Annotated in this window: 30 protein-coding genes and 1 riboswitch; of the genes, 12 read left to right on the forward strand and 18 right to left on the reverse strand. The window is 74.5% G+C overall.

Annotation, left to right across the window (positions count from 1 at the left end; genetic code table 11):
* Positions 1-2,495 (forward strand): colicin E3/pyocin S6 family cytotoxin (locus ACFQ6N_RS29990; protein ID WP_380655680.1); only part of this gene is annotated, 2,495 nt, incomplete at its 5' end.
* Positions 2,492-2,722: a hypothetical protein gene (locus ACFQ6N_RS29995; RefSeq protein ID WP_380655683.1), complete on the forward strand. Its 231-nt coding sequence runs from the start codon at positions 2,492-2,494 to the stop codon at positions 2,720-2,722. The genes ACFQ6N_RS29990 and ACFQ6N_RS29995, both read left to right, overlap by 4 nt.
* 135 nt (positions 2,723-2,857) lie before the next feature.
* Here ACFQ6N_RS29995 and ACFQ6N_RS30000 read toward each other — a convergent pair whose 3' ends face one another.
* The 3 genes from ACFQ6N_RS30000 to ACFQ6N_RS30010 are packed head-to-tail and all read right to left on the reverse strand — an operon-like array spanning position 2,858 to position 6,715.
* Complete coding sequence (locus ACFQ6N_RS30000) at positions 2,858-4,198, reverse strand: PQQ-binding-like beta-propeller repeat protein (RefSeq protein ID WP_380655685.1); 1,341 nt, start codon at positions 4,196-4,198, stop codon at positions 2,858-2,860.
* A 49-nt stretch (positions 4,199-4,247) separates the two neighbouring features.
* Positions 4,248-6,383, reverse strand: coding sequence for a PQQ-binding-like beta-propeller repeat protein (locus tag ACFQ6N_RS30005; protein WP_380655688.1), 2,136 nt, complete (start codon positions 6,381-6,383; stop codon positions 4,248-4,250).
* Positions 6,380-6,715: a hypothetical protein gene (locus ACFQ6N_RS30010; RefSeq protein WP_380655691.1), complete on the reverse strand. Its 336-nt coding sequence runs from the start codon at positions 6,713-6,715 to the stop codon at positions 6,380-6,382. Before ACFQ6N_RS30010 ends, ACFQ6N_RS30005 begins: the two co-directional genes overlap by 4 nt.
* A gap of 316 nt (positions 6,716-7,031) precedes the next feature.
* Between ACFQ6N_RS30010 and ACFQ6N_RS30015 the strand changes: the two genes are divergently transcribed.
* Positions 7,032-8,150, forward strand: a complete 1,119-nt coding sequence (locus tag ACFQ6N_RS30015; RefSeq protein ID WP_380655692.1) for a DUF5954 family protein — start codon at positions 7,032-7,034, stop codon at positions 8,148-8,150.
* Positions 8,151-8,191: 41 nt separating this feature from the next.
* Entirely contained in the window at positions 8,192-10,390 is a 2,199-nt protein-coding gene (locus ACFQ6N_RS30020; RefSeq protein ID WP_380655695.1) for a WD40 repeat domain-containing protein, read from the forward strand.
* A gap of 74 nt (positions 10,391-10,464) precedes the next feature.
* Here ACFQ6N_RS30020 and ACFQ6N_RS30025 read toward each other — a convergent pair whose 3' ends face one another.
* The 3 genes from ACFQ6N_RS30025 to ACFQ6N_RS30035 form a co-directional block, all read right to left on the reverse strand.
* A complete protein-coding gene (locus ACFQ6N_RS30025) occupies positions 10,465-11,310 on the reverse strand; it encodes a DUF4184 family protein (protein ID WP_380655697.1) in 846 nt (281 codons plus the stop codon).
* 155 nt (positions 11,311-11,465) lie between these two features.
* The gene (locus ACFQ6N_RS30030; RefSeq protein ID WP_380655700.1) at positions 11,466-12,383 is read right to left on the reverse strand and encodes a hypothetical protein; all 918 of its coding nucleotides are present in this window, start codon (positions 12,381-12,383) and stop codon (positions 11,466-11,468) included.
* Positions 12,380-12,706 carry a PadR family transcriptional regulator gene (locus ACFQ6N_RS30035; protein ID WP_380655748.1) on the reverse strand — a complete coding sequence of 109 codons (327 nt, stop codon included), beginning with the start codon at positions 12,704-12,706 and terminating at the stop codon, positions 12,380-12,382. The genes ACFQ6N_RS30030 and ACFQ6N_RS30035 overlap by 4 nt, the downstream gene beginning before the upstream one ends.
* 94 nt (positions 12,707-12,800) lie before the next feature.
* On the opposite strand from ACFQ6N_RS30035, the gene ACFQ6N_RS30040 reads away from it, so the two are divergent.
* A complete protein-coding gene (locus ACFQ6N_RS30040) occupies positions 12,801-14,183 on the forward strand; it encodes an MFS transporter (protein WP_380655702.1) in 1,383 nt (460 codons plus the stop codon).
* A gap of 221 nt (positions 14,184-14,404) precedes the next feature.
* Here ACFQ6N_RS30040 and ACFQ6N_RS30045 read toward each other — a convergent pair whose 3' ends face one another.
* Positions 14,405-14,974, reverse strand: coding sequence for a hypothetical protein (locus ACFQ6N_RS30045; protein ID WP_380655705.1), 570 nt, complete (start codon positions 14,972-14,974; stop codon positions 14,405-14,407).
* Between the two features lie 157 nt (positions 14,975-15,131).
* Positions 15,132-16,418: an MFS transporter gene (locus tag ACFQ6N_RS30050; protein WP_380655708.1), complete on the reverse strand. Its 1,287-nt coding sequence runs from the start codon at positions 16,416-16,418 to the stop codon at positions 15,132-15,134.
* A gap of 230 nt (positions 16,419-16,648) precedes the next feature.
* Here ACFQ6N_RS30050 and ACFQ6N_RS30055 point away from each other — a divergent pair, with 230 nt between their 5' ends.
* Positions 16,649-17,674, forward strand: coding sequence for an FAD-dependent oxidoreductase (locus ACFQ6N_RS30055; RefSeq protein ID WP_380655711.1), 1,026 nt, complete (start codon positions 16,649-16,651; stop codon positions 17,672-17,674).
* 124 nt (positions 17,675-17,798) lie between these two features.
* Here ACFQ6N_RS30055 and ACFQ6N_RS30060 read toward each other — a convergent pair whose 3' ends face one another.
* Both ACFQ6N_RS30060 and ACFQ6N_RS30065 read right to left on the reverse strand, forming a co-directional pair.
* Entirely contained in the window at positions 17,799-18,599 is an 801-nt protein-coding gene (locus tag ACFQ6N_RS30060) for a hypothetical protein (RefSeq protein WP_380655714.1), read from the reverse strand.
* A gap of 55 nt (positions 18,600-18,654) precedes the next feature.
* Complete coding sequence (locus ACFQ6N_RS30065) at positions 18,655-19,269, reverse strand: hypothetical protein (RefSeq protein WP_380655716.1); 615 nt, start codon at positions 19,267-19,269, stop codon at positions 18,655-18,657.
* A 140-nt stretch (positions 19,270-19,409) separates the two neighbouring features.
* Here ACFQ6N_RS30065 and ACFQ6N_RS30070 point away from each other — a divergent pair, with 140 nt between their 5' ends.
* The 3 genes from ACFQ6N_RS30070 (at position 19,410) to ACFQ6N_RS30080 (ending at position 22,984) form a co-directional block, all read left to right on the forward strand.
* Positions 19,410-20,087, forward strand: coding sequence for a response regulator transcription factor (locus ACFQ6N_RS30070; RefSeq protein WP_380655718.1), 678 nt, complete (start codon positions 19,410-19,412; stop codon positions 20,085-20,087).
* Positions 20,080-21,627, forward strand: coding sequence for a sensor histidine kinase (locus ACFQ6N_RS30075; protein WP_380655720.1), 1,548 nt, complete (start codon positions 20,080-20,082; stop codon positions 21,625-21,627). Before ACFQ6N_RS30070 ends, ACFQ6N_RS30075 begins: the two co-directional genes overlap by 8 nt.
* A gap of 103 nt (positions 21,628-21,730) precedes the next feature.
* Entirely contained in the window at positions 21,731-22,984 is a 1,254-nt protein-coding gene (locus ACFQ6N_RS30080; protein ID WP_380655722.1) for a threonine/serine exporter family protein, read from the forward strand.
* A gap of 87 nt (positions 22,985-23,071) precedes the next feature.
* On the opposite strand, the gene ACFQ6N_RS30085 is transcribed toward ACFQ6N_RS30080, so the two are convergent.
* Positions 23,072-23,785, reverse strand: a complete 714-nt coding sequence (locus ACFQ6N_RS30085; protein WP_380655724.1) for an IclR family transcriptional regulator — start codon at positions 23,783-23,785, stop codon at positions 23,072-23,074.
* A gap of 199 nt (positions 23,786-23,984) precedes the next feature.
* Positions 23,985-24,127: riboswitch (SAM riboswitch) on the reverse strand.
* A 176-nt stretch (positions 24,128-24,303) separates the two neighbouring features.
* Here ACFQ6N_RS30085 and ACFQ6N_RS30090 point away from each other — a divergent pair.
* Positions 24,304-25,884 carry a glycosyltransferase family 39 protein gene (locus tag ACFQ6N_RS30090; protein WP_380655726.1) on the forward strand — a complete coding sequence of 527 codons (1,581 nt, stop codon included), beginning with the start codon at positions 24,304-24,306 and terminating at the stop codon, positions 25,882-25,884.
* A 106-nt stretch (positions 25,885-25,990) separates the two neighbouring features.
* Here the strand turns inward: ACFQ6N_RS30090 and ACFQ6N_RS30095 are convergent, their stop codons facing one another.
* The 7 genes from ACFQ6N_RS30095 to ACFQ6N_RS30125 form a co-directional block, all read right to left on the reverse strand.
* The gene (locus tag ACFQ6N_RS30095) at positions 25,991-27,304 is read right to left on the reverse strand and encodes an MFS transporter (RefSeq protein WP_380655728.1); all 1,314 of its coding nucleotides are present in this window, start codon (positions 27,302-27,304) and stop codon (positions 25,991-25,993) included.
* Entirely contained in the window at positions 27,301-36,696 is a 9,396-nt protein-coding gene (locus ACFQ6N_RS30100) for an amino acid adenylation domain-containing protein (protein ID WP_380655730.1), read from the reverse strand. The genes ACFQ6N_RS30095 and ACFQ6N_RS30100 overlap by 4 nt, the downstream gene beginning before the upstream one ends.
* Positions 36,697-36,737: 41 nt before the next feature.
* Entirely contained in the window at positions 36,738-42,401 is a 5,664-nt protein-coding gene (locus ACFQ6N_RS30105) for an amino acid adenylation domain-containing protein (RefSeq protein ID WP_380655732.1), read from the reverse strand.
* A gap of 273 nt (positions 42,402-42,674) precedes the next feature.
* Positions 42,675-45,284 carry an ABC transporter permease gene (locus ACFQ6N_RS30110; protein WP_380655733.1) on the reverse strand — a complete coding sequence of 870 codons (2,610 nt, stop codon included), beginning with the start codon at positions 45,282-45,284 and terminating at the stop codon, positions 42,675-42,677.
* The gene (locus tag ACFQ6N_RS30115) at positions 45,278-46,036 is read right to left on the reverse strand and encodes an ABC transporter ATP-binding protein (protein ID WP_380655735.1); all 759 of its coding nucleotides are present in this window, start codon (positions 46,034-46,036) and stop codon (positions 45,278-45,280) included. Before ACFQ6N_RS30115 ends, ACFQ6N_RS30110 begins: the two co-directional genes overlap by 7 nt.
* A 1,076-nt stretch (positions 46,037-47,112) precedes the next feature.
* Entirely contained in the window at positions 47,113-48,267 is a 1,155-nt protein-coding gene (locus tag ACFQ6N_RS30120) for a tryptophan 2,3-dioxygenase family protein (protein WP_380655736.1), read from the reverse strand.
* Between the two features lie 58 nt (positions 48,268-48,325).
* Entirely contained in the window at positions 48,326-49,288 is a 963-nt protein-coding gene (locus tag ACFQ6N_RS30125) for a methyltransferase (protein WP_380655739.1), read from the reverse strand.
* Between the two features lie 1,181 nt (positions 49,289-50,469).
* Here ACFQ6N_RS30125 and ACFQ6N_RS30130 point away from each other — a divergent pair.
* Positions 50,470-51,312: an ArsR/SmtB family transcription factor gene (locus tag ACFQ6N_RS30130; RefSeq protein ID WP_380655742.1), complete on the forward strand. Its 843-nt coding sequence runs from the start codon at positions 50,470-50,472 to the stop codon at positions 51,310-51,312.
* Positions 51,313-51,442: 130 nt separating this feature from the next.
* Positions 51,443-51,655 carry an MbtH family protein gene (locus ACFQ6N_RS30135; RefSeq protein WP_380655745.1) on the forward strand — a complete coding sequence of 71 codons (213 nt, stop codon included), beginning with the start codon at positions 51,443-51,445 and terminating at the stop codon, positions 51,653-51,655.
* Positions 51,656-51,974: the final 319 nt, after the last annotated feature.

Here is a 51,974-nt window from a genome sequence, read left to right on the forward strand (position 1 = left end):
CCTCCGGCGCGGCCCAGGCCGCCGCCCGCGCCCGGAACGCGGCGGCGGCAGCCGCCACGGACGCCTCGATGGCCCCGGCCGCGCGCCGGGCCGCCGAGGACGCCAGCACGGCGGCACGGATGGCCTGCGACGTCGGCGACGCGGCCGACCAGGCGGCCAACGCGGCAGCCGCCGCCGGAGCCGCGGCGACGGCGGCCTACGCCGCGAGCGGCAACGTGGAAGCCGCCGCGAGCTCCGCCGAACAGGCCAGCGCCCTCGCCGACCAGGCCGGCGCCTCCTCCGCCGAGGCCCGGCAGGCCGCCGACACCGCCCGGCGCAACGCCCGGGAAGCCAAGCGGGCCAGCAACGCCGCGTCCGCGCTCGCGGCCGAGGCCGCCGCGGCCGCCCACGAGGCCCGCAACGCCGCCTACTCCGCCGCCACCCACGCCGACAACGCCGCCACGGCCGCCAAGGACGCCGCCGACCACGCCGGCGACGCCGCCACCGCGGCACAGAAGTCCACCGCCCACGCGGCGGCGGCACAACAGGCGGCCGACGCCGCCTCCTCCGCCGTCGCCCAGGCCAGGGTCGTCGAGGCGCTGGCCCGCAAGAGCGAGCAGGAAGAGGTCAACGCCCGCTCCGCCGCCGCCGTCGAACGGGCCCGCGATCTGCGGGCCACGGACGACCTCGGCAAGGCCTCGGCCGCCCGCGCGACCGAGGACGCCAAGAAGCTCGACGCGGAAGCGGTGCGCGTGGCCGCCGAAGCCGCCCAACCGGGAACCGACCGGGCGGTGGTGCTCGCCGACGGCCGCAAGATGGCCGTGGCCGCCATGAAGACCCGAGGCTCCTGGAGCCGCGCCGCCGCACAGGCCGCGCTACGCGGGAGCGACCAGGACATGGTCGACTACGCCCTCACCGGGTGGCGGACCGCCAACGGCCAGGACGACCGCGTCCACGTCCAGCACCTGGCCGACGAAACCGGACTGGCCGTCCTGCACGACGCGGCCCTCGCCGCCCTGGCAGGTGACGACGCGCAGGTCCATGCCTTCCTGGAGAAGGGGCGGCACCAGGTCGCCGCCGCCGACTACCGCGTCCGGGTCTCGAAGATCGGCGAGAGCGGCGGGCGGGGCGTGAAGGACGCGGCCGACGCCGCCCTCGCCACCGGCTCGGTCGACTCCCTCGTCACCTTCCTCACCACCACGCAGTACAGCGCCCGCGAGGCCGACGACCGGGTCCGCATCGCCCAACTCGCCGACGCCGGAGGCCCCGAGGTCAAACTCGCCGCGAACGCCACGCTCGAAGGACCGGCGACCGCCCTGCGGTCCTTCGTCCAGGTCGGCCAGTACCGGGCACAGCGCAGGGACGCCCTCACCGACGCCCACGTCGCACAGGTCCAGAACCTGATCGCCGGCGCGCAGCAAGTCGCCTCCCTCGCACAGCAGGACGCCGCGCTCGCGGGCCGGGTCGCGGCCGTCGCCCGGCAGGCCGCGTCCGAGGCGGACGGCTACGCCAAGCAGGCCCAGGCCTCCGCCGACGCGGCGGCCGGCTACGCCAAGCAGGCCGCCGACTCCGCAACCAGCGCGGACGCCTCCGCCGCCCGGGCCGCCCAGTCCGCGCGGACGGCCCGACAGGCCTCCGCCAGTGCCGACCAGGCCGCCGCCCGCGCCATCAGTTCCGCATCGAGCGCGCAGGCCTCGGCAGCCTGGGCCCGCGGGTCCGCCAACTCGGCATGGGAGGCAGCGGACCAGGCCCGTGCCTCCGCCATCGCCGCGGGCAAGGACGCGGTAGCGGCGGGCCAGGCGGCCCAGGACGCGTACTCGGCGGTCATCGTCAAGGTGCAGAACGAGGAAGCGGAGTACCAGCGGACCGAGGAACTCTGGCGGGCCGCACCGGACCCGGGCGACCCGGCCGACGACGGAGGCTGGCTGCCCGACTGGTTGAACGACGCCCTCGACACGGCCACCGACTACACCGTCTCCATCTTCACCAACCCCGACCTCTGGATCGGAGCGGGAGAGATCGCCCTCGGCACCATCGCGATCGACGGCGGCATCACCGTGGCCGGCGGCGGCGCGGCCCTGTGCCTCACCGGGATCGGCTGCCTGGCGGGAGCCCCCGCCATCGCCGGTGGCGGTGCGCTCGTCACGGCCGGTGCCTACGGGGTGGTCGACGGCGCCCAACGCTTCAACGACGGTGTCGGAACCGTTCTTCGCAACGCCCGGAACCGGCAGAGCGTCTCGCCCTCCAACCAGGCCGTCCAGCCCGGACCGTACCAGGCCCCCAAGAAACTTCCCGCGTTCCCGGAAGCCACCAAGGCGCACTCCAAGACCCCGGTCCAGGGCGGGGGAGGACTGCGCAAGCGGTGGAAGGACCCGAAGGGAACCATCTACGAGTGGGACTCCCAGCACGGCACCGTGGAGAAGTACAACAAGCGGGGCAAGCACCTGGGAGAATTCGACAAGGACACGGGAGCGCAGCTGAAGCCGGCTGACAAGTCGCGAGAGGTGGAGCCGTGATCTTCCTCATCTCGGCGTACAGGAAAGGGGCCGACTTCCCTGAGTCGGAGATCGATGTCACCGATCTGGGCGGGGAGTTCCTGGCCGGTCTGTTCGGAATCCCCTTGAGGGAGTTCTCCGACGTCCACCCCATCGGGGAGGGACACGCCGAAGCGATCAGCCGGCGGTCCGGCGTCACGTTCGACCTGGCCTCCCGCGACTACTTCCTCGAAGTCGAGGCCGATTAGCCCCGCGACCACCCGAGACAGGCGGCCCGTCGATCGACTCGACGGGCCGCCGACGTCGTCGGGGCGGAAGGAGTGGCCGGCGCGACCGGCCGCGAGCGCGGTTCCGCCCTGTGGGCCGGCCACCCGCGGCTTGGTCTAGTTCACGCCGGAACCGATCGCCGTGAGTGTGGTTCCGGTCGTGAGGTAGGCACGTTTCCCGTCGACGACGAAGCGTCCCCAGTTTCCGTAGGACGGCGCCGGTGTGGGCGCGTACTTCCAGCGGGTGGTCCCGTCTGCCAGGTTGACCGCCCACAGCGTCCCGTCCTCGCCCTGGATGTAGAAGACGCCGTTGGCGCAGCACGGGATGGCGAGGGGGGTGAACCCGCGCTTCGGACCGGCGACCAGCCATCGCTGTGCGCCGGTCCTCGCGTCGAAGGCGTACAGGGTCCGGCGGTCGTCGACCAGGACCGTGTTTCCGTCCGAGCCCGCCGTGGGCCGTTCGAAGGGGGGTCCGTAGACGCCCCCGGCCGTGGGGTAGGTCCACGCCTCGGCGCCGGTCTCCGGATCGAGCGCGTACAGCTGGTCGGTGGCCCCGTAGACGAAGTGCCCGCCGGCCAGGCAGAACGCCTGGGTGTCGCGTCGCGCGAAGTCCGGCGCGCAGTTGGGAATGGTGTGCTCCCAGCCCTTGGCGCCGGTGGCGGCGTCGTACGTCTGGAGCCGGCCGGTGCTGCCGTCGACCTGCGTTCCCGTCAGGACGGGGCCTCTGCCGGAGGGCACCAGTACGGCTCCGATGTCCTTGCCGGTCGCCCTCCAGGCCTCCTGGCGCCTGATGGTGTCGAAGGCCCAGATGAACCCGGAGTCCGAGAAGCCTTCGGCGTCGGTGGACGCCGAGCCGGTGACGTAGACGATGCCGTTCGAGGCACCGGCGACGCGTTGCGCCTGCCAGGCCGGTTCGGGGAGTTCCGCGCTCCAGGCCACGGTGCCGGTGGTGCTGTCGACAGCGGCCAGGACGTCCTTGCCCGAGGCGGTCCGACCGGCCGCGTACACCACCGTGCCGGCTGCCAGGAGCTGGCCGCCGACCCCGGACAGACCGGTCATCCTGACGGGAGCGGGCCACAGGGGCCGACCCGTCGCCGTGTCGTAGGCGGTGATGCCGTAGTAGGAGATGCTGATGACGGCCCCGTCGGCCACGGTCAGGCCGTCGCTGCTGTCCAGGATGCTCGGCGGGGGCTTCTTGACGTCGAACGTCGCCGTCCAGGCCGCCGTCGCGTCGGCTCCGGCGAGCACGAGTTGCCGCACCGATGTGCCGGAGGGCGTCTGCTGCTCCGGCGGCGGGGACCCGGCGCCGGGCGGTGGTTTCGGGCCGGAGCCGGCCTTGCCGCCGGACAGCACCACGGCCGCACCGCCGCCGAGCAGGACGGCGCCGCCCGCGGCGGCGAGCAGCAGCTTGCGACGGTTCAGCCCGTGCGGGCCGGCGGGATGGGCTGGATCGGACATCGGACCTCCGTAGGCGTTCCGGGGTGATCGCACCGCTGTCGCGGGTCGTTCATCTGCCGGTCTCGTTGATCGCGATCAGTTTCTGACCGTGCCGGACGTAGATGCGGCCGCCGGTGCCGGTCACCGCGATGCTCTCGCTCGGCGCCCCTACCGGGAACAGCGCCTTCCAGCGGGCCGCGCCGTTCGCCGAGTTGACCGCCCACAGGTAGGAGCCCTTGTCCCGCACGTAGACGGTGTCGCCGATGTGCTGCGGCGCGGTCGCGGGGTCCAGCGACGTGGTGGAGGCGGTCTTCCATCTGACCGACCCCGTCCTGGAATCCAGTGCGTAGAGGGTCGTCGCGTCGGTGATGTAGACGGTTCCGCCGTCCGGACTCGCGGAGGGGTAGCCCCAACTGGCGCTGGCACCCGGTGGCAGGACCCACACCTGCTTGCCGGTCTCCGCGTCGAGCGCGTAGAGCAGATTCGCGGCCAGGACGAACAGCCCGCCGGCCGCGCACGCGGTTCTGGCCGAACCCGAAAGCCCCAGCATGAGCGCGCCGATCGGAACCGGCATCGTCCAGCCCCGCTCGCCCTTGGCAGCGTCGACGGCCTGCACCCGGCCCCCGTCGAAGTCGTCGTCCGCGGCTCCGACGAGGAGCCTGCCGCCGGTCGTCGGCACCACCACGACCCCGACCTTGTCGTCGTAGAGTTCCCAGGCTCCGCGCCGGTTCGCGATGTCCACGGCCCAGACGAAGCTGTCGACGATGTGCTTCGCCGTGACCCCGGGGCCCTTGCTCCCGAGCCCCGTCACATAGGCCATGCCGCCCAGCGGTCCCAGGACGCCGTCCGGGGTCCAGTCGTTCGGATGCGGCAGGGGAATCGTCCATGCCACCTGTCCGGCCGACGTGTCGATCGCGGCGAGCACCCAGTTCCAGTTGACCTGACCGGTCACGTACAGCATTCCGTGCCCGTCCCCGGCGACGGAGTCCGGCACGGACGAGTTGGTCAACGGCAGCGGCCCCCACTTGGCCTTGCCGAGGTGGTCGAAGGCCATCACACCGGCGTGGCTGATGCTCACGAGCAGGCCGTCCACCAGGGCGACACTGTTGCCCGTGGCGTCCAGGGACGTGGTCCAGGCGCGAGCGGCGTCCGGCGCGTCCAGCAGCCCGGCCTTCCCGCCCTCGGACGTGGACGGGTCGGAATTCGTCCCGAGACCGAGCTCCGGCAGCGCGATCGCCGCACCGGCTGCTCCCAGGGTGAGCGCTCCGCCGACCATCAGGGCGCGCCGGCCCACGACCGTCCGGCTGCCGCGCCTGATGCCGACCGCGGCCGACCGTCGCCGGGCGACGAGCCAGGACGCGAGCCGGTGGCCGGTGCCGACGGGCAGCGCTCCGTGCTCGACGGGCACAGCCGTGCGCTCCGCCGCCGGGAGGGCTCCCGTGTCCACCGCGTTCCGCGCGAAGGCGAGTTCGTCGGCGGTGTCCACGACGAGCGCACTCGGCTCGGGCCTCAGATGACGGTCAGGGAGGTCCAGACTCAGGAACCGGGCCGCGACCTCCCTGTGGATGGCCTTGAGAGTCAGTTCCGGGCCCGCGCCCACGATGCCGGCACGCACCACCTCGGTGAAGATCTTGGTGAAGTAGGTCAGGCCGCCACGCCCCTCCTCGAAAATCGCCTTCTGGGAGGCACGCGAGGCGGTGAGCGTGTACGCCCCGGCGACCTTCGTGACCAGCCGGACCTGGTCGGCCAGACCCGCGCCCTGGGTGTTTCCGGTCGCCAGGCCGGAGAAGCAGCAGTCGAGGATGAGCACCTTGACCCTGGCGCGGCACCTGCGCTCAAGCTCCTCACGCAGGTCGTTGAGCCGGAGGGACGTGGCGTACCGCATCTTCGGGTCGGCATGGGTGTCGACCAGCGCCATTCCCAGGTGTTCCCCGTCCAGCAGCTGGCCGTGACCGACGTAGTGGAACACCAGCACGTCGGTGGTGCTGTGGATGAGCGCCGCGATCCGCTCGTAGGGGCCGTCGCGGGTGCTCAGGTCCTCCAGTACGACCACCCGGGATGCCGGCCACCCGCACAGCGGTCCGGTCAGGAGCTCCCACATGGCCCGCAGGCTGTTACGGGCCGCCCGCATCTCGGCCAGGCCGTGCGTGTAGTGGGAGGTGCCGACCAGGATCGCCGTCGAGCGAGCGAAGTCGATCCCGGTCATGACAGCTCCCGGAACTCCTCGCCCGCCGCGTTCAGCAGTCGCGCCAGGGCATCGGGATCCGGCCCGCGCAGCTCCACCTCGGTCTCGCCGACCCTCACCCGCACCTGGGTCACCCTCGACTCCACCCAGGTCGACAGGGCGTTCAGCGCGACCGTGATCGCGCCGCCGGCCCCGCACACCACGCTGAGGAACGCCCAGACGTCACCCTGCTCCCCCGGCCCCGAGGGAGCGGGTACCGGTTCCGTGCTGACCCCCTGGACGTCGTCGAGCCAGGCACGCAGGGAGTCCATGCCCCTGCCGTCCCCGAGATAGATCCGCAGCTCCACGCTCATACCCGATCACTCCCTCATGGTGATCAACTTCCGTGATTCGAACAACACTTGGGACCAAGCAGTAGTCGAGCCTAGCGCCCGGCGGCACCACCGTGAGCGAGGATGACGACATCGGTCAGCCCTTCGAGGGATTCAAGGGATCCGAGGGAATCGAGCGATGCGACGGGGTGGACCCCGCGGCCCCGGCGCGGCCTGAACCTCGGGCGCGAACGTCCGTTCGGTGAACGGCCGCTCGGCGGACGTCAGCTCGATGTCGATGCGGTGTGACGGGCCGGGTCGGTGGCGCTTGGTCGTGGGATGGTTGCAGAATGTGCGCATGGTGAACTTCGCTGACGATGTTCCTGGTTACCTCTCCATCAGGATGGCCGCCCCCGACGGCCCGGTGGCGGAGATCGCTGAGGTCGAGGCGTGGGCGGCGCGCGAGAGGTATCCGCGGATCCTGTCGGCCGGGAGCCCGGTCTTCGGTGTCGCCCGCGAACGGTCGGAGGGCGGCTGGGAGTTGTGCTCCATGATGGTCGAGACGCAACCGCAGTCGGCCCGTGAGGACCTCGGCATGTTCTGCCGTCGGCAGGCCGCCGAGGCGGAGCGGGCCGGTGACGCCGAGGCGCAGCGGCGGTACCTGGCGGCGGCCGAGCGGCTGGAGTGGGAGAAGATCGACGAGGTCGAACTGGAGGTCCGCTACCGGGTGGTGCGGGCCGAGCGGTACATCCACAGCGGTCCGGACGGCCCGGAGCCGCCGCGGCCGAGCGACCCGGACGACCACCGCGAGGTCGGCGCCGCCGATTCCCTGGACCCGGACACCGGGTTCGTCATGGACCCGGCGCTGCCGACCGGGGTGTCCGCCGGTGTCCTCAAGGCCGACCTCGTCGGGCTGGTGCCCGCCGAGGGTGCCTTCCCGTCCGAGGTCCGCGAGGACATGCTGCGGTCGGGCCGGACCCACCCGGGGGTTGTGCTGCTGCCCGCCGCCTTCACCGTCGCGGAACGGGTGAACGGCAAGTGGCGTCCGAACGGCATGATGGACGCCCCCACCCCCTTCCGGGCCCGGGACATCCTGTCGATGCGCCTGCGCGTGGCGGAGCCGGTCGAGCGTCGGCTGACGGACCGCCGGCGGGCCCGCTACGCCGAGGCGGCGGACCGGCTCGACGTCGAGCAGGGCTGTGAACTCACCGTCGAGGACCGCCTGCTGCGGATCATCCGGGTCGAGCGGGCGGTCCGCTTCGGCCCGGACGGGCCCGAGGGGCCGCGCCCCTCCGACCATGACCCGGAGGACCCGATCATGGTGCTGGACCAGAAGCTGCGGGCGCAGGGCGTCTGCCTGGACGAGGACGCCCCGATCGTCCTCGACGAGTCCGCGCAGGAGTTCCAGCGCCTCTTCGAGGCCGAGATGGCCCGCCGCGGCAAGCCCCTCCCGCCGCCTGCGGAGGACGAGGCGTAAAGCCCTGGGACATCGCCCGCGAACCCCCTACCGTACCGATCATGGCTGATGCTGCGGGTGACGGGCGTTCGGACGCTGACCTGACCGGGGCGCGGGGGTGGTGGGAGAACGCGGCGCTGCTGGTGGGCGCCGGCCCTCGGCTGGTGTGGCCGCTGCTGGACACGGGCCCGGATCCGCGGGCCCGGCTGGTGGCCGCCGTGTACCGGGCCTCGGCGCACCTGCACCGGGCGGCCGGGGCCGGGGTGCGACGGCATCTGCTGGCCCTGGACGCGGCCCGTTACGGGGACCGGGAGTTGGCGGCGCGGATCGACGCGGTCCCGGTGGACGGCGGCACCGAGGTGCCCTTCCGCGTGGAGTGGGCCACCGGCGGGGACCTCGACCCCCGGCTGCTGTGCACCCTGAAGGGCCATACCGGTGACGTGCGGGCGGTGGCGACGGCGGTGGTGCGCGGCCGCGCGGTCGCGGTCACCGGCGGTCGCGACAGGACGGTGCGGATCTGGGAGCTGGCCACCGGCGAGCCGGTCGGCGGGCCCTTGACCGGTCACGGGGACGTCGTGTCGGCGGCGGCGACGGCCCTGGTGCGCGGTCGGCCGGTGGCGGTCACCGGCAGTGCCGATCACACGGTCAGGGTGTGGGACCTGGCCGCCGGCCGGCAGATCGGCCCGGCCCTCACCGGCCACACCGCCGCGGTGATGACGGTGGCGACGACCACGGTGGAGGGCCGCCCGGTCGCGGTCACCGGCGGGGTGGACCGAACGGTGCGGGTGTGGGACCTGACCGCCGGCCGGCAGGTCGGCGGGCCCCTGGCCGGCCAGGCCGGGCGGGTGTTCACGGTGGCGGTCGGCGTGCGGGGAGGCCGCCCGGTCGCCGCCGCCTGCGACGGCGGAGCCGTACGGATGTGGGATCTGACCACCCGTGAGCCGGTCGATCAGCACCTGGACGGCACCACCGACTACGTGTGCGAGGTGGCGACGGCACCGGACGGCCGCCCGCTCGCGGTCACCTGGAACGACGACAGCACGGTGCGGGTGTGGGACCCGGCCACCGGCCGGCAGGTCGGCGGGCCCTTCCTCCACCACGTCGACGCCGTGGACGCGGCGGCGGTCACGACGGTGCACGGCCGCCCGGTGGCGGTCACCACCGGCGGGGTCCACGACCGCTCCTCCGTCGGCTGGGTGTGGGACCTCGCCACCGGCGAGCCCGTCGGCGAGCCGCTTGGGGACACCGCCTTCACCGGACGCGCGGTGGCGGCCGGGGCGGTCGACGGCCGGCCCGTCGCCCTGACCACCGCCGTGAACGCACAGGTGCGGGTGTGGGACCTCACCGCCGACCGGCGGATCGGCCGGCCCCGCGAGGAACAGGCCATGGAGAAGGACGTGGTGGCGACCGCGGTGCTGGACGGCCGCTCCGTCGTGATCAGCGCCGGCTACCGCGAGACGGTGGAGATCTGGGACCTGGCTACCGGCGAGCGGACCGGCCCACCCCTGGACGTCCGGTCCGACCGGGTGCGGGCGGCGGCGACGGCCGTGGTGGACGACCGGCCGGTAGCCGTCACCGCGGACGGCCCCGGACACGTGCGGGTGTGGGACCTGGCCACCCGCGAGCAGATCGGCGAGGTGCCGAAGGACCGCGCCGGCGGGGTCCGCACGCTGGCGACGGGCACGCTCGACGGCCGCCCGATCGCCGTCATCAGCGGCGACGACAGGACGGTGCGGGTGTGCGACCTGGCCACCGGCCGACAGATCAGCCGGTTCGAGGACTACTGCACCGGTGGGATCGCACTGGTGGACGGCCACCACCTGGCCGTCACCGGCAGCCGGGACGAGCTGCGCGTCTGGGACCTGCCGACCGGCCGGCCGGTCGGCGGACCGCTGACCGGCCACACCCACACGGTGCAGGCGGTGGCGACGGCGGTGGTGGACGGCCGCCCCGTCGCCGTCACGGCCGGCTACGACAAGACCGTGCGCGTCTGGGATCTGACCGCCCGCGAGCCGATCGGCGAACCCCTGACCCTTCACGGCGACTGGGTGGAGACCGTCGCGACGGGTCGGCTGGACGGCCGCCCGGTCGCCGTCAGCGGCGGCTACGACGGGACGGTGCGGGTGTGGGACCTGGCCACCCGCGAGCAGATCGGTACCGAGCTGGTGTTCCCCGAAGGGGTGCACCGGGTGCTGATCGCGCCGGACGGCCGACTGGTCGTGAGGTTCGGCTACGAGGTCGCGGTCCTGGCACCCCGTTGACGCCCCGACACCTGTCACCCGGCACCCGTCGGGCAGACGGTCCGGTGGGAGGGAGGTCAGGAGGCCGGGAGGGGTCAGGAGGCGGCGCGGCGGATCCACCAGGCGAGGACGTAGAGGGCCAGGGCGGCGATCAGGCCGGCGCCCGCGCCCTTGGCCGCGTCGGACAGGACGCCTTCGAGCAGGACGCCCGGCGGCGGTCCGGCCGTGTCCGCCTCCGGGCCGACGTGCCACCGCCAGACCTGGGCGACGGCTCCGACCACCGTGCACAGGGCGGTGAACAGGACGGCGGCGAGGGGGAATCGGCGTCGCGGTGCATCCTCGGACCGGGTCCGGGCGGGGCCGAGGGCCGTCAGGAGGCGGTCCCGTCGGCGCCACAGGTGCGCCGCGATGGCGGCCAGGCCGCCGATCGTGCTCGCGTGCTGCAGGGCCCGCGCCCAGGTGAGGCTGCCCGCCAGGGTGGCGGTGAGCCAGGGCGTACGGGTGACCACGAAGCCGTCCACGTGGGTGAAGGCGTCCCAGACCAGGTGCGTGGCGATGCCGGTCAGTGCGGACAGGACGATCCACCCGGCCCGCCGGACCGCCACGCCGGACGCCACCGGCGGGACCGGCGGCATCGGCGCCGGCACCGGCACCGGCACCGGCACCGGCAGCAGGGAGGCCAGCGGGCGGCGGGCGGACCACAGCAGCGCCCAGAGCAGGAGGGCGTACGGCAGGGTGACGGCCGGCACTCCCGAAATGCCGTGCGTGGTCGTGGCGTTGAGGAAGGGCTCGTACCAGGACTGCGCGCTGACGGGCAGGCCAGCGGTGGCGAGGAAGTAGGGCAGGTCCGGTGCGACGGCTCCGGCGACCAGTGCGGTCCGACTGAAGGGCCGCCGCATCAGGGGCAGGACGGCCGCGGGGTGGGACAGGGTGAACGGCATGGGCATCCTCTCGGGCGGCTCTCGGCCTCCCGGACGGCTCCCGGGCGCACCAATAGTCCGTCGAACGGAATGCTACGTCAAACGGACTATCAAGGACGCGCCGGACCGCACCGGCCCCGGCCGTTTCCGACCCGTTGCCCGGCGGCGGAAGCCGCTCAGCCCGAAGCGCGCGAGGTCGGCCGCACCCGCCCGGCGAGCAGCACCGCCGCCGCCCCCGCCGACAGCACGGCCGCCAGCCACCCGACGGCGACCGCGTCCCCCCACGCCGTCGTGCAGGCCTGGGCGAGCAGCGGCGGGGACGCCAGGGCGATCGCCGCCAGTTCGCGCCCGCCCCGCGATCCACCGCCCCGCGATCCACCGCGCCGGGCCGGCACCGCACCGGCCGCGGCGAGGACGAGCAGCGGCCAGCACCCGTAGTCGGTGCTGACCCACGGCACCAGGTGGGCGTCGACGACCGCCCGGGGCACGAGCACGGACGCGACCACGGCACCGGCCGCACCCGCCCGCCCCGACGCCCCGCGCTCCACCCGCCGGTCCGGCGGGCAGGCGAGCAGCACGCCCGCCGCCAGGACCGCCGCGGCAGGCGCGGCGACCGGGTCGCCGAAGGCGGGCCCGCTGACCACCGCGGCCACCGCGAAGGACAGCAGCCCGGCGACCGTGCACGGCACCCCCGCGCGCCACCGCCCGGCCAACGCCGCCGCGGCCCCCGCGAACACCAGCAGCGACGACACCAGCAGCACGCCCCACGACCCCGACAGGTCCACTCCGAGCTGCAGCCCCAACGGGGCCGGGGAAGCGAGGAGTCCGGCGTACCAGCGCAGCAGGTGCAGGCCGCACGCGGCGGCGGCGCTCGCCAGGACGTAGGGGTACGCCAGGCCCACGACCCGGGCGGCGGGGCCGGCCGGCCCCAGCCCCAGCCGCATCCTGAGCGCGTGCGCCGCCAGCCCGGCGCCCTCCCGCAGCCGCGATCCGAGCGGCTCGCCGTCGGTCAGCTCGCGGAAGGTCGCGGCGATCTCCCCGCCGTGGGCCCGTCGGTAGGCGGCCGGGTACAGCCGCACCAGGCGCTCGATCACGTGGCGGCCGAGGACGGCCGGGTGACGGACAGCCGCCGGCTGGCCTCCCGCGCCGTCTCGGCCAGGCGCTCGGCCTCCGCCGCCAGCCGCTCCCGCCCCGCCGGGGACAGGGTGAAGATCCGCCGGGCCCGGCCGTCGACCGTCTCCTCGCGCTCGATGTCGATCAGGCCTTCGGCCAGCAGGCGGTCCAGGGCCCCGTACAGGGCGCCCGTGCGCAGGGCGACCCGGCCTCCGGTCATCGCCTTGACCTCCTGCGCGATGGCGTACCCGTGCCGGGCCGCGTCCGCGAGGGCTGTCAGCACCAGCAGGGTGGGTTCTTGCATCACACGCTCGCTCACCCGACGACGATAGTCACTCCGCCGGACCATCTCAACGCGGCCCGCCCCACCGCGACAGGCCGCTGTTAGCCTGACCGGCATGATCATGATCAGGGGGAGGTCGAGGCGATCACTGCCCGACGGGCCGGAATCCGGTCCGCAGCGGGCTCTGATCGTCGCCAGTTTCGTCAGTCGGGTCGGCAACGGTCTGTTCAACACCGCCGCCATCCTCTACTTCACGCTCGTGGTGCACCTGCCCGCCACCCAGGTGGGCGCGGGCCTGACCATCGCCGGCCTCAGCGGCCTGGCGGCCGGCGTCCCGGCCGGGAACCTGGCCGACCGGTACGGGCCGCGCACGGTCTGGCTCACGACCCTCGTGCTGCAGACCGTCACCATGGCCGCCTTCGTCCTCATCGACAGCTGGCTCGTGTTCACACTCGTCGCCACCCTGGACCGGCTGGCCGCCACCGCGAGCAGCGCCGCGGGCGGCGCGCTCGTCGCCCGGGCCGGCGGTGACCGCCCCGCCGCCTTCCGGGCCAGACTCCGCACCTACGTCAACATCGGCGTCGTCGTGGGCACCCTGGGCGCGGCCGTCGCCATCCAGATCGACACCCGCACCGCGTACACCTGGCTGATCCTCGCCAACGCCGCCAGCTTCGCCGGTGCCGCGCTGGCCGGGTTCCTGGGCGTCCCGGACTACCGGCCGCTGCCCCGGCCCGAGGGGCACCGCCAGTGGTCCGTCCTGGCCGACCGGCCGTACGTGTCCTTCGTCGCGCTCTACAGCGCCATGGGCCTCCAGTACCAGACCGTCTCGCTGCTGCTGCCGATCTGGCTCAGCTCCCACACCGACGCGCCCCGCTGGACCGTGGCCGCCGTCAACGCGATCAACAGCGGCGTCTGCATAGCGCTGCAGAGCCGGCTCGGCTCCAGGGTGGAGACCCCCCGGCAGGGCGGCCGCGCCTTCCGCCTCGCCGGGCTCCTGTTCCTCGTCAGCTGCCCGCTGATGGCGCTGACCGCCGACGTCCCCGCCTGGGTCTCGCCGGTACTGGCCGTCCTCGCCGTGTGCGTCCACAGCGTGGGAGAGGTGTGGGAGTCCTCGGGCGGCTACACGCTCGCCTTCGGGCTCGCCCCCGACCACGCCCAGGGGCAGTACCAGGGCCTCTTCGGCATCGGCTTCAACGCGGGCCAGGCGCTCGCCCCGCTGGTCCTGACCGGCGTGGTCCTCGCCCTCGGACACACGGGCTGGCTGCTCCTCGGCGCCTTCTTCGCCTGCGTGGGAGCGGCAGGACCCCCGGTGGCCGCCTGGGCCGAACGGACCCGGACCGGCAGCCCCGAGCCGGCCGGCGCCGAGCCCGAGGGCCCCGGACAAGCGATCCCCGGACCGGCGATCCCCGAACAGGCGACCCCCGAGCCGACGGGCCCTCGCGCGGAGCCCGCCGCCCGGACCCGGAAGGCCGGAACCCCGCTGCCGGAAAGCGACTAGCGTCCGGTCCGGCGGGTCGGGCGGGTCAGGCGGGTCGGGCGGATCCGCTCCCGACCGCGCCTCAGCGCGCGGGGCCGTCCGGCAGCAGCGCGTTGAGGACGGCGTACTCGAATCCGCCCGCCGGCGCGGTCGTCGTGCCCTGCTCCAGCGGTTCGCGGGCGGCCCGGCGGACCAGCCCGTACGCCGCCCCGTGATCCCGCCGCCTCCGTGATCCGCGCGGCCTAGAACGCCGGGCCCCCGGTGGGCCTGCCGCCTCCCGGGGTCTCGGGGGCCCAGGTCGGTTCGGCGGTGGCTTCGGCCGGGTCGGATTCGCGCATGAGGACCCGCCAGCCGTCCGCGCCGGCGCGGCCGTCGAGGCGGAGCGAGATCTGCTTCCGCTGCCGGGTGGCGTGGAAGTAGAGGACGACGGTCTGCCGCGCGGTCGGGTCGTCGTGGAAGTCGGCGGTCACCTCCTGCCCGGCGGCCGGGCGGTAGGCGTCGATCCAGTGGCCCGCGGTGGCCCGGTGCTCGGCGTCGGTGCCGTCCGAGGAGGCGAGTTCCGCGAGTGCGGCGGTGTTGCCGTCGGCCAGGCGCCACAGCAGTTTCTGGACCGCTTCCAGCGATCCGGCCGAGGGGTAGCCGGCGACGGCCAGGGGCCGGTGGTTGGCGTAGTCGCTCTGGTAGGCGGTCAGGTCGTCGTCCGCCGACGCGCACCCGGCGGCCGGGAGGAGGCCGAGGCCGGACACCGTCACGAGGGCGGCGAGCCGGCCTCGGCGGCCCGTCGCCACCGCCGTCCTGGTAGGTCTGCGCACGCGGTCCCCTCATGGTCCTCGGACGGTCGGGGCGACGGTCCGGCTCCGGATGCTACAAGGGGCGACCAGGCCGGATGATCACCGCCTTCGGTCAAGGACAGGCAATGCCACGGCAATGGTCCGGTTATGCCACGAATTGACGGCTCGCCGGGCCGGACTACGTGGTGCCGAGGGCCGGTCCGGCGGGCCGGTCCGGGGCGGCCGGGGCGACGGCGAGGCGGCGGACGTCGCGGCTGAGCAGGGCCGCTGCGGTGGCCAGCACCACCAGCACCGCGCCCGCCAGGAGCGCCGCCCGCTCGCCGATCGCGTGCGCCACCGGGCCGGCCGCCATCTCGCCGACCGGCAGGGCCATGAACGAGCCGAGCGCGTCGTAGGAGTAGACCCGGGCGAGGCGGTCGGCGGGGATGTTCTCCTGCAGCGAGACGTCCCAGGCGACGCCGAACTGCTCCATCGCGACGCCGTTCAGGAACATCGCCACCCCGAGCAGCAGGGCTCCGGGCGCCTCCGCCAGCGCCACCAGCGGCACCGCCTCCAGGACGACCAGGGCGACGCCCAGCCGCAGCGCGTACCGGACCCGCGAGCGCGCCGCCAGGATGCCGCCGACGACGGCGCCGGCGGTCTGCGCGGCCAGGACGGCACCCCACGGGCCCCGGCCGAAGCCGGCGTCGGCGATGCCGAGGCCGAGGACCTGGATGCCGCCGGCCGTGACGGCGTTGACCACGGTGAACTGGAGCACCACGACCACCACCCAGGTACGGGCGGTGAACTCGCGCCAGCCCTCCTTGAGTTCGTGCAACGGCCGGGACGGTTCCGCGTCCCCGGGCCCTGCGGACCCGGCGCCGCCCGCCGCGATCCGGACGCCGCGGAAGCACAGCGCGGCGAGGAACAGGCAGAGCGCGTTGCCCGCGAGGCCCCAGCCCGGGCCGACCAGGGCGGCCACCACGCCGCCCAGCGAGGCGCCGACGATCATGCCGATGTTGGTGGCCATCCGCATCAGCGCGTTGGCCGGGCGCAGCACGTCCGCCGACACGGTCTCCCGGGTGAGCGCCGCCGAGGCGGGCAGCGAGAGCGCGGACAGCGCGCCGTTGGCCGCGCTGAGCACGACCAGCAGCGGGAGGGAGGTCCAGCCGAGCAGCACGGTCAGCGCGACGGCGGCCTGCACCAGGGCGGCGCCGGCCGCCGAGCCCTGGAGGACCAGGGCCCGGGGGAACCGGTCGGCGACGACGCCGCCGAGGAGCAGCAGCACCACGTTGGCGAGCGACCGCGCCCCCACGACGAACCCGAGGTCGGTCGTCGAACCGGTGAGGTCGAGCACGGCGAAGCCGAGAACCACGGGTGCCATCGCGTTGGCGAAGTAGACCAGCAGCCGCCCGCCGGCGAGCTGCCGGAAGTCGCGGTGCCGCAGCGGCGGGAACATCCGACTGCCCGCCGGGGACGGCTTCATGCGGTGGGACCCCCGGGGTCTCGGCCGGTGCCGGCCGGGACCGCACGGGCATTCGGGTACACGGACGGAACCGCACCGGTACGGCGGTGGCCGGGAGGTGCGGCGTCGTCAGGGCACCGTACCGGTGCGCGGGCCCGGAGGACACGCCCTTTACGGCCGCCGGATCACCGGCTTGGCTGGGAGCGGCCGGGCGTCCGCCCCGACCGTCCTACCGCTGAACGGAGTCCATGGTGAGCGATGTCGTCGTGATCGGCGCCGGGATCATCGGTCTGACCTCGGCCGTGCGCCTCCAGGAGCGGGGGCTGCGGGTCCGCGTCGTCTCCGCCGACGACGTCCTGTCCACCACCTCGGCCGTCGCCGCCGCCGTCTGGTACCCGACGGGCATGGACGAGAGCCGCGAGGTGGCGCACTGGTCCGCCGTGACCTTCACCGAGCTGGTCCGCCAGGCCGCCGACCGCGTCCCCGGCGTCACGATGCGCCCGACCCGCATGTACGCGTACGACCGCGGGCCGGAGTCCCTGCCCTGGTGGGGCTCCGTGGTCCCGGATCTGCGACGGCTCGGAGCGGCCGAACTCCGGCCGGCCGGGCCCGAACCGGCCGGCTCCGGCTCCGGCTCCGGCCCCGCCTACCGGGACGGCTGGGAGTTCACCGCCCCGGCCGTCGAGATGCCGCACTACCTCCCCTGGCTGCTGGACCGCTTCCTGGCGAACGGCGGCGAACTCCTGCACCGGCGCCTGGACTCCCTCGGCGAGGCCCGCGCCTGGGCGCCGACCGTGGTCAACGCCAGCGGGCTCGGCGCCCGGCGGCTCTGCGACGACGAGGCCGTGGAACCCATCCGCGGCCAGGTCGTGCTGGTCCGCAACCCCGGCCTGCACACGTCCCTCCGGGTCCAGGGCGACCCGGCCGGCTACACCTACCTCCACCCCCGCAGCACCGACATCGTCCTCGGCGGCACCTACGAGCGGGGGAACTGGGACACCGTCAGCGACCCGGCGACCGCCCGCGCCATCCTCGACCGCTGCGCCGCCCTCGCGCCCGGGCTGCGCGACGCCGAGGTCATCGGGCACCGCGTCGGCCTGCGCCCCGCCCGCCGCTCCGGCGTCCGCCTGGCCGCCGACACCCGTACGCTGCCCGGCACCCTCCTCGTCCACGCCTACGGCTACGGCGGCGCCGGGGTCACCCTCAGCTGGGGCTGCGCCGACGCGGTCGCCGCCCTCGCCACCCGGCCCCGGCCCCGGCCCCGGCCCACGGACTGAGGCCCCCGCGCCCGCGCCCCCGACCGACCGGCCGACCGGCCGACCGGCGCCGGAACGCCGAGGAGCCCGCCCCCGAGGGGACGGGCTCCGAGGGGACGGGCTCCGAACGGATGCCGCGCCGGCGTCAGGCCCGGGCGCGGGGGGTGCGCCGCTCGGCGACCGCCAGCCAGGCCACGGCCGCCACGATGACCACCGCGAGCACCAGGCTGACCGGCCCGGTGCCGAGGTCCAGGCCGCCCCGCGCGCGGCTGACCCCGGCCCAGTCGGCGAAGCAGGCGCCCAGCGGACGGGTGAGGACGTAGGCCCACCAGAACGTGAGCACCGGCGAGAGGCCGGACAGCCGGTGGGCGAGCGCCGGTACGGCGATCAGCGCCGCGAACAGCAGCCCGGAGGGCAGGTAGCCCCAGCCCAGGGTGGCCGCGGTCAGGTCGCCGACCGCGGTGCCGAGCGCGAAGGTGGCCATCACGGCGCACCAGTAGAGGACCTCGCGTCGCCCACCGGCGACCGTCTCCACCGCGAGGGTCCCCTCGGTGAACCGCCACAGGGCGAAGACCAGCGCGAGGGCCAGTGCGAACGCCACCGCGGAGACGGCGTACGGCACACCGAGCGCGACGTGTGCCACGTCGGCGGCCATGGTGCCGAACACGCTCACCATGACCACCGCCGCCCAGTACACGACCGGGACGTAGCGGCGGGTGCGGGCCTGCGCGAACAGCACGGCGGCCAGCAGCAGGGCGGCCGAGCCGACCGCGGGCACCGGCCCGAGGACCCGGGCCAGGTAGTCGGACGTGGTCTCGCCCATGCCGGTGGTGAGGATCTTGACGATCCAGAACACCCCGGTCACCTGCGGGACCTTGCTCCAGGCGGGCCTGGCGGACACGGCCTCGCGCCGGTGGGTCGGCCGGGGGGTTGTCGTGGCGCCCAAGACGGCGGCGCTCCCTTCGGTGGGGCGTGGCCGGGGCCACGCCGGGGTGAGTGGGTCAGCCGCCCATGACGGTGTTGCCGGTGACGCTGCCGTCGGCGCCGTCCACCGTCACCCGGTGCCGCACCCCGTCCGGGCCGACGACGACGGCCTGCCAGCCGCGGCCGCCGCCCTGCTCGGCCACCGGGGAGAGCGACTCGACCCTGCCGCCGGACACCGCCGACGACGCCTTGGCGAGCGCGTCGGCCGCGGCGGTCGACGGCAGCGGCGCCGGGGCACCGTGCCCGCCCGCGCCCTGCTCGCCCCGGCCGCCGTGGTGGCTCCCCCGGCCCGCGCGCGCGTCCCGGCCCTCCCCGGCGTCCCGGCCGTCCCGCGCGTCCCGGCCGTCGTACCGGTCCCGCTCGCCCGCGACCTTCCGGTCACCGTGGCCCTCGCCCTCGTGGTGGAGCGCGACCGCCGCGGCACCGCCGCCGAGCACCACCACCGCCGCCGCACCGGCCACGACCCAGCGCCCGGACCGGCGCCGCACCCACCGCCCGGCCCGGCCCAGCCCCGTCCGCGTCCGGCCCCCGGCCTTCGACGGCTCCAGCGGCTCCAGCGGCTCCAGCGGCTCCAGCGGCTCCGACGAATCCTGCGGCGCCGACGGCTCCCCGGCTTCCATGGGCTCGCTCACGGCACCCACCCCGATCCTCGACCGGCCCGGGGCCTTCCCCGGGCGAGAACCCCCAGCATGTCCGGGCCTAGCTGAAGATCGGCTGAAGACCGGAGGGCACCCGCGGCCGAGCACTCCGGGGACCTGCCACCCTGGTGGGCATGCGCGTACTGGTGGTGGAGGACGAACGACGGCTGGCCCTGGCCCTGCGGCTCGGGCTGGCGGCCGAGGGCTTCACGGTCGACCTCGCCCACGACGGGCTGTCCGGCCTGGCCAGGGCCATGGACCAGCCCTACGACGTGATCGTGCTCGACATCATGCTGCCCGGCCTCAACGGCTACCGGGTCTGCTCCCGCCTGCGGGCCTCCGGCAGCGACGTCGGCATCCTGATGCTGACCGCCAAGGACGGCGAGTGGGACGAGGCCGAGGCGCTGGACACCGGCGCCGACGACTACCTGTCCAAGCCGTTCTCCTTCGTCGTCCTGGTCGCCCGGCTGCGGGCGCTCGCCCGCCGTATCGGCAGCCGCGCGCCCCGGCGCACCGTCCTCGGCGACCTCGTCGTCGACTCCGCCGCCCGCACCTGCACGCGGGCCGACGCCGTGATCCCCCTCACCCCCCGCGAGTTCGCCATCCTCGACCACCTCGCCCGCCGGGCCGGCGAGGCCGTCTCCAAGCGGGAGATCCTCGACGCCGTGTGGGACGGCGCCCCCGACGGCGACCCGAACACCGTCGAGGTCCACGTCAGCGCCCTGCGGCGCAAGATCGACACCCCGTACGGGCGGGCCGCGGTGCAGACCGTGCGCGGCGCCGGCTACCGGCTGGCGGCCGACGGTGGCTGACCCGACGACCACCGGCCCCGGGCCCCGGCCCGTACCCCGCCCCGGCACACGCCCCGAGCCGCGACCCGGCACTCGACCCGAGCCCCGGCCCCGGCCCCGCTTCCGCCCCCGGGCGCTCCGCCGGGCGCTCGCCGCCGCCACCCGGCTCGCCCGTCACCCGCGCGCCGCCGCGCTCCGCGACCGGCTGGCGCCGCGCTCGGTCCGCACCCGCACCACCCTCGCCGCCTGCCTCAGCGTGGCCGTCGTCCTCGCCGTCGCCTCGGCGGCCGTCGTGCTGCTGCTGCGCGTCAACCTGGAGCGCACCGTCGAGACCGGCGCCCGTGAGCAGGCCCTGGCCGTCGCCCGGCTCGCCGCCGACGGGCACCTCACCAGCCCGCTCCCGCTCGACCACGGCACCGGTTTCATCCAGGTCGTCGACGCGGCCGGCCGGGTCGTCGCCACCAGCCAGAACCTGGCCGGCCACCCCACGGTCGCCCCGGCGGACCACCCGGACGGCCACGACTCCTTCAACCTCCGGGCGCTCGGCGACGAGCACCACCAGCGCGTCACCACCGTCACCGCGACCACCCCCACCGGCCCGGTCACCGTGCACGTCGGCGCCTCGCTGCGCACCGCCGACGCCGCCGAGGACCTCACCACCGCCGCCCTCGCCGCGCTGAGCGCCGTCCTGCTGCTCACCACCGCCGCCCTGACCTGGCGGGCGACCGGCCGCGCCCTGCGTCCGGTCGAGGCCATCCGCGCCGAGGTGGCCGCCATCGGCGACCGCGACCTGGACCGCCGGGTCCCCGAGCCCCGCAGCGACGACGAGATCGCCCGCCTCGCCGGCACCATGAACGCCATGCTCGAACGGCTGGAGGCCGCCGGGGCCCGGCAGCGCCGCTTCATCGCCGACGCCTCGCACGAGCTGCGCAGCCCGCTCACCGTGCTGCGCACCCAGCTCGAAGTCGCCCGCACCCACCCCGATCCCGACGTCCGCACCGAGCTGGTGGCCGGTGCCCTGGAGGACACCGAGCGCCTCCAGGCCCTCGCCACCGACCTGCTCCTGCTCGCCCGCCTCGACGCCACCGGACACGACTGGCCCCACGAGTCCGTCGACCTCGCCGAACTCGTCCGGGCCGGCGTCGCGGCCCGCGCCGACGGGCCGCACCCGGTCACCGTCGACGCCCCCGAACCGGTCACCGTGCACGGCAACCCGCTGTGGCTGGGCCGCCTGCTGACCAACCTGCTCGACAACGCCCAGCGCCACGCCCGTCGGCGGGTCACCGTGCGCCTGCGCGCCGACCCGGCCACCGGGCTGGCCCACCTCGACGTCGCCAACGACGGTCCGCCGATCGAGCCGGCCGACCGGGAGAAGGTCTTCGAACGGTTCGCCCGCCTCGACGACGCCCGCAGCCGCGACGACGGCGGCACCGGCCTCGGTCTCCCGATCGCCCGGGACATCGCCGCCGTGCACGGCGGCACCCTCACCGTCCTCGACACCCCGGGGACGGCCGTCTTCCGCACCTGCCTGCCGACGCGGACCGGGCCCGCCGCAGGCTGAAGGGGGCAATCCGGGGCCCGGAAGGGGCGTCAGGGAAGCGGCCGGAAGCGAACAGACCGGGGCACAGTCGGACCGAACCGGGCGGGGTGGGACGATACCTGCCATGTCTAGCAAGTCTCCCCCGGTCCGGGGCACCGACGCCCCGCCCGACCCGCTCCGCCGTCTGCTGCTCGAACTGGGCGAAGCCCTCCTGGGCGGCGGCCTTCCCGTCCATGAGGTCGAGGAGGAACTCCACCGGCTGGGGCGGGCGATGGGAGCCCCGGACGTCCGGGTCGCCGCACTGACCAACGGGCTGTTCGTCGCCCTGGACGCGGACGAGGCCACCCGCTTCCAACCGGTCGGCGGCGCGCTGCGGTTCGAACAGACGGCGGACGTCCTCCACGTGGTGCACCGGCTCCGCGCGGGCGGCCTCGACGGGCCGGGGGCCCTCGCCGAACTGGACCGGATCCGCCGGACGCCGCCCCGCCTGCCCGGCTGGGTCGCGGACCTCGGGGCGCTGCCGGTCGGGGTCGGGGTCTGCCTGTTCCTCCAGCCCGCGACGGCGAACGTGCTGGCCGCCGGGGCCGGCTCGCTGGTCGTGGTGGGGCTGACCGTCCTCGCCCGGCGGCTTCCGTACCTGCGGCCGCTGCTGCCCGTCACGGCCGGGTTCCTGGTGGCGCTGCTGGTCCTGTCGCTCGCCCGGGCCTCCCTGCTGGACGGCCCGCTGCGGACGATCGTGGCCACGCTGGCGATCCTGCTGCCGGGCGGACTGCTGGTCACCGGGCTGTCGGAGATCGCCGCGGGCGCGGCCAGCGCCGGTTCGGCCCGGCTGGTGTCCGGCGCGGTGCAGCTGGCACTGTTCCTCGCCGGGGTGGCCGCGGCCGCCACCGCGATCGGCATGCCCGCCACGGCCCTGGCCAACGTCCAGGTGGCCAAGCCGAGTTGGTGGGTCATCGGGCTGGGGCTGGCACTGGCCGTGGCCGGTGTCGTGATCAACGTGAACACCCCGCTGCCGGCCGTCCCGTGGATCGTCGCGGTGATCGCGGTGAGCGTCACCGTCCAGGTGGTGGTCGGCTCGGCGCACGGCGCGGCCATAGGCGGCCTGGCCGGCGCGGTCTCCGCCGCGATCGCGGCCACCCTGGTGCACTGGCTGCCGGGCGGCCCGCTCTGGCAGGTGCTCTACCTCCCGGCGTTCTGGATCGTGGTGCCGGGCTCCTTCGGCCTGCTGAACACCGCGCAGATCGAGGTCGGGAACGGGGCGCAGTCGGTGCTGGCGGCCGTGTCGGCGGTGTTCGGGGTGTCGATCGGCACCCTGATCGGCTCGGTCATCAGCCGGATCCCCCGCCCCTCCCTCCCCGTGCTGCGCCCCCGGACCTGACCCGGGCGGGCACCGGGCACCGGCGGAACGGGCACCGCCGGAACGGACGGAGGAACGGACGGAGGGACGGGGCGGCGGCATGCCGGGTCAGGCGTGCCGCAGCGCCTCGGTGAGGCGGTCCGCCGCCTCGACCACCGCCTGGGACAGGTGGGCGCCGGGGTGGCGGGTGAGCCGTTCGACCGGGCCGGAGACCGAGACCGCGGCCACCACCCGGTTGGACGGGCCGCGCACGGGCGCGGAGACCGAGGCGACCCCGAGTTCGCGCTCGCCGATGGACTGGGCCCAGCCGCGCCGCCGGACCCCGCTGAGGGCGGTGGCGGTGAACCGGGCGCCCTGGAGGCCTCGGTGGAGCCGCTCGGGCTCCTCCCAGGCCAGCAGGACCTGGGCGGCGGAACCGACCTTCATCGGCAGAGTCACCCCCACCGGGACGGTGTCGCGCAGACCGGTGAGGCGCTCGGCGGCGGCCACGCAGATCCGGATCTCCCCCTGGCGGCGGTAGAGCTGGGCGCTCTCGCCGCTGACGTCCCGCAGGTGCGTCAGGACCGAGCCGGCGGCGGCCAGCAGCCGGTCCTCACCGGCCGCCGCCGAGAGCTCACCGACCCTGGGGCCGAGGATGAACCGGCCCTGGAGGTCCCTGGCGACCAGGCGGTGGTGTTCGAGTGCGACCGCGAGCCGGTGGGCGGTGGGGCGTGCCAGGCCGGTGGCGGCGACCAGTCCGGCCAGGGTGGCGGGACCGGCCTCCAGGGTGCCGAGGATCGAGGTGACCTTGTCGAGCACGCCGACGCCGCTCGTGATGTCCATGGATGGGTACTCCGTCTCAAGTCCCGTGGGCGGCACGTGGGTTCCGCATACGGGGGCTCCGGGCGGGGAGCCGTGGGGGTGGTCAGCGGGGACGGGCCTGAGAAGTCGGCCGATTGCCTGCGCCGGGCACGGGACGGGTACGCGAAAGGGCCGGGACGGAAAGCGCCCGGACGAAGGACAGTACAGAGAGCACCGTGTCTCCTCATCTTCCCCGCGCCGGTTTGGCGACAGGCCGGAGTTGGCACTCGTACCGGACGACGCGGCGCGTGCTTCGGACGCCGGGTCGAACGGGGAGTTGCCGGGGCTTCGTAGGGCCGGTCCCTCCACCCCTCTGGATGATTCGCGAAGAACCATACAAGATTCCCCGGGTCCGCCGCCAAACCTCCCCACTGCGCCCCACCCCGCGCAAGCCCGGGACGGCGAGTTTCTCCTACAAGTCAACATGGTCGCCCGCCCGCGACGTGCCCGAGACAATCCGTCCGCACGGCCCAACCCGCGGACAGAAAGAGTGTGGACACGTGGCGACCACGACCAGAAATCCTTCGACCTCGTCCCAGGGCCGCTTAGCGGCGGCCCCCGTCCTGTACCGGCGGCCCCTGCTCGCCGTCTCCGCCGCGGTGGTCGTGCTGCTGCTCGCCCTGTCGGGGCGGAACGGGTACCACGTCGACGAGCTGTACAACCGGGTGTCCGGCGGACACCTCGCCTGGGGGTACGTCGACCAGCCCCCGCTGGTCTCGGTGATCGCCTGGGTGGAGACCACGCTGTTCGGCGACACCCTGACCGGTCTGCGCGTCCTGCCGGCCCTGATGACCGGCCTGGTGGTGTGGGTGGCGGGCTTCACCGCCCGCGAACTCGGCGGCGAGCGCGGCGGCCAGGTCTTCGCCGCCGCCGCGTCGGCCGCGACGGTCGTCACCCTCAACGCCGGCCACGTGCTGACCACCAACGGCCCGGACCTCCTGGTCTGGGTGACGCTGGGCTGGCTGTTCGTCCGGCTGCTGCGCACCGGCGACACCCGGCTCTGGCTCGCCGTCGGCGCGGTCACCGGCGTGGGCATGCTCGCCAAGAACCTCGTGGTGCTGGTGGTCCTGTCCCTGCTGGTGGGCGTGCTGGCGGTGGGTCCGCGCGCCGTCCTGCGCAGCCGGCACCTGTGGTGGGGCGCCGCGATCGCCACGGTGCTCGCGACCCCGGCGGTGCTGTGGCAGATCACCCACGGCTGGCCGGCCGTGGAGATGAGCGACGCGCTGCAGGTCGCCCTTGGGTCCGACTCCCGGGTCGCCTTCGTCCCGTTCCAGGTGCTGCTGGTCGGCCTGTTCCTCACGCCGGTGTGGGTCGCCGGGCTGGTGGCCCTGCTGCGCCGCCCGGCCTGGCGGGCGTTCCGGCCGGTCGGCGTCGGCTACCTGTTCCTGGTGGTGCTGCTGCTGGCCATCGGCGGGAAGCCGGAGTACACCGGCGGCCTCCCGCTGGTGCTGCTGGCGGCGGGCTCCGTCGCGACGGTGGAGTGGGCGCGGAGCACCTTCCGCCGCTCGCTGGCCGGGACCGCCCTGGTCGGCAACGCGCTGCTGTCGGTCGTGCTGATGCTGCCGGTCCTGCCGATCGCGTGGTACGGGTCGAACCCCGTGCTGAAGGGGCTGGGCGTCTTCCAGCTCGACCAGGCGGGCTGGCCCCGGCTCGCCCAGGAGGTGGCCGCCGTCGACCGGTCGCTGTCCCCGCAGGACCGCGCGCACGCCGTCGTCTACGCCAACCACTACGGCCTGGCGGGCGCCCTGGACCGGTACGGGCCGGAGAACGGGCTGCCGCCCGTCTACAGCGGGCACAACTCCTACGCCGACTTCGGCCGGCCCGCCGACGACACCACCGTGGTCATCGCGGTCGGTGTGAACCGGGAGGAGTTCGGCGCCCACTTCGCGAGCTGCGAGCCCAACGGCAAGTTCGAGACGGACCTGCCGGTCGCCGACCAGAACACCGAGTTCCTGGTCTGCCGCAACCCGCGCGAGCCGTGGCCGCAGCTGTGGCCCAAGCTCAGCTGGATCGGCTTCTCCTGCCCGTACACGGCCGAGGCGATCACCGCGAAGAGCACGAAGGGCTGCTCGCTGACCTGAGCGACGGGCCTCGAACCGCACGGGCCCGGGCGAGGGCCCGGACCGACGACGAGGGCCGCCTCCCCCGCACACCGGTGCGGGAGAGGCGGCCCTCGTCGTCCTTCGGTCAGCGCGGGGTCCCGGCTCCCGCCGCCAGCGTGGGGAAGCGGCGCAGCGCGGGGGTGAGGGTGGTGCCCACCGCGACGACGGCCAGTGCGCCGCACAGGGTCAGCAGGCTGCCGTGGCTGTCCCCACCGGCCATCAGCAGGCCGCCCGCCAGTGGCCCGACCGCGCCGGCGCCGCCGGCGAAGAGTCCGACGATGCCGCTCAGCCGGCCGCGCAGTTCGTCGGGCGCGACGGTGAGCTGGTAGGTCATGACCGTCGTGAACGCGGTGGGGATCAGGAAGGCGATCCCGCCGAGCAGCACGCCGGTCAGCACACCGGTCGGCACCAGGGCCAGCACCAGCGTCAGCCCCGCCGCGACCCAGGGGAACCCGACGATGACCACGGGCGCGGGCAGCGCCGCGTGCAGCCGGCCCGCGACGGCGGCGCCCAGCAGACCGCCGGCGCCGAACCCGGTCATCATCACGCCCACTTCGCCGGGGGCCAGGCCGCCCTCGCCGGACAGCGCCAGCACGATGACGGTCAGGGCGGAGACGAACAACTCGCAGCACATCAGCCAGACCAGGGTCGGCCTGATCACCGGGTGCCCCAGCACCCACCGGAACCCGTCGGCGAGCATGCCCGGCCGCTCGGGCCCGGCGCCCGGCTCCCCGGCACCCGACTCCACGGCACCCGGCTCCACGGCACCCGGCTCCACGGCGGACGCCCGCCCCGGCTCGGCCCGGGGGAGGCGGAGGAAGCCCAGCACCACGCAGGACGCCACGAGCAGGACGACGGCGACCGCGAACGGGGCCATCCGGTCGACGGCGAACAGGAAGCCGGCGCTCGCCGGGCCCAGCAGCGTGGCGATGTACCGGCGGGTGGTGTTGGTCGCCACCGCCTGCGACAGCTGCGACTCGGGCACCACCTGCGGCAGCGCGGCGTGCTCGGCCGGGTCGAAGGCCGCGCCCATCAGCCCCTCCGCCACCGCGACCACGAGCAGGTGCGCCAGCGAGAAGTGCCCCGCGAACAGGGCGAGCGCCAGGCTCGCCATCGCCACCGCCCGGACGCACTGGCAGACCAGCATGACCAGCTTGCGGTCGTAGCGGTCCACCAGGACGCCGGCCGGGACGTTGGCCGCCATGTGCGCCGCCGCGATGACGGCGGCGACGACTCCCATCCGGGCCGCGGAGCCGGTCGCCGCCATCACCGTCAGCGGGAACGCGATCAGGCACAGCTGGCTGACCAGTTCGGACACCAGCTGACTGCCCCACAGCACGTGGTAGTTCCGGTTGCGCGACAGCGGCGGCACGCGACCGGGCGCGACGTCGACCGTCATCCGGCCGACGCCCCGGTGCGGCGGAGCAGCCGGCCGGCGAGCTGGAGCAGCTCGACCCGGCCGGTGTCCGGGTCGCGGACGAACCGGCCCGTGCCCGGCACCCCGCCGCCGCCCGCCGTAACGAACCGCAGGTCGGCGGTGCAGGTCAGCGCGGAGCGCGGCCCGTGCCCGACGGACAGCGTCAGCCCGTCGGGGCCGGCCTCGACCAGGCAGTCCCAGTCGCCGTTGGCGTAGCGCCCGGCGCACTCGGCCGGGCCCGCGACCGGTTCGGCCGGGTCGGACAGCGTCCGCAGCGAGTGGTTCGCCACGTCGAGCCCGGCCGCGCCGAGTTCGGCCAGCAGGTCCTCCCACAGCCCGGCGCCGGTGCTCGCGTTGGTGGTGAGCGCCACCGCCGTCCCGGCGGCCGGGTCGAAGCGCAGGTGGGACCAGGTGCCGTCGCCGCTGCCGTCGTGCCCGTTCCAGTCGTGACTGGTCGGGTCGCCACCGGCCGGGTCGACGACGGCCGGGTCGCCGGCGTCGCGGCCGCCGTCCGGGCCGCGGAAGACGGCCCAGCCGAGCCCCCAGCCGTCGGCGAGGCCGAACGGTCCGACGGCGAGGCCGCCGGTGTGGTCCCGGAGCATCGCGTCGCCGGTCGCGGGGTCGAGCACCCCGGCGCCGGTCGGGTCGTGCAGGCCGGCCAGCCGCACCAGGTCGGCCGCACTGGCCGCCAGCGCCGCGGCGGGGTCGTCGACCGGGGCGAAGGACTGCTCGGGCACCGGGAGCAGGCCGTCCCGCTCCGAGGAGCCCTGGACCACGTGGCCCTGTGCCGTCGGCCGGTCGCCCGGCTGCCCGTTGTACGCCGCCGCGATCCCGAGCGGGCGCAGCAGCATCGACTCCACGGCGGTCCGCCAGTCCGTGCCGGTCAGCACCTCGACCAGGCGGCCGGCCAGCACGTAGCCGACGTCGGAGTAGGAGAACGCGGTGCCCGGTCGGTGCGTCACGGCGCTCTCGTCGCAGTGCCGTTCGATCCAGGCGCGCCGGTCGGCGCTGGGCACCCGCTCGTCTATCGCGGCGACCAGTCCGCCGGTGTGGCCGAGGAGTTGACGCACCGTCACCCGGCCGACCGGGCTCGCGGCGGAGAGTTCGGGCAGGTAGGCGCCGATCGGGGCGTCGAGGTCCAGCCGTCCGTCGGCGGCCAGCAGTCCGACGAGCAGTGCGGTGGCCGGCTTGGTCAGGGAGGCGACCGGGAACGCGGTGTCGGCGGTGACCGGCAGGCCGGAGCCCGCCACCCGCTCCCCCGTCGCGACGACGATCAGCCGGCCCTGGTGGCGGACGGCGAGCTGCGCGCCGGGCACCCGGTGCGCGCGCGCCAGTTCGGCGAGCCGGGCGGCCAGGAACGCGCGGTCGAGGGCCGGGACCGCCGGGTCGGCGGCGTCCTGGTCGTCGGCGTCCGCGTCGGCGGCGAGGGAGTCGGTCACGACACTCGGCGGGGAGTCGAGCGGTGCCACCGGCTCGGGCCCGACCGGCCCGGGCGCGGCCCCGCCGTCGGCGGCCCCGGTCCGGACCGCGACCGCCGCGAGGCGTTCGACGGTCGGGTGCGAGAACAGGTCCTTGGGCACGATGTGCCAGCCGGCCCGCCGGGCGCGGTAGACCACCTGGACGCTCAGCACCGAGTTCCCGCCCAGCTCGAAGAAGTCGCCGGTCACGTCGACCTCGTCGAGCGGGCGGCCGAGTACCTCCGCCCAGATCGCGGCGAGCGCGGCCTCCGTCGCGTCGCGCGGCGCGACCCGCGGCGCGGCGTCGTCGGCCGTCGCGCCCGGGGCGGGCAGCGCCCGCCGGTCGACCTTGCCGCTGGGGGTCAGCGGGAAGGTGTCCACGACCACGAAGAACGCGGGCACCATGTACCCCGGCAGGGACTTCCCGAGGTGCGCCTTCAGCTCCGCGGCGGTGGGCGGTTCGGCGCCGGCCGGCACGGTGTAGGCCACCAGCTGCCGGTCGCCCGGGCGGTCCTCGCGTGCCACCACCACGGCCGAGCCGACCTTCGGGTGGGCCTCCAGCACCGTCTCGATCTCGCCGAGCTCGATCCGGAAGCCGCGGATCTTGACCTGGTCGTCGGCCCGGCCGACGAACTCCAGGACGCCGTCGGCCCGCCACCGGACCACGTCGCCGGTGCGGTACATCCTCCCTCCGGCCGGTCCGAACGGGTCGGCGACGAACCGGCCCGCGGTCAGGCCGGGCCGGCCCGCGTAGCCCCGGGCCACGCCCTCGCCGGCGATGTACAGCTCGCCCGGGACGCCGGGGGGCACCGGCTGGAGGCGGGCGTCGAGCACGTACACCCGGGTGTTGGCGATCGGCCGGCCGATCGGCGGCGCGCCGGTGGTGCCGCGCGCCAGCTCGGCGGCGGTGGACCAGATGGTGGTCTCGGTCGGCCCGTACACGTTCGTCACCGACGGCGATCCGGCGGTCAGGGCCTCGGCCAGTTCGGCGGGCAGCGCCTCGCCGCCGACGAGCACCCGGACCCGGGCGAGCACGTCCGGGACGGCCTCGGCGACGCCGCGCCACAGGCTCGGCGTGGCCTGCACCACCGTGACGTCCTCGGCGTGGACGACCCGGCGCAGTTCCCGCGGGTCGAGCACCAGCTCCTTGTCCGCCAGGACCACGGCCGCGCCGCTGACCAGCGGCACGAACAGCTCCAGGTGCGCGATGTCGAACCCGACGGTGGTCACGGCCAGCAGCCGGTCCCCGGGGGCCATCGCGGTCCGGTCCCGCATGTCCAGCACGAAGTTGCGCAGGTTGCCCCGGGTGACCACGACGCCCTTGGGGGTGCCGGTGGAGCCGGAGGTGTAGAGCAGGTAGGCGGCGTTCTCCGGGCCCACCGGCCCGGCCGGGGCCGGCCTGGTCGCCGGGAGGCCGGCGAGCAGGGCGGCCGTGCCGGGGTCGGTGAGCGAGAGGGACGGCGTGCCCTCCGGCAGGTCGAGGACGGCCGCGTCGCCGGTCAGCGCGAGGACCGGGGCCGCGTCGCGCACCATGAACGCGAGGCGTTCGCGCGGGTGGTCCAGGTCCAGCGGCAGGTAGGCGGCGCCGGTCTTCAGTACCGCCAGCATGGCCACCAGCAGTTCGGGGGTGCGCGGGCAGGCCAGGGCGACGGTCTGCTCGGGGCGCAGGCCCCGGGCCACCAGGTGGTGGGCCAGCCGGTTGGCGCGGGCGTCCAGTTCGGCGTAGCTCAGCACGGTGTCCCGGTGCACCAGCGCGGTGCCGTGCGGGGTGGCCGCGGCCTGCTGTTCGAACAGCTCGACGGTGGTGGCCCGCCCGGTCGGCAGGGCGGTGGCGTTCCACTCCTCCAGCAGGACGGTCCGCTCGGCGGCGGTCAGGACGGGCAGTCCGGCGACCGGGCTCCCGGCGTGGTCGGCGAAGGCGTCCAGCAGGGTCGCCAGGCGTCCGGCGAGCCGCTCCACGGTGCCCGGGTCGAACAGGCGCGGGTCGTAGCCGAGGCGCAGGTGCAGTTCGTCGGTGGTGTAGGCGGTGAGGGTGAGCGCGTAGTTGGTCTCCTCCGCGCCGTCGTTCTCGCGCACCACGAGGCCGTGCCGGGCGCCCGCCTCCCGGTCGTACGGGAAGCTCTCGAAGATGACGAGGCTGTCGAACAGGCCGGAGTCCCCGGGCACGTCGCTCCAGCCGCGGACCTGGGCCAGCGACACGTGCTCGAACTGCCGGGTCTCGACCTGCTCGTCCTGCATCCGGCGCAGCCAGGACACCAGGTCGGGGGCGCCGTCCACGCGGGTCCGCACGGGCAGCGTGTTGATGAACAGGCCGACGATCTCGTCCGCGCCCGCGAGTTCGGCGGGCCGGCCGGAGACCGTCGCGCCGAAGCACACGTCCTGTTCGCCGCTGTGCCGGGCGAGCAGCAGCGCCCACGCGCCCTGGACGACGGTGTTCACCGTCAGCCGGGCGCTCTTGGCGAACTCGTAGAGCCGGCGCGAGCGTTCGGCGGGCAGCCGCAGGTTGACGTCGCGCGAGGAGCGGGAGTCGTGCGCGGCCAGCGGCGCCCGGTCGTACGGCAGCGGGGTGGCCGCCGTGAAGCCCGCCATGGTGCGGCGCCAGTGCGCCTCGGCGGCGGCGTCGTCCTGCTCGGCCAGCCACTGCACGTAGTCCCGGTACGGGCGGCGCGGCTTGGGCGCGGGGGTGGGTGCGCCGCCGAGCGCGGCGTGCTCCTCGAAGACCTGGGCGAGGACGTCGGCGAAGCTCCAGCCGTCCAGCAGCAGGTGGTGCGAGGACCAGATCACCCGGACGCTCGACCCGGACAGCCGGGCGACGGTCAGCCGCATCAGCGGCGCCTCGGCCAGGTCGAGGCGCAGCGCGGGCAGGCCCTCCCACAGCTGCCGCGAGCGGGCCTCCCGGTCCTCCTCGGTCAGGGCGCTCCAGTCCAGGTGCGTCACGGGCATCCGGACGTCCCGGCGGACGATCTGGAGCGGGGTGTCCAGGACGTCGGCGCCGACCACGGCGGTGCGCAGGACCGGGGTGCGGTCCACCACCCGCTGGAAGGCCTCGGCCAGCCGGGCCGGGTCGTCGACCCCGTCGAGCACGGCGGCGAAGTGCGTGAGGTACATATCACCGCTGTCGCCGTCGAGGGAGTGGAACAGCATGCCGCTCTGCATCGGGGTGAGCGGGTAGACGTCCTCGACCGTGCGGCCGTCGCCGGCGATCCGGTCCACGGCCGCCTGGTCCAGGCCGGCGAGCGGGAAGTCCGACGGGGTGCAGCCGCCCGCGCCGGGCAGCGCGCAGTGCTCGACGATCTGCTCCAGCGCGGTGAGGAAGTCCTCGGCGAGCCGGGCGACCGTCTCCTCGCGGTGGACGTTCCCGGAGTACTCCCAGCCGAACTCCAGCACGCCGTCCCGGACCATGCCGGTGACCTCGATCAGGCACTGCCGGGCCTGCTCGGGGCTCCGGTCGGGCACCGGGTTGTCGCACCAGCCCCGGAACAGCCCGTCCTCGTCGCCGGTCCCCGCGTCGAAGCGGCCGTGGTAGTTGAACCCGACCTGGCACTGGCGGCCCTGCCCCAGTCCGCCGGCCCCGCCGAGGTAGCGCAGGGCGCCGTAGCCCAGGCCGCGGGACGGCACGGCGCGCAGCTGCTCCTTGACGCTCTTGAGGGTGGCGCCCCAGTCCCCGCCCTCGGGCAGCTCCAGCGCCACCGGGAACACGGTGGTGAACCAGCCGACGGTGCGGGTGAGGTCGACGTCGGCGAACAGGTCCTCGCGTCCGTGGCCCTCCAGTTCGACCGGCACGGTGCCGCCGGCCCAGTCGTGCAGCACCCGGGCGAGGGCGCTCAGCAGCACGTCGTTGACCTGCGTCCGGTACGCCTCGGGGACCCGGCGCAGCAGCGCGTCGGTGCGGTCGGCGCTCAGCCGCCGGGTGAGGGTGCGCGCGGAGCCGGCGGTGTTGCGGCCCCGGAGGTCCACCGGCAGCGGGGCGGCGTCGGCGGTGGCCCGCTCGACCCGGGTCCAGTGGTCCAGTTCGGCGTCGAACCCGCCGGCCGCCGCCAGGCCGGTGAGGCGGTGCGACCAGTCCCGGAACGAGGTGGACTTGGCGCCCAGGTCCGTCTTCCGGCCGAGCGCCGCCTGGCGGTGCGCGGTCTCCAGGTCGGCGAGGATGACCCGCCAGGAGACCGCGTCGACGACGTAGTGGTGGGCGGCGACGAACAGCCGGGGGGCCAGGCCGCCGCCGAGGGTGAACAGCACGCCCCTGAAGAGCGGGCCGGTGCGGACGTCGAAGCCGGTCTGCGCCGCGGTGATCGCCGCGCGCACCGCCTCGTCCCGGGCGGCCGGGTCGAGCGCGGTCAGGTCCACGGTCTCCAGGAGGCCGGTGTCGGCCGGGCCGTCGGTGACGGCGTCGTTGCGCTGGCGCCAGGCGCCGCCGACCCGCTCGGCGCGGATGCGCAGGATGTCGTGGTGGTGGAGCACGGCGGCGAAGGCGGTGCGCAGCGCGTCGGCGTCGACCGCGGCGTCCAGTTCGAGGTACAGCGACTGGTTGAAGTGGCCCGGCGCGTCGGGGAACTCCTCGAAGTACCAGTGCTGGACGGGCGTCAGCGGCACCGGGCCGACCACCGGGCCCTGCTCGGCGTCGGGCGCGGCCACCTCGGTGACCTCGCCGGCCAGTTCGGCGATGGTCTGGCGCAGGAACATCTGCCGGGTGGTCAGCCGCAGGTTGGAGCGCCGGGCGAGCGACACCACCTGGAGGCTGAGGATCGAGTCGCCGCCGAGGTTGAAGAAGTTGTCCTCGACGCCGATCCGGTCGGGTTCGACGCCCAGGACCTTCGCCCAGACGTCGACCAGCGCGGCCTCCACCGGGGTGCGCGGCGCGACCCGGCGGGACGGGTCGGCCTCGGGTTCGGCGACCACGGGCAGGGCCCGCCGGTCCAGGGTGCCGTTCGGGGTCATCGGCAGCGCGTCGAGCACGGCGATCGCCGAGGGCACGGCCTGGCTCGGCAGGTTGGCGGCGAGGAAGGCGCGGAGCGCGGCGGGGTCGGGCGCCTCGGTGCCGGCCGGGACCACGTAGGCGAACAGCCGGGTGTGGCCGGAGTCGGCCCGGCGCGCGACCGCCGCGGCGGTGGCCACCAGGGGGTGGCGGGTCAGCGCGGTCTCGACCTCGCCGAGTTCGACCCGGAAGCCGCGGATCTTGACCTGGTCGTCGACCCGGCCGAGGTACTCCAGGTTGCCGTCGCCGCGCCAGCGCACCACGTCGCCGGTGCGGTAGAACCGGCCGGTGCCGGGGCCGAGGACGTCGAAGGGGAACCGCTCGGCGCTCAACTCGGGCCGGTTCCAGTACCCCTGGGCGATGCCGCCGCCGCCGATGAACAGCTCGCCGGGCACCCCGGTCGGCACCGGGCGGCCCAGGTCGTCCACCACGTAGACGCTGGTGTTGACCATCGGCTTGCCGATCGGGACGAACGCCGAGGGCTCGACCGGGTCGTCGCCGAGCGCGAACACGGTGGCGTCGATCGTCGTCTCGGTGGCGCCGTACGCGTTGACGGCCAGTGTGTCGGGGCCGATGTGTTCGAGCAGGTTGGCGGCGTCCTCCGCGAGCCAGCCCTCGGCGCCCAGGGAGAGCAGCCGCACCGACTCCAGGCCGCCGCCGCCGCGCCAGGCCAGCTCGGTGCTGATGGCCCGGGCCAGGGACGGGGTGGTGGCCAGGATCTCCGGCCGGACCTCGGCGATCAGATCGGCCAGGGTGGGCGGGTCGGTCACCACCTCGGCCGGGCAGACCACCATCTCGCCGCCGAAGAGCGCGGAGAACAGGAAGTCGCCGAGGAACAGGTCGACGCCGAAGCTGGCCACGCACAGGGCCCGGCCGCGGATCTCGTCCAGCCGGTAGCGGGCGTTCCAGGAGCGCAGGATGTGGTGCACGTTGCGGTGGCTGATCTGCACGCCCTTGGGCTTGCCGGTGGTGCCCGAGGTGTAGATCACGTAGACCAGGTCGTCCACGGTGCCGCCGGTCGGCGGCGGCCCGTCCGGCAGGGCGTCGATCAGCGGCCGGTCGCGGTCGAGGAGGATGACGGTCGCGTCGTGTCCGGCGACCCGGTCCGCCACCGAGGTCTGGGTGACCACCACGGGTGCGGCGGCGTCCTCCAGCATCATGCTGAGCCGCTGCGCCGGGTAGTCCGGGTCGAGCGGGACGAACGCGGCGCCGGACTTCATCACGCCGAGCAGCGCGACCATCGCGTCCACGCCGCGCTCGACGCACACGCCGACCAGGGTGCCCGGGCCCGCGCCCAGGCCGCTGAGGTGGCGGGCCAGCCGGTCGGCCCGGGCCTTCAGGGCGGCGAAGGTCAGCCGCTCGTCGGCGCAGCTGACCGCGACCGCGTCGGGGCGCAGCGCGGCCTGCTCGTCGAACAGCTCGTGCACGCTCCGGGAGGGGCCGAACTCGACCACGGGGCCGTTCCACTCGGTGGTCAGCCGGTGCAGTTCGGGCGCGGTGAGCATGGGCAGGTCCCGCATCGGCGCGTCCGGCCGGGCGGCGACGCCGTCGAGCAGGGTCACCAGGTGCCCGCTCATCCGCTCGATCGTGGCCGGGTCGAACAGGTCGGTGCTGTACTCGATGGAGCCGGTGAGCCCGCCGTCGTGCTCGAAGAAGTCGAGGGACACGTCGAACTTGGCCACGTGCAGCGGCGGGTCGACCTCGGTGACCCGCAGGCCGGGCAGGTCGGTGTCGGCCTGCTGCGCGTTCTGGAGGTTGACCATCACCTGCACCAGGGGCGGCCGGCTGGGGTCGCGTTCCGGCCGCAGGGTGTCGACCAGCCGCTGGAACGGGATCTCGTCGTTGGCGAAGGCGTCGAGCACGGTGGAGCGGACGTCGCCGAGGAAGTCGGTGAAGGAGCGTTCCTCGTCGACCTGGGAGCGCAGCACCACGGTGTTGCTGAAGTAGCCGATGACGTGTTCCAGTTCGACCCGGCCGCGGCCCGCGGCGACCGAACCGACGGCGATGTCCCGCTGTCCCGAGTACCGGGCGAACAGCAGCTGGCTCGCGGCGACCAGGGTCATGAACAGGGTGGCGCCGGTGCGGGCGCCGAGTTCGCCCAGGCGCCGGGTCAGCGCCTCGGGCAGGACGATCTCGTGGATCGCGCCCGCGGTGCCCAGGACCGGGGGGCGCGGGCGGTCGGACGGCAGTTCCACCGGGGGCAGCGCGGCCAGGTGGCGGCGCCAGTAGTCGGTCTGCCCGGCCGCCTCGGGCCCGGCCAGCCGCTCCTGCTGCCAGACCGCGAAGTCGGCGAACTGCACCGGCAGGTCCGGCAGCGCGAGGTCCTCGCCGCGCACCCGCGCCGCGTACCGGGCGCCGACCTCCTCGACCAGGATGCCGATGGACCAGCCGTCGCCGACGATGTGGTGCAGGCCCAGCACGAGGACGTGCTCGTCCGCCGCGAGCCGGACCAGGGTCACCCGGAACAGCGGGCCGCGGCGCAGGTCGAACGGGGTCGCCCCCTCGCGCTCCAGGCAGCGGTCGAGCCCGGCGGCGCGCTCGGCCTCCGGCAGGTCGGACAGGTCCAGCAGTTCGACCGGGACGCGGGCGGGCTCGTGCACCACCTGGATGCCGCGGCCCTCGACCTCGCCGATGGTGGTGCGCAGCGCCTCGTGCCGCGCGACCACCCCGTCGAGGGCCGCGCGCAGCGCCTCGACGTCCAGCTCGCCGGTCAGCCGCAGCACCCGGGGGGCGTTGTACTCGACGCTGTCGGGGTTCAGTTCGGCGAGGAACCACAGGCCCTGCTGGCCCGCCGACAGCGGCAGCGCGCCGTCCCGGGGCGCCGGGGTGATCGGGCGGTCCTGGGCGACGGGCTCGGCGGCGCCGGCGAGTTGGCGCAGCACGAGTTCGCGCAGGTGGTCGGGGAGCGCGGACAACCGGTCCTTCGCGGCGGGGGGCAGTTCCATGCTGTTCTCTCTCCGTTTCAGAAGGGCGGGGTCCGACGCGTTCAGGACCGGGCGGCGAGGCTCTCCAGCACCTGGGCCAGGATCCGGTCGCGGATGGTGGTGGCCAGGGCGGCGATCGTCGGTCCTTCGAAGAGGTCGCGGGGGGTGACCTCGACGCCGAAGGCGGTGCGCATCCGGGAGACGATCCGCAGGCTGTTGATGGAGTCGCCGCCGAGGGCGAAGTAGTCGTCCCGGACGCCGATCCGCTCGATGCCGAGCACCTCGGTCCAGATCCGGGCCAGTGCTTCCTCGGTCGGGTCGCCCGGGGCGACGTAGTCGGCTCCCGCGCCGTCCTGGCGGGTGGGGGCGGGCAGCGCGGACCGGTCGAGCTTGCCGTTGTGGTTGAGCGGCATCCGCTCCAGCGCGACGATCGCGGCCGGGATCATGTAGTCGGGCAGGGTGGCGCCGAGGTGGTCGCGCAGGTCCCCGGCGGTCGGCACGGGCAGGCCGGGCCGGCCCACGACGTAGGCGGCGAGCCGCTTGTTGCCCTTCTCGTCGGGCCACACCGAGACGGCGGCCTCGGCGACCGCGTCGTGCCGCAGCAGGACGCTCTCGATCTCGCCGGGCTCCACCCGGAAGCCGCGGATCTTGACCTGGTCGTCGGTGCGTCCGACGAAGTCCAGGGTGCCGTCGGCGCGCCAGCGCACCACGTCGCCGGTGCGGTAGAGCCGCGATCCGGGCGGGCCGAACGGGTCGGCGACGAAGCGTTCGGCGGTCTTGGCCCGGTTGGCGACGTAGCCCCGGGCGAGGCCCACGCCGCCGACGTACAGCTCGCCGGGCACGCCGATCGGCACCGGGGTCAGCCGGTCGTCGAGGATGTAGGCGCGGGTGTTGGCGAGCGGCTCGCCCAGCGGCACGCTGCGGTACCCGGCGCCCTGCTCGACCTCGAACAGGCTGACGGTGACGCCCGCCTCGGTCGGCCCGTAGTTGTTGATCACCCGGTGGTCGCGGGCCCAGGCCTCGGCGACCTCGGGGACGACCACGTCGCCGCCGACCCGGACGGTGTCCATCCCGGGCAGCGAGTCGGGGTCGAGCGAGGACAGCACGGTGATCGGGATGGACGCCGTGGTGACCCGGCCCGCGAGCATGTGCTCGACCAGGTAGGTGCCGTTGCGGGCGACGTCCGGGCGCGGCACGACCATCGTGCCGCCGGCTGCCCAGGTGGTGAACAGGTCCTGCACGCCGGTGTCGAAGCTCATCGAGCACAGCTGGAAGACCCGGCTGTCCGGGGTGAGCCCGTACGGCCCGACCACCGCGGTGACGGTGTTGTAGAGCGAGCGGTGCTCGACCATCACGCCCTTGGGCCGGCCGGTCGAGCCGGAGGTGTAGACGACGTAGGCGAGGTCGCGGGGGCTGCCCGTCGCCTCGGGCTCGGTGTCCGGGTACTTGGCGATGACCTCGCGGTCCCGGTCCAGGAACACCAGGTCGGCGTCGGTCCGGGGGAAGCGGCCGATGCCGCTCTCGTGGGCCAGCACCACCGGCGGGCGGGTCTCCTCCAGCGTGACGCCCAGGCGCTCGGCCGGGTAGTCCGGGTCCAGCGGCACGTACGCGCCGCCGGCCTTGAGGATGCCGAGGATGGCGACGAACAGGTCCAGGCTCCGCTCGATCGCGATGCCCACCAGGACGTCGCTGCCGACGCCCCGCTCGATCAGGTGGTGGGCCAGCCGGTTGGCCTGCGTGTCCAGTTCGGCGTAGGTCAGCCGCTGGTCGTCGAGTTCCACCGCGACCGCGTCGGGGCGCAGCCGCGCCTGGGTGGTGACCAGTTCGTGCATCCGGTGCTCGACGGAGCGGTCGGCCGGGGCGCCGGCCGCGGCCGTGCCGACGACCGTCCGGTACTCGGCGGGTGAGAGGGCCGGCAGGTCGCCGACGGTCCGCTCGGGGTCCTCGGCGAACGCCTCCAGCAGGGTCCGCAGGTAGTCCGCCATCCGCCGCACGCTGTCCGCCTCGAACAGCGCCGGGTCGAAGTGCAGGCGGACGGTGATCCGTTCGCCGGGGAGCACGACGACGCCGAGCGCGGTGCCCGAGCCGGTCTCGGTGTCGAAGCGGGTGAGGTCCAGGCCGTGCGCGGTGAACGCCCGTTCGTCGAACGGGTAGTTCTCGAAGACGATGATGCTGTCGAACAGGTTGTCCCCGGCGGACAGCCCGCTCCACGACTGGGCCTGGGTCAGCGACACGGTCTCGAAGTCGCGGGCCCGGGCCTGCTCGGCCTGGAGGCCGGCCAGCCAGGGCACCAGGTCCTGCTCCGGGTCCACCCGGGCGAGCACCGGCAGGGTGTTGACCAGCATGCCGATGATCGAGTCGACGCCGGCGAGGTCCGGGGTGCGGCCGGACACCGTGCCGCCGAAGCAGACCTCCCGGCCGCCGCCGTAGCGCGACAGCAGCAGCGCCCACGCTCCCTGGAGGAGCGTGCTGGTGGTCAGCTTGGTCCGCTTGGCCACCTCGACGAGCCGGGCGGACAGCGCGGGGGCGATGTCCACCTCGACGAGTTCGGTGGCGCGCGGCCGGTAGTCCGGTGCGGCCGGGCGGTCGTAGGGCAGCCGGGTCGGCACGGTGAAGTCGCCGAGCACGCCGCGCCAGTACGCCTCCGCCGCCGCCCGGTCCTGGCCGTCCAGCCACCGCAGGTAGTCCCGGAAGGGCACCCGGGGCCGCGCCGGCGGCGCCTCGCCGTCGCGCAGCCGGGCGTAGTCGGCGGCCACTTCGGCGAGCAGTTCGGCGCCGCTCCAGCCGTCCATGACGATGTGGTGCATCGACCACAGCAGGCGGACGCTGGTGTCGGTGAGCCGGATGACGGCGACCCTGGCCAGGGGCGCGGTGTCAAGGTCGACGCCGGCCGCCCGGTCGGCGGCGCGCAGTGCCTGCCACGCCTCCTGGCGCTCGGCCTCGGGCAGGAGGCGCCAGTCGTGCCGGGTGACGGGCAGGGTGGCCGCGGCCCGGACCACCTGGACCGGGTCGCCGAGGTCCGACCAGACCACGGCGGTGCGCAGGATGGGCAGCCGGTCCGCGGCCGACTGCCAGGCCCGGGCGAGCAGTTCGGGGTCCTCGACGTGGTCGAGCACCAGGTCGAACTGGATCAGGTGCAGACCGGTGTCCTCGGTCATCAGCGCGTCGAAGAGCATCCCGCTCTGCATCGGGGTCAGCGGGTAGACGTCCTCGACGGGCCCGCCCTCGGCGAGGCGCGCGGCCTCGGCGGGGGTGAGCTCGACGAGCGGGCGGTCCGCCGCCCCGCCGGGTGCGCCGTCGGCGCCGGTCGCGCCGTCCGTGCTGGTCGCGACCCCGGCCAGTTCGGCGACGGTCGGGGTGAGGAAGAGGTCCTTGGCGGTCAGCCGGATTCCGTGCGAGCGGAGCCGGGAGACCACCTTGATGGCCAGGATGGAGTCGCCGCCGACGGCGAAGAAGTTGTCGGTCACGCCGACCCGGTCGACGCCGAACACCTCGGCCCACACCCCGGCCAGCAGCCGCTCGGTGTCCGTCCGGGGCTCGACGTGCTCGCCCGCGGTCAGCAGGTCGACCTGCGGCTCGGGCAGGGCGCGGCGGTCCACCTTGCCGCTGTTCGACAGGGGCAGCGCGTCCATCGGGATGAACCAGGACGGCACCTGGTAGCCCGGCAGCCGGGCGGACAGGGCCTCGCGCCACGCCTGCGGGTCGGCCTCCCGGCCGCGCTCGGACACCACGTAGGCGACCAGGTGCCGGGCGCCGCGCGTCTCGTGCACGACGACCACGCCGTCCTTGACGCCGTCGAGCCCGGTGAGCGCGGCCTCGATCTCGCCGATCTCGATCCGGAAGCCGCGGATCTTGACCTGGTTGTCGGCCCGGCGCAGGTAGTCCATCGTCCCGTCGGCGCGCCACCGGACGACGTCGCCGGTGCGGTAGAGCCTCCCTCCCGGCCCGGCCGCCGGGCCGGCGGCGAGGGGCCCGTCCCCGGCCGCGAAGGGGTCGGCGACGAAGCGCTCGGCGGTCAGCGCGGGGCGGCCGAAGTAGCCGCGGGCCAGGCCGTCGCCCGCGACGTACAGCTCGCCGGGCGCGCCGACCGGCACCGGGCGCAGCCACGCGTCCAGCACGTACAGCCGGGTGTTGTCCAGCGGCGGGCCGATCGGCACCACGCGGGAGCGCACCTGGTCCAGGGACAGCTCGTGGAACTGGGTGTAGGTGGTGGCCTCGGTCGGCCCGTAGGCGTTGACGACCACCGTGCCGGGGCAGTGCGTGATGACCCGCTCCAGCGCCTCCGGGGAGGGCGCCTCGCCGCCGGTGATGACGGTGGCCGCGCCGGCGAAGCAGTCGGGCGCCTCCTCGGCGAACAGGCGCAGCAGCGCGGAGGTGAGGAACACCGCCGTCACGCCGTGCTCGGCGATCAGGTCGCGCACGAGGGCGGGCGTCGGCTCCTCGGTGGCGATGACCATCTCGCCGCCGGTCAGCAGCGGCACCCACACCTCGTAGGTCGAGGCGTCGAAGGCGTGCGGGGAGTGGAACAGGACGCGCCGGTGCGCGGCCTCGCGCCAGCGGCGGTCCCAGGCCAGGGCGACCACGTCGGCGTGGGTGATCGCGACGCCCTTCGGGGTCCCGGTGGAGCCCGAGGTGAACATGATGTAGGCGAGCTGCCGGGGGTCCGGGCGGCACCCGGGGTCGTGGGCGGGCAGGCCGGCGGTGGTGGCCGGGTCGTCGACGACGAGGACCGGGACGTCGGTCGCGGCGGCCCGCTCCGCCATGGCCCGGTCCGTCAGCAGCACCCGGGCGCCGACGTCGGCCAGGACGAGGCGGACCCGGTCCTCGGGGTAGGCGGCGTGCAGCGGGACGTAGACGGCGCCGGCCTTGAGCACGGCGAGGATGGAGACGACCGCGTGCACGGACCGGTCCAGCAGCAGGCCGACCCGGGACTCGGTGGTGACGCCCTCGGCGAGCAGGCGGTGGGCGAGCCGGTTGGCCCGCTCGTCCAGTTCGGCGTAGCTGATCCGTTCGCCGCCGGCCAGCACGGCCGTCCGGTCCGGGGCGAGCCGCACCTGCTCGGCGAAGAGCTCCGGCAGGCCCCGGTCGGCGGGGAACGGGCCGGTGGTGTCGTTCCAGTCGTGGAGCACCCGGCGCCGCTCGGCCCCGGTCAGCAGCCGCAGTTCGGACAGCGGCCGGCCCGGCTTGGCGACGATCTCCGCGAGCAGGGTGCGGAGGGCCTCGGCGAGGCGCTCGACGGTCGCCGGTTCGAGCAGTGCGGGGTCGTGGCCGACGCTCACCTCCAGCGCGCCGTCGCGGTCGGCGAAGCTCAGCGCGACGTCGGCGACGGCGAAGGTGACGGGCAGGTCGGCGCCCGCCGCGCGGGTGGCCTCGCCGAGGAGGCGGTCGAAGGGGAGGCGGCCGTCGACGGCCGCGCGCAGCAGGACGGGCGCGCCGCCCCCGGTCGCGGACGGGCGGTGGACGGTCGCGGTCACCTCGTCCTCGCCCGCGTACACCGCGGACAGCAGCTGGGCCGCGGCGGTGAGGGCGCCCGGCAGGGTGGCGCCGGCCGTGTCCGCGAGCCGCCGCAGGCCCGCGGTGAGCGCGGGGTCGAGCGTGAACCGGTGCGTCGCCGTGGCCTCGGCGGGCGCCGCCGGTCGTGGACGGTCGACGGGAAAGCGCGTCACCTCGTGGTCGACGGCCGGGTCCGACGCCGGTCCTGCTTCCGGGAACCCTTCGTGGGTCACGGGCTGTCTCCCTCTTCGGTCTGCGCTGGGTCCGCACGGCGGAGGCCGTGCCTGATCGCCAAGTCTCCCCAGAGGGGCCTCGGACCAGCTACGCACTTGACGGAAGAGCGAAACAGGGCGGTCAGCAGGCGTTTTGACGCCGGGACCTGCGGCGGCACGGTCGGCGGCGCCGCCGACCGGACGCGGTGGGACACGGTGGAACGCCGATGGCGCCGCCGGATGCCCGGCGGCGCCATCGGGTGCCCGCGCGGCGTCAGCCGCCGGCGGTGCGGCTCACTCGCGCCCGCCGATCGCGTCGACCGGCGCGGGCCGCATGGCGAACCGGGTGGCCGTCGCGATCGAGCCCCAGGAGAGCGCGACGGTGACCGCCACGATCGCGAGGAGGCCGAGGACGGAGACGGTCGGCATCGCCGATTTGGTCAGCCCGAGGCTGATGCCGACCAGCGGCGGGATCGTCGCCAGCAGTCCGAACAGCAGCGCCGAGAAGACCACGATCCGGGCCTCGCCGTTCATCATCCGGCGGACCTGGTCGCGGCTGGCGCCGATGAGTTGCAGCATGGCGAACTCGCGGACCCGCGCCGCCGTCGCCATCACCAGGGTGTTCACCACGGCGATCGCGATGTAGCCCAGCAGGACGGTCTGGAACAGCAGGTTGAGCGCCCAGTCGCCCGAACCGCCCGCCCCGGGCGCCACGTTCAGCGAGGACTGCCCGCCGACCTTGACCGTCGGGTAGCGCTCGACGGCGCCGCGCAGCGCCCCGAGGAGCGCCTTCTGGTCGGTGCCGGGCGCGGACCTGACCAGCACCGCGGCGTCGGTCCGCGCGGTGGTGTGCGCGACGACCAGGTCGTTGGGCAGGGTGACGTCCCCGAAGCCCAGGCCCCGCTCGTAGATCGCCACCACGGTCGGCTTGACCACCGTGCCGTCGCCGAGCCGCAGGTCGATCGTCTTGCCGCGCTTGGCCCCGACGGTCTCCGCGACGACCCGGCTCAGCGCCACCGTCTCGCCCTGGAGCTGCCCGGTGTCGCCCTCGATCACCCCGAGGTCCATGGTGTCGGAGAGCCGGTCGGGCGTGACGCCCTGGGCCGGGTAGACCTTGGTCGCGGTGCTGTCCTCGGACGGGAAGGTCAGCAGCACCGTCATCCGCGCCACCGGCGTCACCACGGTGACCCCGGGGACGCCGCGCACGGCGTCGACGACCTCCGGGGACACCCCGGAGCCGGAGGTCGCGGTGAGCACGTGGTCGGCCCGCATGCCCTCGGCCAGCTGGTCCTGCGAGGCGGCCATCGTCGTGGAGGCGCCGAACACCTGCACGGCGGCCAGGGTCACGCCCATGGCCAGCGGGGTGGCGGCCGTGCTGAGCCGCCGCGAGTTGGCCTTGGCGTTGGACTGGGCGAGGAAGCCGTAGGCCTTGGACTGGCTGTTCAGCCGCGCGCCGAACACCCCGATGGCGCCCCGGAACAGCAGCGGGCCGATGCAGCCCACCGCGACGACGAACAGCAGCACCGCGCTCGCCGCCGTGTCGGCGGCCGAGTCGCCGGACACCGCCACGTTGTTGAGGGTCAGCAGCAGCCCGAGCGGGATCAGCAGGAAGCCGATCGCCAGCCGGACCCGGCCGAGCTTCTTGGGCTCGACGGCGGCGTCCCCGAGCGCCTCGACCGGGCTGGTCCTGGCGACCCGGCGGGCGACCATCCAGCCGCCGAGCCGGGCGCTGACCATGCACAGCACCAGCGCGGCGAGGACGGGGAGGAACCCCACCTCCATGTGGAAGTCCGGGGGCATGGCGCCCGCGAGGACGAACACCTCGCGCATCACGAACGCGAGGACGATGCCGGGGAGCACGCCGACCAGGGCGCCGGCCCCCGACACCAGCGTCATCTCGGCGCCGATCATCCAGTGGATCTGCTTGGGCGTGGCGCCGATGGCGCGCAGCAGGGCGAGTTCGCGCCGGCGCTGCTGCACCGACAGGGCGAGGGTGCTCGCCACCACGAACACCACGATCAGCACCATGGTGCCGCCGAAGGACGCCGAGGACTCGACCACCAGGCTGCGGGCGTCGCCCACGTCCAGGAACTCCACGTCGCCGCGCCCGGAGCCGGTGTGGGTGACCACGCCCGGCACGGCGGCCTTGATGCTCTTGGCCAGCTGGTCGGCGGTGACGCCGGGCGCGGCGCGCACGCCGATGGCGTCCACCCGGTCCGGACGGCCGGTCAGCTTGGCGGCCTGGCCGTCGGTGAAGAACACCGCGGACTGCCGGGCCAAGCCGTCGCCGGGCGGGTCGGCGACGCCCACCACGTGGTAGGACGAGGCGACCGAGCCGACCACGAGCCGCACCGTCGAACCGGGCGACAGGTGGGCGCGGGAGGCGAGGCCGGAGTCGAGCACGACCTCGTCGGACCCGGTGGGGGCGCGGCCGGCGGCCACCGTGAACGGCCCGAGTCCGGCGCCGGACCAGCCGTGCCCGAACACCGGGAAGCCGTCCGGGCCGCCGACCGATCCGCCCTTCTGGTCCAGCACGCTGAGCTCGATGTCGACGTCGCCGACGGCCGAGTGCACGCCCGGCACCGCGCCGACGGCGGCGACCTTGTCGGCGGGCAGCGTGACGCGTTCGCTGTAGCGGACCTCGGAACTCTCGTCCAGCCAGTACGACTGCTCCGCGCTGAGGACGACCTCCGTGCCCGCGTAGCGCTCGGGGGTCACTCCGGTGCTGAGGCCGGACATCAGCAGGATGCCGCAGGCGGTGATCACCGCCGCGCCCGCGGCGATCGCCACGAAGGAGCCGACGAAGCCGCCCTTGCGCCCCTTGATGGTGCTCCATGCCAGCGACAGGTCCTTGCGGTACGGCACCACGATGCGGACCAGCCGGCGGACGGCGCGGATCACCACTCGCCCAGGTGCGTCATGCGGGACGCGACCTGCTCCGAGGTGGGCCGGTACAGCTCGCCCGCGAGCTTGCCGTCGGCCAGGAACACGACCGAGTCGGCGTACGAGGCGGCGACCGGGTCGTGGGTGACCATCAGCACCGTCTGCCCCATGTCGTCCACGACGTGCCGCAGCAGTTCCAGGACCTGCTTGCTGGAGCGGGAGTCCAGCGCTCCGGTCGGCTCGTCCGCGACCACCGCGTCCGGGTGGGTGATCAGCGCGCGGGCGATCGCGACCCGCTGCTGCTGGCCGCCGGAGAGTTCGCTGGGACGGCGCTTGAGGTGGTCGCCGAGGCCGACCGCGGTGAGCACCTCCCGCAGGAAGTCGTGGTCGGTCTTGCGGTCGGCGAGCCGCAGTGGCAGCGTGACGTTCTCCTCGACGGTCAGTGAGCCGAGCAGGTTGTAGGCCTGGAAGATGAAGCCGATCCGCTCCCGTCTGACCTCGGTGAGCTGGACCTCGTCGAGGCCCGACAACTCGACGTCGCCCAGCCAGACCGAGCCCGAGGTCGGCCGGTCCAGACCGGCCGCGCAGTTGAGAAAGGTGCTCTTACCGGAACCGGAGGGTCCCATTACGGCGGTGAAGGTGCCACGGTGGAGTTCGATGCTCACGGAATCCAACGCCTGCACCGGGCTTCTTGTCGATCCGTACACCTTGGAGACCGAATCTAAGCGGATCGACCAGTCAGCGGTTGTGGCACGCGATGCAGAACGAGACATGCGGGGGAGCCTACCCAGCCCGCACCGCCCCCCGCCACCCGTCGCCTAATCGACCGTCAATCCCCCGCGCCCCGTGCGGGCATGGCGGGATTCGGCTTTCCCGGACGCCCTTCCCGGGGCTGATCCCCGGGATTCGGTTCCGGAAAGCCGGAGGAAAGGAAGAGCGAAAGGAATTCCCCGCACCCCGACGGTACGGATTCCGGGGCCCGCGCAAGGACCCGCGCGGCACAACCGCCCGCGCGGGGAAAGCCGTTCGGCCACCGACGCCCGGCCGGACCTCCGCCACCTGGCCGATGACCTCGTCGAAGTCGCGCCCACGGGCGGGCACTTCGAAACCCGGGCGGCCTTCCCCGGCCGCCGCCGGCGGCGGCCCCGGCGAATTCCGGATTGCCGCCGGCCGCGCGCCCGTGGCACGCCGGACCGGTACCCGGGCGGGCCCGGGCCGGTGCGGACCGGCGATCGGCGCGCCCGGCCGGCCCGCCGAACCGGCGCAGCTCAGCGCCCCTTCCGGGACGGCCGCGCACCGGTCCGCCGGGACGGCCTCCGAACGGACGGACGCCGGATTGCGGGGAATTCCCGCCCGCCACCGGGCGATTCTCCACCGCTTTCCCGCAATTCGCCCGTACCGCCCACCGGTTCCGGCACGCACCGGGCACGCGGAAAGGCCCCGGGATTCCGGGCGGGGCCGGTTTCCCGGCCGGCCCGGGCCGATCGGATCTTCGGTTCCGATCGAACTTCCGACCCCGCCGGGCGGCACACCTCGGCGGGGCCTCCGGCCCACTCCCCCACGGGGAATGCCGCGCGGGGGACGGCCGCGCGGCGAATCCGGCGGACGCCGCCCGGCATTTCCGGCCGCCGCCGGTTCCGGGAGGCCTCCGGGCCCCGGATCCGGCGGCCTTTCGACCGTTTCCCCGCACTCGGCACAAGCCAGTCATACGGTACGAAGAACCCGCCTGCCGGCTGGCCCTGCCGCGTGCCCGTGCCGCGTGCCCCCTGCCGCCACCCGGTGCGGGCGGCGGCAGGCAGCGGCCCGGACGCCTCGGCAGCCGCCGGCCAGCCCCGGCCCTGCCGACCGGTCAGCGGAACGCGAACCCGAGCAGGTCGAGCCCCGGCGCGGTGGTGATCGGCTCGGGAACCAGGTTGTCCTTGTTGACGAACCGCCGCAGGTAGCCCGCGCCCTCGGTGCCGCCGGACCCCTGCATGCCGGGCAGGTAGCGGCGGCCGAACCCGTAGTGCCGGCCGCGCCAGGTCAGCAGCGTCCGTTCGACCTCGGCCATCGCCTCGGTCAGCGCCGGGTCGCCGGCCTCCAGCACCGCGTCGCGCAGCGGGCGGACCGACCGCAGCGGGGGCACGGTCAGCTCGTGGAGGTGGTCGAACTTGGAGTACGCCTCGACCTTGCGCGCGTCGTAGCCGTACAGCACCAGTTCCATCATGTGGTAGTTCAGCGACTGGACGGCGCTGGCCTCGCCGGTGGCGTCACGGAACGTCAGGAACAGGTCGGGGGTGAGCGTCTTCAGCACGTGGAAGATGTGGTTGGGCAGTTCCGCGTACTGGATCAGCTGTGACATCAGCGCGTGCGCCTGGTCGCCGCCGCGCCCGATCGCCATCCTCGCCCGCACGGTGAAGTAGCGGATCAGGTAGAAGGCGAGTTCGCACGCCTGGACCGCGCGCAGGAACATGTGCTCGTGGTGGTCGCCCGAGGCCAGGAAGCCCGAGCAGCGGGTCAGTACGGACGCCTGCCATCGGGCCAGGCCGTCCTCGCGCGCCCGGGCGATGATCCCGGCCGCCGTCGCGCTGCCGCCGGTCTCCACCGGCAGCCGTCCGACCTGTTCGCGCAGGACGTCCAGGCGGAACAGCCGGTCCTCGGTGTGGTCGGCCTCGGTGAGCCGGGGGGCGGCGAGCCGCTCGACGGCGTCCAGGTCGGCCAGGGTCGCCTCCAGGGCCAGCACCGCGCCGGCCACCGGCTCGGTCGGGTACAGGTCGAGGAACCACGAGTACACGTGCAGGTTGGCGTAGCGGTAGTACTGGGGTATCGGCTCCCGGCTGAACGACCGGGTGAGCAGCCGCATCACCTCGCTCGCGGCCGACTGGTCGGCGTAGGCCTCCTCGTAGAGTTTGGTCAGCAGGTCGCGCTCGCTCGGGGTCAGCGCCTCGCGGCCCGACCTCTCTTGGAGCTGTGCGACCTCGTCGCATCGTCCCGGGAACTGCAAGGACGCCGGTGCGGTCTCCATGTGCCCTCCAGGGCTGCGCTGGGGACCACGGGCCGCCGCCGGCCCGTGGCTCGAGGTTTCACCTCTTGAAACCGATGACCAGTTGCTTGTCCTGCGTGGTCCGGTGCACCTCGCAGTCCACGAACCCGGCGCTCTCCAGCAGGCCGATGAACTCCGCCGCGGTCCGGTGCCTGCCCTTCGCCTCGACGTGCATCGACACGTTCATGACGGCGGTGGGCAGCGGGCCGCGCCGGTCGTCGTCGAACAGCCGGTCCATGATCAGGACCCGGCCGCCGTCGTCGCAGGCGCGGTGCGCCTTGCGCAGCAGTTCCAGGCCGGTCTCGTCGGTCCAGCCGGAGAGGATGTAGCCGAACGCGACGCACTCGGTCGGCGGGAACTCGTCGTTGTGGAAGTCGCCCGCGGCGAAGTCGAGCCGGCCCTGGAGGCCGTACTTCTCGACGGTGTCGGCCACGTACGGGCCCACCTCGGGCAGTTCGTAGACGGTGGCCTTCAGGCCGGGGGTCGCCTCCAGCGCGGCGACGCAGAACGGGCCGCTCGCGCCGCCGATGTCCACCAGGTGCCGGACGCCGTCCAGCCCGGCCAGCGGCACCAGTTCGCGGGAGACGTCGTAGGTGAGCTCCCACATGGCCGCGAGGAACTCCTCGGTGAGCTTCGGGGTCTTGTACATGACCTCGAACGGGGCGGGCAGGGCGGCGTCCACGGCCGACTTCCCGTCCGTCAGGTAGCCGTCCAGCTGCGGCAGCCGGCCGACGGTGCTGTTCATCACGTGGCTGAGGAAGCCGCCGACGGAGCGCGGGCTCGCCGGGTCCAGGAAGGGCGCCATCTCCGCCGGGACGTAGTACGCCCCGTGCTCGTTCCGCGCGATGACGCCGAGCGAGTCCAGGAGGACCAGCAGCCGGTCGAGGGTCTCCTCGTCGAGCCCGAGCTCGCTGGCGATCTTTCCGGCCGGCGCCTCCTGGGTGATGAGGAACCCGAAGACACCGTGCTTGTCCGCCAGGTGGACCGCGGTGGTCGCATACACGCCGTAAACCGCTTTTTCCAAGTCCTTGGGCAGCATCACTCAATCTCCACATCGTCTCCGCGGGCGTTCACACAGTCGCGGTACGAGCCGATCCGTTCCCGTTCGCCGATTCGCCGGGAAGAGCGCCGCGGCGACGGTCGGGAGTTATCGGCCACGGCTGGGAACCACAGCCTTTTCGATTTCCGCGAGAGGAGGCTATGGGCGGGCCGGGAACCCCCTCAAGGAAGTTGCCTTGTCGTTCAAGGAGCGCTCCGGGGTTCACTCTGACCAGCCTCGACGGGATTCCCCTTGCGTAAAGGGAGCGGATAGGCAAAGGACCTTCACCGCTGCGGAAAACAGCCAGGCCACGGACCCGGCGGCGGGGCCGGCCGGGCCGTGGAAAACCCTCGGGAAAGCGGGGCTTTCCGGACCGATCCGGCATGTGCGACCATGGCCGCCGGGGGCCGGAATTCATCGGTCCGGTTGTGCCGGGCGCTTCGGCGGACGCCGGTCGGCGCGGCCCCGGGGGCCACGGACCGCGAGGCCGCGGCGGTCGGCCGCGCTCCCCCGCCCGCCGCCGGGGCCGGTGGGCGCCCTCCGGCGCCGGGGCCGCGGATGGCGGACCTGAGCACGGATCACTATGCTGGTCACAAGCGGTAGTTCGGCTTCCGCTTGGCGGGCCGGTCGGACGACCGGACCAGGACGTCTGCAGTACCGCCCGGTGCGCGCGGCGGCTCCGCGGCGGGCCCCGGCCTACGTCCCGACGAGCCGGCCCGGCCCTGGTCGGCGGCCCGACCGGCACCCGTCGGGCCAGGCCAGGCCGAATGCGGTCCCAGGACGGATGGACGGGCAGTACCGCCGGTCGCGGTGCATCCTCCTACGTCGATCGTAGTTGCTTGTCAATACCACGGTAACGTGATCATTGTTACGTACTGGAATCCCCACGTTCCACTTATTGTTTTGATAAGTGACGGTCAAATGGGGCCGCTGGCTGGGGGACAGCTCGGATCGGTTTGGGACGTGACCGCGGTGTCGGGTGCTATTCCCGCACACCACGGGCCGTCGGGCGCGTGCCGTAGCCCGACGGATCGTGGTCGCGTACCGGGAGTGCCGGCCCTCCAGCATTGACGTGTGTGGGAGACGGGGAATTGAGAATCCACTTCACGGTTGACGACCTCGCTCAATTAAGTATGATCGCCAGTTTGGGCCCTGTCGTCGAAGGCGCATTCGCGCTGAAGCAGTTCGGCAGGCAAGGCAGCGCCGGCTTCCACGGCTGGCGCAAAAGTGTCAGGGAGCAACTCGGGACCCGGGTCGCCGAGGTGGAGCAGTTGGCGGACCGGTACGACGTACAGGAGCTGCTGCCCCTGCTCAGGCTGCACTCGGGCACCAACCAGGACCTCGGACAGGACGAACGGGCCCGGCAGCGGGTCCGGGCGACCCTGTTCGAGTTCTGCCAGGTCGCCGTGCTGCCGCACTGGCGTCAGATGCGCGGCCACATGGCCTCGGTCCGCGACTCCTGCGGCCGGATCGGCATCGCCAACGGCATGCACGCCCTCCTGGACAACCTCCACCCGAGGCTGAACTGGAAGCCCCCGGTCCTGGAGGTCGCCGGGGAGCCGGACCGTGACATCCACCTCAACGGGCGCGGCCTCGTGCTGTGCCCGTCGCTCTTCCTGTCCGGCAAGGCCTGCATGGTCCTGGAGGACGTCCAGGAGATCGGTGTCCCCGTCCTCGTCTTCTCGGTCCCCGTGGACGCGGCGGCGGAGACCGAGTTCTGGGGCCAGAACGCCGGCAGCGAGCAGGCGCTGAGCGCCCTGGTCGGGCACACCCGGGCCGCGGCACTCCAGATGCTCTCGGAGAGCTGCACCACCGGCGAGCTCTCCCAGCGGCTGAACATCTCCCTGGCCGGCGCGAGCAAGCACGCCACGGTGCTCCGCAAGGCGGGGCTGGTCACGACCGCCCGCAAACGCAACACCGCACTGCACTCGTTGACACCGCTCGGCGTGGCGCTGCTCCGGCAGCGGCATTCGACCCGGGCCTCGTAACGCGGCCCGGCCCCGGGGCCTCCCGACCGGATCCGACCCCACCCGGAACGATCCGGACCGGAGGCCCCGGGGCGTGCCCCGCCGATCCCCGCCGGTCCCGCGGACCGGCCACACCCACGGAGGGAACACGATGAGCACCAACCCGTTCGAGAACCCCGAGGGCACCTACCTGGTGCTGGTCAACGACGAGGGCCAGCACTCCCTGTGGCCCGCCTTCGCCGAGGCGCCGGCCGGCTGGACGGTCGCCCTGCCCGGGACCGACCGCCAGACGGCGCTCGACTACGTCGAGGCCAACTGGGCCGACATGCGCCCCCGGAGCCTCGCCGAGGCGATGGACCGCTAGCGGTCGGGGCCCCTCACCGGGCCCGGCCACAGCGGCCGTCCTGACGTCAGAAGTGCCCCCGGGCCGGAGGGACGGGACTCGACCGGAGTCCCGTCCGCACCGGCCCGGGGGCATTTTTCGTATGCGGAACCACGCTAGGTATACCTAGCACTACCCATTTCCTACAACCAGGGCTACAGCGCGACTCCAGGACGCGGTGGTTGACTTGGGGTACCACAACACGCCGGAACACCCGGTGGCCGGCCGCTCCCCCGTGCGGCCGACCGGTCGCGTGGTCCCCAACGGCACGGGGAACACGCGGAGAGCCGGTCCGTGCGGG

This window comes from Kitasatospora sp. NPDC056446 (assembly GCF_042796115.1).
GTDB lineage: Bacteria > Actinomycetota > Actinomycetes > Streptomycetales > Streptomycetaceae > Kitasatospora.

Excerpts from the sequence above, each read along its gene's own strand:
- ACFQ6N_RS30000 (WP_380655685.1), bottom strand. The coding sequence starts at position 4,198 with ATGTCCGATCCAGCCCATCCCGCCGGCCCGCACGGGCTGAACCGTCGC.
- ACFQ6N_RS30005 (WP_380655688.1), bottom strand. The coding sequence starts at position 6,383 with ATGACCGGGATCGACTTCGCTCGCTCGACGGCGATCCTGGTCGGCACC.
- ACFQ6N_RS30010 (WP_380655691.1), bottom strand. The coding sequence starts at position 6,715 with ATGAGCGTGGAGCTGCGGATCTATCTCGGGGACGGCAGGGGCATGGAC.
- ACFQ6N_RS30015 (WP_380655692.1), top strand. The coding sequence starts at position 7,032 with ATGGTGAACTTCGCTGACGATGTTCCTGGTTACCTCTCCATCAGGATG.
- ACFQ6N_RS30020 (WP_380655695.1), top strand. The coding sequence starts at position 8,192 with ATGGCTGATGCTGCGGGTGACGGGCGTTCGGACGCTGACCTGACCGGG.
- ACFQ6N_RS30025 (WP_380655697.1), bottom strand. The coding sequence starts at position 11,310 with ATGCCGTTCACCCTGTCCCACCCCGCGGCCGTCCTGCCCCTGATGCGG.
- ACFQ6N_RS30035 (WP_380655748.1), bottom strand. The coding sequence starts at position 12,706 with ATGCAAGAACCCACCCTGCTGGTGCTGACAGCCCTCGCGGACGCGGCC.
- ACFQ6N_RS30040 (WP_380655702.1), top strand. The coding sequence starts at position 12,801 with ATGATCATGATCAGGGGGAGGTCGAGGCGATCACTGCCCGACGGGCCG.
- ACFQ6N_RS30050 (WP_380655708.1), bottom strand. The coding sequence starts at position 16,418 with ATGAAGCCGTCCCCGGCGGGCAGTCGGATGTTCCCGCCGCTGCGGCAC.
- ACFQ6N_RS30070 (WP_380655718.1), top strand. The coding sequence starts at position 19,410 with ATGCGCGTACTGGTGGTGGAGGACGAACGACGGCTGGCCCTGGCCCTG.
- ACFQ6N_RS30080 (WP_380655722.1), top strand. The coding sequence starts at position 21,731 with ATGTCTAGCAAGTCTCCCCCGGTCCGGGGCACCGACGCCCCGCCCGAC.
- ACFQ6N_RS30085 (WP_380655724.1), bottom strand. The coding sequence starts at position 23,785 with ATGGACATCACGAGCGGCGTCGGCGTGCTCGACAAGGTCACCTCGATC.
- ACFQ6N_RS30095 (WP_380655728.1), bottom strand. The coding sequence starts at position 27,304 with ATGACGGTCGACGTCGCGCCCGGTCGCGTGCCGCCGCTGTCGCGCAAC.
- ACFQ6N_RS30100 (WP_380655730.1), bottom strand. The coding sequence starts at position 36,696 with ATGGAACTGCCCCCCGCCGCGAAGGACCGGTTGTCCGCGCTCCCCGAC.
- ACFQ6N_RS30115 (WP_380655735.1), bottom strand. The coding sequence starts at position 46,036 with ATGTCTCGTTCTGCATCGCGTGCCACAACCGCTGACTGGTCGATCCGC.
- ACFQ6N_RS30120 (WP_380655736.1), bottom strand. The coding sequence starts at position 48,267 with ATGGAGACCGCACCGGCGTCCTTGCAGTTCCCGGGACGATGCGACGAG.
- ACFQ6N_RS30135 (WP_380655745.1), top strand. The coding sequence starts at position 51,443 with ATGAGCACCAACCCGTTCGAGAACCCCGAGGGCACCTACCTGGTGCTG.